This is a genomic window from Bradyrhizobium sp. Ghvi (genome assembly GCF_900115265.1).
Taxonomy (GTDB): domain Bacteria; phylum Pseudomonadota; class Alphaproteobacteria; order Rhizobiales; family Xanthobacteraceae; genus Bradyrhizobium.
This window is the reverse complement of the sequence record NZ_FOVU01000002.1, coordinates 617,700-674,376: the sequence shown is the minus strand read 5'-3', so window position 1 is coordinate 674,376 and position 56,677 is coordinate 617,700. Positions and strand designations below refer to the sequence as shown.

At 63.8% G+C, this 56,677-nt stretch carries 52 protein-coding genes (2 of these 52 only partly in view); 26 read left to right on the top strand and 26 right to left on the bottom strand.

Annotation, left to right across the window (positions count from 1 at the left end; translation table 11 throughout):
* A protein-coding gene (locus BM374_RS09995) for an SDR family NAD(P)-dependent oxidoreductase (RefSeq protein WP_092291394.1) crosses the window boundary here: on the top strand, positions 1 to 587 show its 3' portion. Its footprint begins 331 nt before the window's first position; 587 of the gene's 918 nt are visible here — the last part of the coding sequence; the start codon falls outside the window, past its left edge; its stop codon occupies positions 585 to 587.
* Entirely contained in the window at positions 584 to 1,810 is a 1,227-nt protein-coding gene (locus BM374_RS09990) for a BaiN/RdsA family NAD(P)/FAD-dependent oxidoreductase (RefSeq protein WP_092291928.1), read from the top strand. Before BM374_RS09995 ends, BM374_RS09990 begins: the two co-directional genes overlap by 4 nt.
* On the opposite strand, the gene BM374_RS09985 is transcribed toward BM374_RS09990, so the two are convergent.
* Complete coding sequence (locus tag BM374_RS09985) at positions 1,805 to 3,022, bottom strand: MFS transporter (protein ID WP_092291392.1); 1,218 nt, start codon at positions 3,020 to 3,022, stop codon at positions 1,805 to 1,807. The genes BM374_RS09990 and BM374_RS09985 overlap by 6 nt on opposite strands.
* A gap of 93 nt (positions 3,023 to 3,115) precedes the next feature.
* On the opposite strand from BM374_RS09985, the gene BM374_RS09980 reads away from it, so the two are divergent.
* Positions 3,116 to 4,018, top strand: coding sequence for a LysR family transcriptional regulator (locus tag BM374_RS09980; protein WP_092291390.1), 903 nt, complete (start codon positions 3,116 to 3,118; stop codon positions 4,016 to 4,018).
* Here the strand turns inward: BM374_RS09980 and BM374_RS09975 are convergent.
* Genes BM374_RS09975 through BM374_RS09965 form a run of 3 tightly spaced genes read right to left on the bottom strand, consistent with a single transcriptional unit; the run spans position 4,015 to position 7,402 of the window.
* A complete protein-coding gene (locus BM374_RS09975) occupies positions 4,015 to 5,094 on the bottom strand; it encodes a D-TA family PLP-dependent enzyme (protein ID WP_092291388.1) in 1,080 nt (359 codons plus the stop codon). The two genes, BM374_RS09980 and BM374_RS09975, sit on opposite strands and share 4 nt — an antisense overlap.
* A gap of 2 nt (positions 5,095 to 5,096) precedes the next feature.
* A complete protein-coding gene (locus tag BM374_RS09970) occupies positions 5,097 to 6,908 on the bottom strand; it encodes an ABC-F family ATP-binding cassette domain-containing protein (protein WP_092291386.1) in 1,812 nt (603 codons plus the stop codon).
* A 2-nt stretch (positions 6,909 to 6,910) separates the two neighbouring features.
* On the bottom strand, positions 6,911 to 7,402 hold the full coding sequence (locus tag BM374_RS09965) for a YaiI/YqxD family protein (protein ID WP_092291384.1): 492 nt from the start codon (positions 7,400 to 7,402) through the stop codon (positions 6,911 to 6,913).
* 106 nt (positions 7,403 to 7,508) lie between these two features.
* Between BM374_RS09965 and BM374_RS09960 the strand changes: the two genes are divergently transcribed.
* Positions 7,509 to 8,309, top strand: a complete 801-nt coding sequence (locus BM374_RS09960; RefSeq protein WP_092291382.1) for a hypothetical protein — start codon at positions 7,509 to 7,511, stop codon at positions 8,307 to 8,309.
* Between the two features lie 162 nt (positions 8,310 to 8,471).
* On the opposite strand, the gene BM374_RS09955 is transcribed toward BM374_RS09960, so the two are convergent.
* Positions 8,472 to 10,844, bottom strand: coding sequence for a xanthine dehydrogenase family protein molybdopterin-binding subunit (locus BM374_RS09955; protein ID WP_092291380.1), 2,373 nt, complete (start codon positions 10,842 to 10,844; stop codon positions 8,472 to 8,474).
* A gap of 214 nt (positions 10,845 to 11,058) precedes the next feature.
* On the opposite strand from BM374_RS09955, the gene BM374_RS09950 reads away from it, so the two are divergent.
* Both BM374_RS09950 and BM374_RS09945 read left to right on the top strand, forming a co-directional pair.
* Positions 11,059 to 12,132, top strand: a complete 1,074-nt coding sequence (locus BM374_RS09950; protein ID WP_092291926.1) for a Ppx/GppA phosphatase family protein — start codon at positions 11,059 to 11,061, stop codon at positions 12,130 to 12,132.
* A gap of 1 nt (position 12,133) precedes the next feature.
* Positions 12,134 to 12,826: an RlmE family RNA methyltransferase gene (locus tag BM374_RS09945; RefSeq protein ID WP_092291378.1), complete on the top strand. Its 693-nt coding sequence runs from the start codon at positions 12,134 to 12,136 to the stop codon at positions 12,824 to 12,826.
* Between the two features lie 20 nt (positions 12,827 to 12,846).
* Here BM374_RS09945 and BM374_RS38510 read toward each other — a convergent pair whose 3' ends face one another.
* A complete protein-coding gene (locus tag BM374_RS38510) occupies positions 12,847 to 13,206 on the bottom strand; it encodes an autotransporter outer membrane beta-barrel domain-containing protein (RefSeq protein WP_177248197.1) in 360 nt (119 codons plus the stop codon).
* Here BM374_RS38510 and BM374_RS38505 point away from each other — a divergent pair.
* Entirely contained in the window at positions 13,205 to 13,705 is a 501-nt protein-coding gene (locus BM374_RS38505) for an Hpt domain-containing protein (RefSeq protein WP_177248196.1), read from the top strand. The genes BM374_RS38510 and BM374_RS38505 overlap by 2 nt on opposite strands.
* Complete coding sequence (locus tag BM374_RS09930) at positions 13,680 to 14,357, top strand: response regulator transcription factor (RefSeq protein ID WP_092291372.1); 678 nt, start codon at positions 13,680 to 13,682, stop codon at positions 14,355 to 14,357. The genes BM374_RS38505 and BM374_RS09930 overlap by 26 nt, the downstream gene beginning before the upstream one ends.
* Positions 14,358 to 14,361: 4 nt before the next feature.
* Here BM374_RS09930 and BM374_RS09925 read toward each other — a convergent pair whose 3' ends face one another.
* A complete protein-coding gene (locus tag BM374_RS09925) occupies positions 14,362 to 15,852 on the bottom strand; it encodes an MFS transporter (protein WP_092291370.1) in 1,491 nt (496 codons plus the stop codon).
* Positions 15,853 to 16,243: 391 nt separating this feature from the next.
* Here BM374_RS09925 and guaB point away from each other — a divergent pair, with 391 nt between their 5' ends.
* Entirely contained in the window at positions 16,244 to 17,737 is a 1,494-nt protein-coding gene (gene guaB, locus BM374_RS09920; protein ID WP_092291368.1) for an IMP dehydrogenase, read from the top strand.
* Positions 17,738 to 17,749: 12 nt separating this feature from the next.
* On the opposite strand, the gene BM374_RS09915 is transcribed toward guaB, so the two are convergent.
* Positions 17,750 to 19,879, bottom strand: a complete 2,130-nt coding sequence (locus BM374_RS09915; RefSeq protein ID WP_092291366.1) for a methyl-accepting chemotaxis protein — start codon at positions 19,877 to 19,879, stop codon at positions 17,750 to 17,752.
* A 136-nt stretch (positions 19,880 to 20,015) separates the two neighbouring features.
* Here BM374_RS09915 and curA point away from each other — a divergent pair, with 136 nt between their 5' ends.
* Together curA and BM374_RS09905 are read left to right on the top strand one after the other, a co-directional pair.
* Positions 20,016 to 21,038 carry an NADPH-dependent curcumin/dihydrocurcumin reductase gene (curA, locus tag BM374_RS09910; protein ID WP_092291924.1) on the top strand — a complete coding sequence of 341 codons (1,023 nt, stop codon included), beginning with the start codon at positions 20,016 to 20,018 and terminating at the stop codon, positions 21,036 to 21,038.
* 192 nt (positions 21,039 to 21,230) lie between these two features.
* Positions 21,231 to 21,530 carry a hypothetical protein gene (locus BM374_RS09905; protein WP_092291364.1) on the top strand — a complete coding sequence of 100 codons (300 nt, stop codon included), beginning with the start codon at positions 21,231 to 21,233 and terminating at the stop codon, positions 21,528 to 21,530.
* A 9-nt stretch (positions 21,531 to 21,539) separates the two neighbouring features.
* Here BM374_RS09905 and BM374_RS09900 read toward each other — a convergent pair whose 3' ends face one another.
* The 10 genes from BM374_RS09900 to BM374_RS09855 all read right to left on the bottom strand — a co-directional run bounded on the left by BM374_RS09900 (position 21,540) and on the right by BM374_RS09855 (position 29,961).
* Positions 21,540 to 22,604: a LacI family DNA-binding transcriptional regulator gene (locus BM374_RS09900; protein WP_092291362.1), complete on the bottom strand. Its 1,065-nt coding sequence runs from the start codon at positions 22,602 to 22,604 to the stop codon at positions 21,540 to 21,542.
* A 39-nt stretch (positions 22,605 to 22,643) separates the two neighbouring features.
* On the bottom strand, positions 22,644 to 23,669 hold the full coding sequence (locus BM374_RS09895) for a succinylglutamate desuccinylase/aspartoacylase family protein (protein ID WP_092291360.1): 1,026 nt from the start codon (positions 23,667 to 23,669) through the stop codon (positions 22,644 to 22,646).
* 61 nt (positions 23,670 to 23,730) lie between these two features.
* Positions 23,731 to 24,075: a RidA family protein gene (locus BM374_RS09890; protein ID WP_092291358.1), complete on the bottom strand. Its 345-nt coding sequence runs from the start codon at positions 24,073 to 24,075 to the stop codon at positions 23,731 to 23,733.
* Between the two features lie 57 nt (positions 24,076 to 24,132).
* Positions 24,133 to 24,930: a transporter substrate-binding domain-containing protein gene (locus tag BM374_RS09885; RefSeq protein ID WP_092291356.1), complete on the bottom strand. Its 798-nt coding sequence runs from the start codon at positions 24,928 to 24,930 to the stop codon at positions 24,133 to 24,135.
* 31 nt (positions 24,931 to 24,961) lie between these two features.
* On the bottom strand, positions 24,962 to 25,690 hold the full coding sequence (locus tag BM374_RS09880; protein ID WP_092291354.1) for an amino acid ABC transporter ATP-binding protein: 729 nt from the start codon (positions 25,688 to 25,690) through the stop codon (positions 24,962 to 24,964).
* The gene (locus tag BM374_RS09875; protein WP_092291352.1) at positions 25,677 to 26,327 is read right to left on the bottom strand and encodes an amino acid ABC transporter permease; all 651 of its coding nucleotides are present in this window, start codon (positions 26,325 to 26,327) and stop codon (positions 25,677 to 25,679) included. The genes BM374_RS09880 and BM374_RS09875 overlap by 14 nt, the downstream gene beginning before the upstream one ends.
* 11 nt (positions 26,328 to 26,338) lie before the next feature.
* Complete coding sequence (locus BM374_RS09870; RefSeq protein WP_092291350.1) at positions 26,339 to 26,998, bottom strand: amino acid ABC transporter permease; 660 nt, start codon at positions 26,996 to 26,998, stop codon at positions 26,339 to 26,341.
* Positions 26,999 to 27,012: 14 nt separating this feature from the next.
* Complete coding sequence (locus tag BM374_RS09865) at positions 27,013 to 28,308, bottom strand: amino acid deaminase (protein ID WP_092291348.1); 1,296 nt, start codon at positions 28,306 to 28,308, stop codon at positions 27,013 to 27,015.
* 127 nt (positions 28,309 to 28,435) lie between these two features.
* Positions 28,436 to 29,278: a metallophosphoesterase family protein gene (locus BM374_RS09860; RefSeq protein ID WP_092291346.1), complete on the bottom strand. Its 843-nt coding sequence runs from the start codon at positions 29,276 to 29,278 to the stop codon at positions 28,436 to 28,438.
* Positions 29,279 to 29,346: 68 nt separating this feature from the next.
* Positions 29,347 to 29,961 carry an acriflavin resistance protein gene (locus tag BM374_RS09855; protein ID WP_092291344.1) on the bottom strand — a complete coding sequence of 205 codons (615 nt, stop codon included), beginning with the start codon at positions 29,959 to 29,961 and terminating at the stop codon, positions 29,347 to 29,349.
* A gap of 164 nt (positions 29,962 to 30,125) precedes the next feature.
* Here BM374_RS09855 and BM374_RS09850 point away from each other — a divergent pair, with 164 nt between their 5' ends.
* Positions 30,126 to 30,548 carry an MAPEG family protein gene (locus tag BM374_RS09850; RefSeq protein ID WP_092291922.1) on the top strand — a complete coding sequence of 141 codons (423 nt, stop codon included), beginning with the start codon at positions 30,126 to 30,128 and terminating at the stop codon, positions 30,546 to 30,548.
* 35 nt (positions 30,549 to 30,583) lie between these two features.
* Positions 30,584 to 31,885: an RsmB/NOP family class I SAM-dependent RNA methyltransferase gene (locus BM374_RS09845; protein WP_092291342.1), complete on the top strand. Its 1,302-nt coding sequence runs from the start codon at positions 30,584 to 30,586 to the stop codon at positions 31,883 to 31,885.
* Between the two features lie 151 nt (positions 31,886 to 32,036).
* On the opposite strand, the gene BM374_RS09840 is transcribed toward BM374_RS09845, so the two are convergent.
* From BM374_RS09840 to BM374_RS09830, 3 genes are all read right to left on the bottom strand, one after another.
* A complete protein-coding gene (locus BM374_RS09840) occupies positions 32,037 to 32,246 on the bottom strand; it encodes a cold-shock protein (protein ID WP_027532363.1) in 210 nt (69 codons plus the stop codon).
* A gap of 264 nt (positions 32,247 to 32,510) precedes the next feature.
* Positions 32,511 to 32,843, bottom strand: a complete 333-nt coding sequence (locus BM374_RS09835) for a DHCW motif cupin fold protein (protein WP_092291340.1) — start codon at positions 32,841 to 32,843, stop codon at positions 32,511 to 32,513.
* 222 nt (positions 32,844 to 33,065) lie between these two features.
* The gene (locus tag BM374_RS09830) at positions 33,066 to 33,437 is read right to left on the bottom strand and encodes a nuclear transport factor 2 family protein (protein ID WP_092291920.1); all 372 of its coding nucleotides are present in this window, start codon (positions 33,435 to 33,437) and stop codon (positions 33,066 to 33,068) included.
* Between the two features lie 152 nt (positions 33,438 to 33,589).
* On the opposite strand from BM374_RS09830, the gene guaA reads away from it, so the two are divergent.
* On the top strand, positions 33,590 to 35,188 hold the full coding sequence (guaA, locus tag BM374_RS09825; RefSeq protein ID WP_092291918.1) for a glutamine-hydrolyzing GMP synthase: 1,599 nt from the start codon (positions 33,590 to 33,592) through the stop codon (positions 35,186 to 35,188).
* Between the two features lie 560 nt (positions 35,189 to 35,748).
* On the opposite strand, the gene BM374_RS09820 is transcribed toward guaA, so the two are convergent.
* Complete coding sequence (locus BM374_RS09820; protein WP_092291338.1) at positions 35,749 to 37,398, bottom strand: acyl-CoA synthetase; 1,650 nt, start codon at positions 37,396 to 37,398, stop codon at positions 35,749 to 35,751.
* 304 nt (positions 37,399 to 37,702) lie between these two features.
* Here BM374_RS09820 and BM374_RS09815 point away from each other — a divergent pair, with 304 nt between their 5' ends.
* On the top strand, positions 37,703 to 39,661 hold the full coding sequence (locus BM374_RS09815; RefSeq protein WP_092291336.1) for a primary-amine oxidase: 1,959 nt from the start codon (positions 37,703 to 37,705) through the stop codon (positions 39,659 to 39,661).
* Between the two features lie 100 nt (positions 39,662 to 39,761).
* A complete protein-coding gene (locus BM374_RS09810; protein ID WP_177248195.1) occupies positions 39,762 to 40,931 on the top strand; it encodes an MFS transporter in 1,170 nt (389 codons plus the stop codon).
* Between the two features lie 15 nt (positions 40,932 to 40,946).
* Here the strand turns inward: BM374_RS09810 and BM374_RS09805 are convergent, their stop codons facing one another.
* Positions 40,947 to 41,984: a helix-turn-helix transcriptional regulator gene (locus BM374_RS09805; protein ID WP_092291332.1), complete on the bottom strand. Its 1,038-nt coding sequence runs from the start codon at positions 41,982 to 41,984 to the stop codon at positions 40,947 to 40,949.
* A 650-nt stretch (positions 41,985 to 42,634) separates the two neighbouring features.
* On the opposite strand from BM374_RS09805, the gene BM374_RS09800 reads away from it, so the two are divergent.
* The 10 genes from BM374_RS09800 to BM374_RS09755 all read left to right on the top strand — a co-directional run bounded on the left by BM374_RS09800 (position 42,635) and on the right by BM374_RS09755 (position 54,637).
* A complete protein-coding gene (locus tag BM374_RS09800) occupies positions 42,635 to 43,918 on the top strand; it encodes an ABC transporter substrate-binding protein (RefSeq protein WP_092291330.1) in 1,284 nt (427 codons plus the stop codon).
* Entirely contained in the window at positions 43,918 to 44,694 is a 777-nt protein-coding gene (locus tag BM374_RS09795) for an ABC transporter ATP-binding protein (RefSeq protein ID WP_092291916.1), read from the top strand. The genes BM374_RS09800 and BM374_RS09795 overlap by 1 nt, the downstream gene beginning before the upstream one ends.
* Positions 44,691 to 45,458, top strand: a complete 768-nt coding sequence (locus tag BM374_RS09790) for an ABC transporter ATP-binding protein (RefSeq protein ID WP_092291328.1) — start codon at positions 44,691 to 44,693, stop codon at positions 45,456 to 45,458. Before BM374_RS09795 ends, BM374_RS09790 begins: the two co-directional genes overlap by 4 nt.
* A gap of 3 nt (positions 45,459 to 45,461) precedes the next feature.
* Entirely contained in the window at positions 45,462 to 46,343 is an 882-nt protein-coding gene (locus BM374_RS09785) for a branched-chain amino acid ABC transporter permease (RefSeq protein WP_092291326.1), read from the top strand.
* Positions 46,344 to 46,346: 3 nt separating this feature from the next.
* A complete protein-coding gene (locus tag BM374_RS09780; protein WP_092291324.1) occupies positions 46,347 to 47,996 on the top strand; it encodes a branched-chain amino acid ABC transporter permease in 1,650 nt (549 codons plus the stop codon).
* Positions 47,997 to 48,058: 62 nt separating this feature from the next.
* A complete protein-coding gene (locus BM374_RS09775; RefSeq protein WP_092291914.1) occupies positions 48,059 to 50,380 on the top strand; it encodes a N,N-dimethylformamidase beta subunit family domain-containing protein in 2,322 nt (773 codons plus the stop codon).
* Between the two features lie 78 nt (positions 50,381 to 50,458).
* Entirely contained in the window at positions 50,459 to 50,824 is a 366-nt protein-coding gene (locus tag BM374_RS09770) for a N,N-dimethylformamidase alpha subunit family protein (RefSeq protein ID WP_092291322.1), read from the top strand.
* A 59-nt stretch (positions 50,825 to 50,883) separates the two neighbouring features.
* The gene (locus tag BM374_RS09765; protein ID WP_092291320.1) at positions 50,884 to 53,220 is read left to right on the top strand and encodes a N,N-dimethylformamidase beta subunit family domain-containing protein; all 2,337 of its coding nucleotides are present in this window, start codon (positions 50,884 to 50,886) and stop codon (positions 53,218 to 53,220) included.
* An 11-nt stretch (positions 53,221 to 53,231) separates the two neighbouring features.
* Positions 53,232 to 53,918 carry a glutathione binding-like protein gene (locus tag BM374_RS09760; RefSeq protein ID WP_092291318.1) on the top strand — a complete coding sequence of 229 codons (687 nt, stop codon included), beginning with the start codon at positions 53,232 to 53,234 and terminating at the stop codon, positions 53,916 to 53,918.
* 89 nt (positions 53,919 to 54,007) lie between these two features.
* On the top strand, positions 54,008 to 54,637 hold the full coding sequence (locus tag BM374_RS09755) for a 2-hydroxychromene-2-carboxylate isomerase (protein WP_092291316.1): 630 nt from the start codon (positions 54,008 to 54,010) through the stop codon (positions 54,635 to 54,637).
* Positions 54,638 to 54,695: 58 nt separating this feature from the next.
* On the opposite strand, the gene BM374_RS09750 is transcribed toward BM374_RS09755, so the two are convergent.
* The 3 genes in view from BM374_RS09750 to BM374_RS09740 are tightly spaced (each overlapping or abutting the next) and all read right to left on the bottom strand, a layout consistent with a single transcriptional unit that may run on beyond the window.
* Positions 54,696 to 55,670, bottom strand: coding sequence for an ABC transporter ATP-binding protein (locus BM374_RS09750; RefSeq protein ID WP_092291314.1), 975 nt, complete (start codon positions 55,668 to 55,670; stop codon positions 54,696 to 54,698).
* Positions 55,667 to 56,533 carry an ABC transporter permease gene (locus BM374_RS09745; protein ID WP_092291312.1) on the bottom strand — a complete coding sequence of 289 codons (867 nt, stop codon included), beginning with the start codon at positions 56,531 to 56,533 and terminating at the stop codon, positions 55,667 to 55,669. Before BM374_RS09745 ends, BM374_RS09750 begins: the two co-directional genes overlap by 4 nt.
* Positions 56,530 to 56,677 carry the end of an ABC transporter permease gene (locus tag BM374_RS09740; RefSeq protein WP_092291310.1) on the bottom strand. Its footprint extends 791 nt past the window's final position, so only the last 148 of its 939 coding nucleotides appear in the window; its start codon lies beyond the right edge, outside the window; its stop codon occupies positions 56,530 to 56,532. Before BM374_RS09740 ends, BM374_RS09745 begins: the two co-directional genes overlap by 4 nt.

Below are 56,677 nucleotides of genomic sequence, written 5' to 3'. Positions count from 1 at the left end.
AGATGGAAGCGGCCGATTTCCAGAAGGTGCTGGACGTGCATCTCGTCGGCACCTTCTACTGCTGCAAGGCGGTCTGGGCCGGCATGCGCGACCGCAACTATGGCCGCATCGTGCTGACGACCTCATCCTCCGGCCTCTACGGCAATTTCGGCCAGGCCAATTATGGTGCGGCCAAATCGGGCATGGTCGGCCTGATGAACGTGCTGGCTGAGGAAGGCCGCAAGAACAACATCCGCGTCAATATCATCTCGCCGACGGCGGCAACCCGCATGACGGAAGAGTTGCTGCCACCGCAGGCGCTGCAGCTGATGAAGCCGAACGCGATCACGCCGGCGGTCGAGTACATGCTGAGCGAGGACGCGCCGACCCGCACCATCATGGGTGCCGGCGCCGGCTCCTTCGCCGTGATCAAGATTCTCGAGAGCGAAGGCATCAATCTGCCGGAGTCCGAATGGACGCCGGACGCGATCGCGACGCATTTCGCCGAGATCAGCGACATGTCGAAGGCCAAGGCGCTGGCCGGCGCATTCGAGCAGACGCAGAAATACGTGGCGCAGGCCGCGGCACGGGCGGGGATCAAGCTCTGACTGACGTCGCCGTCATCGGTGCCGGTCCCGCCGGGCTGATGGCGGCAGAGGTGCTGGCGCAAGGCGGCGCCGGCGTCACTGTCTACGACGCGATGCTGTCTGCTGGTCGCAAATTCCTGATGGCGGGCAGGGGCGGCCTCAATCTCACCCACAGCGAACCGTTGCCGGTTTTCCTTCCGCGCTACCGGCAGGCGATGCCGTACCTGCGCGCTGCGGTCGAAGCGTTTCCGCCTGATGCGCTGCGCGACTGGAGCGCTGGCCTTGGACAGCTGACCTTTGTCGGAAGCAGCGGACGAGTGTTTCCCAAAACGTTCAAGGCCTCGCCCTTGCTGCGCGCCTGGCTGCGGCGGCTCGACGTATCAGGCGTGCAATTCGCCTTTCGGCATCGCTGGTCGGGCTGGGATGCGGAAGGGCGGCTTCAATTCCAAACGCCCGACGGCCCGCGAGTCATTACGCCGAGCGCAACGGTGCTTGCACTGGGAGGGGCGAGCTGGCCGCGGCTCGGCTCGGATGGCGCATGGGTCGATTGTCTCGCCGCGAAGGGCATTGCCATCTCGAAGTTGCGGCCGGCAAATTCCGGTTTCGCTGTCGCCTGGTCCGACGTCTTCCGTGACCGGTTCGAAGGCCAACCGCTCAAGGGCGTGGCGCTGACGATTGGCGCGCACACCGTACGCGGCGAGGCCATGATCACCCGCAGCGGCGTCGAGGGCGGCGCGGTCTACGCGCTGTCCGCTGAACTGCGCGAGGCGGTGCTGGGCCTGGGGCAGGCGACGCTGATGATTGCATTGCGGCCCGACCTCGACACAGCCGCACTGACCACGCGGCTATCGGGGACCCGCGGCAAGCAATCGCTCGCAAACTTCCTGCGCAAGGCGGCGCAATTGTCGCCTGTCGGCATCGGTCTGATGCAGGAGGCAGCTATTGCATGCGGCCGGACGCTCGCCGCGCTGTCGCCGGCGGAGCTTGCGAATCTGGTGAATGCGATTCCGATTCAGCTCACCGGTGTCGCGCCGATCGAGCGCGCGATCTCGACCGCGGGCGGTATTAGTTTCGATGAGCTGGACGAGAACTTCATGCTACGCAAACTGCCCGGCGTGTTCGCCGCTGGCGAGATGCTGGATTGGGAGGCGCCGACCGGGGGCTATTTGCTCCAGGCGTCGTTCGCGACGGGGGCTGCTGCGGGCAGGGGCGTTTCGGCCTGGCTGGCATCGTCGCAATCATGACGTGCCGGTCCTGGTCAAGAGATCGGTGAGGAGGCCGAGGATACCGAAGCCGGCCGCGACGGCGCAGACCGCGGTCCAGCCGGCATAGCTCCAGGCCAGCGAGGCTGCCGCGGAGCCGACGCCCCCGCCGACGAAGAACAGCGCGACGAACAGGCCGTTGATACGACCGCGCGCCTCGGGTCGCAGCAAATTGATGGCGCGGCGCCCGAGCGTCTGGTCGGCAGTGATGCCGATGTCCAGCAGGATGGTGCCGAGGCTCAACACCAGCAGGGCAGCGCTGCGGGACTCGATCACGCCCGCCCAGGCGCAAAGGGCGAGTGAGCCGATGATGCACAGGTGAGCGGCGAAGAAGATCGGTCGTGCCCACCCCTTGTCGCCCCCACGGCCGGCGAGAGGCGTCGCCGCGGCGCCCGCAACGCCGATCAGCGCGAAAGCCGCAATGCCCTTGGCATCCAGCGTAAAGGGTGCATCCGGCAGGCGCAGCGCGACAGCGGACCAGAATGCGGTGAAAGACGCCATGACCAGGGAAGCTGTCCAGGCGCGCACGCGCAGCACAGGCTCCTCCCGTAGCAGCTTTGGGAATGAGCGGAGCAAGTCGACGTAGCCGACGCGGACCGCTGGCTGCAGCTTCGGCAGATAGCGGGCGAGCGCAACGACGAGGAGAGTCATCAGAACGGCTGAGGCGAGATAGTAGGCGCGCCAGCTCCAGAGGTCGGCAATCAAACTCGCCGCGGGCCGCGACAGCAAAATGCCGATCATCAATCCGCCCATCACCTCGCCGATAGCCTGCCCACGTCGTTCGGGCACCACCATTGAGGCCACGAGAGGCACCATCATCTGGATCGCCGCGCAGGACCCGCCGAGGATGAACGTAGCCAGCAATAGTAACGAGGGTGTCGGCGCCAATGCCGTTGCCAGCGTGGCGACGATTGCGCAGCCGAGCGTGCGCAGGATCAAGCGCCGGTTCTCGATAAGATCGACCAGCGGCACGAGCAACAGCAGGCCGAGCGCGTAGCCGAGCAGGGTCAACGTGCTGACCAGACCGGCCTGAAGCGCGGTCATGGCCAGCGATCGGCCGATCAGGCCGACCAGAATCTGCGGCGCGAACAAATTGGTGACGACGGCGCCGGTGGTGATCGCGCCAAGCCAGATCAGGGATCGTTCGGCGAGCTGCTTGGGGGCCGTAAGCCCGGCGGTTTCGGAAATGGTCATGGGACCTCGCGGATGGAATGCGGGGTCCTCTTTAAGCGGGGTGCGCGATATGCTACAATTCAATTAAGTCTATAAAGAATATGCGAGTTTATCATGAACACCCATGACCTCGTCGCCTTCGTCGCGGTGGTTGAGACCGGATCGATCGTCGCGGCCTCGACGCGTCTCAACCTCACCCAGCCGGGCGTGACGAGGCGCATCCAGAATCTGGAGGAGATGCTGGGCACGCAGTTGTTGGACCGCTTGTCGAAACCGCTGAAGCCGACGGCCGCGGGACACGAGGCCTATGAGCAGGGCCGCCGTTTGCTCAGAATGCTGGACGATCTGAAGGCCGGCGTTGCGAGCGACGGCGTGGTTCGCGGCGAGTTCAGACTTGGCCTCACGCCGTTTCTGTCGGAGGCCGGGCTCAGTGCACCGCTGGATGCGGTGCGTGCCGAATTTCCTGCGCTGAGCGTGCGCGTCGTCTCGGGCTGGTCACCCAACCAGGTCGAGCGGGTCAGCCGTAACGAGCTGGATGCCGCCGCGATCTGCCTGCCCGACGGGGCGGCGCCGCCCGCTGATCTCGTCGCTGACGATCTCGGGGCGCAGCCCGTGGTGTTCGTCGTCGCGCGCGACACGAAGATTCCGCGCGCTGTAGATCTCGAGCGCCTGTCGCAGCTCCCATGGGTGATCAACCAGGACGGCTGCGGATTCCGCGACACGCTCAAGCGCCGCTTCGATGCCGAGCATTTGCCGTTCACGGTCGCGGTGGAGGCGCTCGACAGCGAGCTTCGCCTGTCGCTCGTGGCGCGCGGCCTTGGCGTCGGCCTGGTGACGCCGCTCGCATTGAAGCGCAGCGCGTTTCGTAAGCAACTCAAGCCGGTCGCTGCTCGGGACTTCAATCCTGCCGTGCGGGCATGGCTGGTGCATCGTCCTCCGGCCGGGCGACTAGCCCGACCGATCAACCTGTTCCGCGAGGGCCTCGATCGGGAGCTGCAGGCTCTGATCCGCGCCTAGCGCAGCTTGCCGCGCGCCGCCACCGGCAGCGTGCCGATGATCTCCTCGCCGCGGACCATCAGGACCTCGTCCATCATGTTGACGACGACGCAGACGTGGTTCGGCACGATCCGCACGACATCCCCCACGTTCGGCCGGGTGTTGCTGCGGGAGAGATCGAGGAAGCCGTGCTCCTCGGCGAACTTCGCGATCTTGGCTTCGGGGTGCTCCAGGATCAGGCCGTGGCCGTCGAGGCCGCCGGTGTCGGTCGTGAGCGTCTTGGAGCCGGCATCCAGAATGCCGCGCTCGGGCGCGGCGCGGCTCACCACGGTCGAATAGATGTGCAGGGCGCAATCGTCCCAGGTCGCGACGCCGGCCGCGACCTGCATGCGGTCGTTGTAGATGTAGGTGCCGAAGCGATGCTCGGTGCCGCCCTTGAGCTTGCCGATATTGATGAGGTTCGGCGTGCCGCCGGTCGAGACGATCTTGGCATTCAGCCCGTGCGCGCGCACGCCGGCCAGCGCTTCGTCGTAGAACTTCTGTGCGTCAGCCCATCCGCCCTCGGTCGGATAGAGCATGAAGCCGGCGAATTCGAGCCCGTTCGAGCCGGCAATCTCGCGCGCCAGCGCGATCGCTTCCGCCGGCGTCTCGACGCCGGCACGCTTGCGGCCCGTGTCGCATTCGACCACGACCGAGAGGGGGCGGCCCGACGCAGCGGCGGCCTTCGGCAGGCCGGCAACGACCGTCGAATTGTCGGCGGCGACCGTGATGTTGGTTTTGGCATTCAGCGCGCCGAGGCGCGCCATCTTCTCCTCGCCAAGCAGGTTGTAGCTGATCAGGATGTCGTCGATGCCGGCATTGGCCATGATCTCGGCCTCGCCGATCTTCTGGCAGGTGATACCTTTCGCGCCGGCCGCGACCTGCATCTTCGCCAGGGTCGGGTTCTTGTGCGTCTTGATGTGCGGCCGGTTGGCGATTCCGGCATCGTCGCAGGCCTTCTGGATCCGCGCAATGTTGCGCTCGACCCGGTCCATGTCGATGACGGCGCAGGGCGTGCCGTATTCACGTGCGATTTTTGCGGCGAGAGTGGTTGTCATGATTAGGCCTGCTCTATTTCTTCGCGAAGCATTTCAAGTTCGAGCCAGCGCTCTTCGGCTGCGGACAGTTCCTCATGCGCTTTGGCGATAGCAGCGGACGTGTCGTCGAATTTCTTGCGATCCCTGGCATAGAGATTCGGATCATCCAGCACGTGCTGCAGCTTTGTAATGTCGGCCTGCAGCGTCTCCATCTTCTTCGGCAGCGTTTCCAGCGCGTGCTTCTCGTTGAAGCTCAACTTGCGCTTCGGCGCGGAGACGGGAGCAGCGATGCGCTCTTCTTTCTTCTCCGCCGGGACCTGCGTCTTCACCGTCTCGCGCTTCAAATCGGCGCCGCGCTGCGCCAGCATGTCGCTGTAGCCGCCGGCATATTCGATCCACTTGCCGTTTCCTTCGGGCGCGATCACTGACGTGACGACGCGGTCGAGGAAGTCGCGGTCGTGGCTGATCAGGATGACCGTGCCCTCGTAGTCGCCGAGCATCTCCTCGAGCACGTCGAGGGTTTCGAGATCGAGATCGTTGGTGGGTTCGTCCAACACGAGCAGGTTCGAGGGTTTGGCCAGCGCGCGCGCCAGCATCAACCGGCCGCGCTCCCCGCCGGACAGAACTTCCAGCGGCGTTCCGCGCTGCTCCTGTGCAAACAGAAAGTCCTTCATGTAGCCGACGACGTGCTTCGGCTTGCCGCCGACCATGACGTGGTCGCCGCGACCGCCGGTCAGGGCTTCCGCCAGCGTTGATTTGGGGTCGAGACTTTCGCGGTGCTGGTCGAGCGTCGCCATCTCCAGATTGGCGCCGAGCCGCAACGTCCCGGAATCCGGCTGCGTTGCGCCAGTGAGGAGATTGACTAGCGTGGTCTTGCCGGCGCCGTTCGGGCCGATGATGCCGAGCCGGTCGCCGCGCTGGATGCGGGTCGAAAAATTGTCGACGATCACGCGGTCGCCATAGGCCTTGGTGATGCCCTTCGCCTCGATCACCAGCTTGCCGGATTGCTCGGCCTCGGCCGCGGCGAGACTGGCAGCGCCGGCCGTGCCGCGGTAGTTGCGGCGCTGGTCGCGCAGCGCATGCAGATTGGCGAGCCGCTTGACGTTGCGCTTGCGCCGTCCGGAAACGCCGTGACGCAGCCAATGCTCCTCGTCGACGATCTTGCGGTCGAGCTTGTGCTGGTCGCGTTCTTCCTCCGCCAGCACCTCGTCGCGCCAGCTCTCGAACGAGGCGAAGCCGCGGTCGATCTGCTTGATCTTGCCGCGGTCGAGCCAGGCGGTCGAACGCGAAAGATTGGTGAGGAAGCGGCGGTCGTGGCTGATGATGACAAGCGCGCTGCGACGGCTGTCCAGCTCCTGTTCCAGCCATTCGATGGTGGAGAGATCGAGATGGTTGGTCGGCTCGTCCAGTAGCAGGATGTCGGGCGAGGGTGCCAGCACATAGGCCAGCGCCGCGCGCCGCGCTTCGCCGCCGGAGAGGTTGTGCGGGTTCCCCTCTCCGGTGAGGCCAAGCTGCTCCAGCAGATAGCGCGCCTGGTGCTGGTCGTCGCCCGGCGCGAGCCCGGACTCGACATAGCTCAGCGTGGTCTTGTGCTCGCCGAAGTCCGGCTCCTGCGGTAGGTAACGAACGGTGGCGCCGGGTTGAACGAAGCGCGTGCCGCCGTCCGGCTCGACCAGGCCGGCCGCGATCTTCAGCAGCGTCGACTTGCCGGAGCCGTTGCGGCCGATCAGGCAGACGCGCTCGGATGGAGCGACATTGAGCTCGACGCCCGACAGCAGCGGCGTGCCGCCGAAGGTCAGCTTGATGTCTTTGAGTTGGATCAGCGGCGGTGCCATGACTAGCCTTGGCTCGTGGCGGCCTGGTCGGCGCGGCGGCGTTGGATCCGGCGCAGCGTCTGGTCGAGCGCCGAGAGGAAGGCGGAGCGGTCGCGCGGCGAGAACGATCTGGGGCCACCGGTGACTTCGCCGGCCGAGCGCAGATCGGTCATCAGATTGCGCACCGCCAGCGTCATGCCGATCGATTCTTCTGTGAACGGCTTGCCGTTCGGCGCGATTACCTCGGCGCCCGCTTTTACGCAGCGGCTCGCCAACGGAATGTCCGACGTGACGACCACGTCGCCGGGCCTTGCCCGCTCGGCAATCCAGTCGTCGGCGGCGTCCATGCCGGAGCCGGCGGCGATACGCTCGATCAGCCGGTCCTGTGGCACGCGGATGAAGTTACCGGCGACGACGCTCACGGGCACGCCATGGCGGAGCGCGACGCGATAGATTTCGTCCTTCACCGGGCAGGCGTCGGCATCGACATAGATGCGGGTGGGGGTGTCAGTCATTCGCCGCGTGGTAACCCATTCGGGCCGCAAAGGCGAGGGGATTGACCGATGTTCCCCGGGGCCTACGATTGGGTCGAAACAACAAGAATACGGGAAAAGATGACCCATGCCGAACCGGCTCGAAACCTGGCGCGTCGAGGCCTACAACACCGCAAAGCAGTCCGAAAACAAGATGCATGACGACACGGTGGCGCGCCGGTTCGGCTTTTCCGGCGGGCTGGTCCCCGGTGTCGACGTGTTCGCCTACATGATGCACGTGCCGCTGGCCCGCTGGGGCCGCGATTTCCTCAGCCACGGGCTGATCGAGGCCCGCTTCATCAAGCCGGTCTATGATGCCGAAACGGCTGATGTGGATGCAACCGAGCACAATGGGCAGCTCACGATCGAGGTGTTCAGTCGCACCGAGCTCTGCGCCACGGGGACCGCGTCGCTGCCGGCGGCAGCGCCAGCGGTCTCATTGGGCGACTATGTCGAGACCTCTGCGGTGACCGAGCGCAAGCCGGTCAGCCCTGAGATCTTCGGGGTCGGCAAATGGCTCGGCACGGCGCCGCGCCGCTGGGCCGGGCAGGCGGCGGCCGACTATCTTGCCGACATCAGGGAGACCGACCCGATCTTCGCGCGCGAGGGGCTCGGTCATCCCGGCCTGATTCAGCGTGTGATGAACCGCGTGCTGGTCGACAACACCATTCTGGGCCCATGGATCCACGTCGGCAGTCGCATGCAGCTCTTGTCAGCTGCGCGCACCGGCGACGAGATCACCGCGCGAGCAAAAGTTACAGCGAATTACGAGAAGAAAGGCCACCGTTTCGTCGAGCTCGACGCACTCGTCGTCGCCAACGGTACGACGCCGTTGGCGCACTGCCAGCACATCGCGATCTACCAGCCGCGCGAGCAGGAGGCGGCGTAGCTGGGAGCGGCACAGCGCTTCCACAAATTCGCTGTCATTCCCGCGAAGGCGGGGAATCCAGTACGCCGCGGCTCTCAGTCAATCACGACCCTCTCGGAGTGCTGGATCGCCCGTTCAAGGCCGGGCGATGACAGCAGTGTTGTGGAGGCAGACGTGCGCCCCTTACGCCGCCTTTGTCTTCGCGTCCTGGATCGCGTGCCACACCCGCTCCGGGGTCAGCGGCATATCGATGTGCTTGATGCCGAAGTCGGAGAGCGCATCGAGCACCGCATTCACCACCGTCGACAGGCTGCCGGCGCAGCCGGCTTCGCCGCAGCCCTTGCTGCCGAGCGGGTTGGTCGTGGCCGGCACCGGATGGTCGCCGACCGTCATGTTAGGCACGTCCCCGGCGCGCGGCAGGGCGTAGTCCATCAGCGAGCCCGTGATCGGCTGGCCGCTCTCGTCGTAGCGGATGTGCTCCATAAGCGCCTGGCCGATGCCCTGCACGACACCGCCATGGAGCTGGCCCGCGACCAGCATCGGGTTGATCACCGTGCCGAAGTCGTTGACCGCGCTGTAACGCACGATCTCCACCACGCCGGTCTCCGGATCGATCTCCACCTCGGCGACGTGGCAGCCGTTCGGGAAGGCCGACGGCACCGGCTCGCTGGTGTGGTCGACGTCGAGTGAGTCAGGCACGCCATCAGGCACCTTGCCGTCATGCAAGCGCCGGGCGAGCTCCATGATGTCGATGCTGCGATCGGTGCCGGCGATCGTAAAGCTGCCGCCTTCGAACTCGATGTCGGCCTCGGACGCCTCCAGCATATGCGCGGCGGCCCGCTTGCCCTTCTCGATGACGAGCTTGGAGGCCTCAACGATCGCCATGCCGCTCGCAGTGATCGAGCGCGAACCGCCGGTGCCGTTGCCGGCGTGGACGATATCGCTGTCGCCCTGCACGAGCTTGACGCTCTCGAAGGGAACGCCGAGCTGCGCACACAGCACCTGGGCGAAGGGCGTGGCGTGGCCCTGGCCATAGTCGAGCGTGCCGGTGATCAGCTGCACGGTGCCATCGGGATCGAACACGATCTTGCCGAGCTCGGGGCTCGGCGGCGCGGTGACCTCCAGGTACGAGCCGACCGCGATGCCGCGCAGCTTGCCGGCCTTCTTGCTCTCCTTCTTGCGCTTGGCGAAGTTCTCATGGTCGGAGATCTCGAGCGCCTTGTTGAACACGGCCTGGAAATCGCCGCTGTCATAGGTAACGCCGGAGGAGGCCGCGAACGGCATCTGGTTCGCCTTGATGAAATTGCGCTTGCGCAACGTCAGGCGGTTGATGCCCATCTCGTCGGCGGCGCGGTCGATCAGCCGCTCCATGTAGTAGTTGGCCTCAGGCCGGCCGGCGCCGCGATAGGCGCCCATCAGCGTGGTGTTGGTCAGCACCGTCTTGATGTCGACCGCCATCAGGGGCGTGCGGTAGACGCTGGAAAAATTCTTGCCGGTGTTGAGCGAGAGCGGGCTCGGCGCAACGCCGGTGATGTAGGCGCCGAGATTGCCGTAGCCGGAGAGCCTGGCCGCGAGAAAATGCCCTTCGGCGTCGAGCGCGAGCTCGGCATGGATCTTCTGCGCGCGGCCGTGGCTGTCGGAGAGGAAGCTGGTCGAGCGCTCGTCAGTCCATTTCACCGGGCGTCCCAACGCCTTCGCTGCGTACAGGATGCACATGTATTCGGGGTAGTTGACGTTCTTCATGCCGAAGGAGCCGCCGACATTGGCGGTGAGGATGCGCACCTTCTCGTTCGGCACCTTCAGGTTCTTGGCGAGATTGGCGCGGTTGCCCGCGACGCCCTGCGTCGGCATCTGGATGGTGTATCGCTCGGTCTTCTTGTCGTAGGAGGCGAGTCCGACGCGCGGCTCCATCGAGACCACGGCGACGCGAGTGTTCTCGATGTTCATCCTGGTGACATGGGCGGCGCTGGCAAAGGCCGCGTTGACCTTGTCCGTGTCGCCATAATGATAGTCGAGCGCGACATTGTTCGGGATGTGGTCATAGAGCTGCGGCGCGCCGGGCTTGGCGGCTTCCTCGGGGTCGGTCACCGCCGGTAGCGGCTCGATGTCGAGTTCCACCGCCTCGGCTGCGTCGCGCGCCTGGGCCAGAGTCTCCGCCACCACGAAGGCGACGGGATCGCCGACGAAGCGGACCTTGTCGGTCGCCAGCGGCTTCCGGTTGGTCTGAAGCAGGGGCGAGCCGTCGCGGCTCTTCAGCGGCAGGCCGCAGGTGAAAGGGCCATAGCCGGCGGCATCGAGGTCCTTGCCGGTCCAAACCCCCAGCACGCCTGGCATGGCCTTGGCGGCGTCGACCCCGATGCCGCGGATTACGCCATGGGCATGGGTCGAGCGGACAATCACGGCGTAGGCTTGGCCGGGCAGGTTGAAATCGTCGGTGTAGCGGCCCTTGCCGCGCACCAGCGTGTCGTCCTCCTTGCGGCGGACCGGTTGCCCGACGCCATATTTTTGCAGTGCAATAGCGTTTTCGAGCGTGGACGATTTGGTGTGTTCTTGCATGGAATCGACCTGAAAAGCCGGCAATGGCGCGATTTCGCGGGGCGCGTGGAGGGGGCCGGACCCCCTTGAGATAGCCCACGGACCCGTTCACGACAACGCACGAATGGGCATGGTCCCATGTGATGCGTTGTTGCGCAGGCCTGCCGCGCTGCTAATGTTTCGGGCGAAAAAGCAATTCCTGACCGGCCCCGGCGGCCTCGGAAAGACAGTTTGTATGAATGACCACACGCGGCTCCGCGACGGCCATGGGCCGCACGGTGAGCTGGAGGGGTCGATGGCGGCGGTGGCGTTGGTCACTGGGCCTGGCGTCCCCATGCAGGCGCCGGGAAACGGCGTCTATGCGGCGCTCGACCTCGGCACCAACAATTGCCGCCTGCTGATCGCCTGTCCGACCCACGATGGCTTTCGCGTGGTCGATTCCTTCTCGCGCATCATCCGACTCGGTGAGGGCGTCTCGGCCACGGGGAACATCAGCGAGGCCGCGATCGATCGCGCCATCGCCGCGCTCAGCATATGTCGCGACAAGATCAATTTGCGCAAGGCGAAGCGGCTGCGGCTGATCGCGACCGAAGCCTGCCGTGCGGCGTCGAATGCGGAAGATTTCCGCAGCCGCGTCGCGGCCGAGACCGGCATCGAGCTCGAAGTGATCGACCGCGAGACGGAAGCCTCGCTCGCCATGCTCGGCTGCTCGCCGCTGGTTGATCCCAGGGGGCGCGGCGCCATCCTGTTCGATATCGGCGGCGGCTCGACCGAGCTGGTGCGGATCGAGCGCGACGCGCAAAATCCGGATCCGCGCATCAGGGCGTGGATGTCGATCCCGTTTGGCGTCGTGACGCTCGCCGAGCAGTTCGGCGGCCGCGACGTGACACCGGAGATCTATGCCGCGATGGAGCGCGAAGTAGCACACCATGTCACGCCCTTCGCGGAACAGCATGGCCGCGATCTCGCCGACATGCATCTGCTCGGCACGTCAGGCACGGTGACCACGCTCGCCGGCATCCATCTCAACCTCCCGCGTTACGACCGCCGCCGCATCGACAGCATCTGGATGAACGATGCCGACATCACCGCGACCATCAAAAAGCTGCTCGGCATGAGCTATGAGGAGCGTGCCAACAACAGCTGCATCAGCGTCGAACGTGCCGATCTCGTGTTGGCCGGCTGCGCCATCCTCGATGCGATCAGGCGCGCGTTCCCGCTGCCGCGGCTGCGCGTCGCCGACCGCGGCCTGCGCGAGGGCATGCTGGTCGAGATGATGCGCGAGGACGGCGCACTCAGGAGCTGGTGAGATGGCGAAAGACACCACCGGCCGCCTGCACGTCCAGGTCAAGACCGGCGGCAAGCGCAAGTTGTCGTCGAAGCTCTGGCTGGAGCGGCAGCTCAACGATCCCTATGTCGCCAAGGCCAAGGCGGCCGGCTATCGCTCGCGCGCGGCATTCAAGCTCCTGGAGATGGACGACAAGTTCCGGCTGCTGAAGCCAGGCATGGCCGTGGTCGATCTCGGCGCTGCGCCCGGCGGCTGGAGCCAGATCGCTGCCAAGCGCGTCGGCTCGACGGAAGGCAAGGGCAAGGTCGTGGCGATCGACCTTTTGGAGATGCCCGAGATTCCCGGCGTCGATTTCGCGCAGCTCGATTTCATGGATAATGACGCGCCGGAAAAACTTACCGCGATGCTCGGCGGTGGCGCCGACGTGGTCATGTCCGACATGGCCGCCAACACTACAGGCCATCGCAAAACCGACCAGCTCCGCATCGTCGGCCTGGTGGAGACGGCGGCGGCGTTTGCTTGCGACGTGCTCAAGCCCGGCGGCACGTTCCTGGCCAAGACGTTCCAGAGCGGCGCCGATGCCGATCTGCTCGCCCAGCTCAAGCGCGACTTCGCCACCGTGCGCCATGTCAAGCCCGCAGCGAGCCGGCAGGATTCCTCGGAACGCTACGTGCTGGCGACGGGATTTCGCGGCGGAGCCAGGAGCGAGGCTTAGGCGGAGCGCGGGTCTCAGCCTCAGAACCCGTACTTCATCGCCCCGCGCACCCGCTGGCTCTCGATGCCGCTCGCGGAGCTCGTCAGGAGATATTCGAGATCGAGGCTGAGGGAGTTGCCGACCTCTGCCCGCAATCCGAGCCCACCGGTGAGCGTGTCGCGCGCTGTAGACGTGCCTGAGACTGTGTAGTTGGAGCTCAAGCCGACCAGATCGACATAGTTCAGGCCCTGCACGTAGCCGCCGTCGAAGGCGTGCCGCCATTCCGCGCGGGTGGTCGGCGTCAGCACGCCCCAGTTCTGCAGGATCGGGTAGGCGAAGCGTGCACCGAGCACGCTGGCGATGCTGGTCGTGTTCATCTTGTCGTAGCTCAGCGCCGACATGCCTGAGGAGGGCGCTCGCCTGCTGGATGAGGGCGCCGATCTGGTGATTGCAGCGAAGCTTTCGTCGGACGAGGTCGTCTGGAAGATCGAGGCTTTCCTCGCGCCGGAAGTCGCCGACGGCGCGTTCACGCTCGAAGAGGTGTTCGGGCGGGACCGCATCGACGAATTCCAGGAGCTGTTTGCAGACAGTCTGCTGGAGCTGGACCGCACGCTGGCGCGAAGCGATTTGGCTCCGAAGGAGCTCGTTGGCATCGCCCACCGCATCAAGGGCAGTGCAGCCAATCTGCGCATGTCGGAGCTTGCAGCGAGCGCCGATGACGCGATGATTGCCGCGCGCACCGTGCTCGCGGGGCTTCGCGATCGGGACGACGCCGTCAATGCGCTGCGCAGGCAGATCGATCTGGTGTTGAGAGAGCAGGGCGGGCGCGGCGCACCGGCAAGCGCGGCCGGCACAGTTGAGCTTGGGGAAGGCGATGTCGATCAGCGTGCTCGTGGTTGAAGATGCGCCGGATATCCGGCTGATGCTGACCTCGTTCCTGACGGGGGAGGGCATGACCGTTCATGGCGCCGCGACCGGCGCGGAGCTGCTCGGCAGATTGGCCACGTTGAGGCCGGACATCGTCCTGCTCGACATCAACCTGCCGGATGCCGACGGCATTGCGCTGGCTCGCGAGCTGCGGCTCGGCGAGCAATGTGGCCTGATCTTCGTCACCAGCCGGGATTCCGAGGCCGACGTGCTTTCCGGGCTTGATGCTGGCGGAGACGACTACGTCTCCAAGCCGATCAATTTGCGCACGCTCCTGGCCCGCATCCGCAGCGTCGTGCGGCGGACCAAGGAAAAGATCGTCACCTTCGACGGCTGGATTCTCGATCCGGTTCGGCGGGAGCTGTTTCGTCCCGACGGAAGCATGGTCAAATTGACGTCAGGGGAGTTCAACATCCTCGTTGCCCTGGCGTCCCACATGACGCAGCCGCTGAGCCGTGATTTCCTGCTCGACGTCATCTCGAACCGCGATCCTCGCGAGATCAGCGAGCACACGGTCGACAATCTCATCGTGCGGCTGCGCCGCAAGATGCAGCTCGATGGCGCGCCCGCGCCGATCGCGACGGTGCGCGGCGTCGGTTATGCCCTGGTGCCGCAGCAGTTGTAGCCGTCTACCCCAGCCGCTGGTCCCGCACGTCCTGGGTATCTTCAGTCGCCGTCTTGACGGCGGCGTTGGCCGCACCCTTGCCCGCGCCCTTGCGGCTTGCGATCTCCACCGCCTTGCGGCCGGAGATCTCGTGGCCGGCGTCGCGGGGCATCTGCCAGAAGAACCAGCTCGATGCCGCCGAGGTCAGCGCGACCACGACGAAGGCGGGCGCGAACACCGTGGCGTCGATCTCGCTGACATGGCTGACCCACATGGTCGTCTCGACGCAAGCTGCACCGACCGCGACGCCGGCGGAGACTGCGAGCTGCTGGTTGACGCTGACGAGCGTGGTGGCGCGGCTCATCTGCGGACTCTCGACGTCGGCATAGGCGACCGTGTTGATCGCGGTGAACTCGAGTGAGCGGAAGAAGCCGCCGACCACCAGGATCACCATGATGATCAGAAGCGGTGTCGTCACCGTGAACAGCGCGCAGACGCCGAGGAAGAACGCGCTGATGATCGCGTTCACAGTCATCAGGTTACGGAAGCCGAAGGTGCGGATCAGGCGTGCAGCCAGCGTCTTCATGCCCATCGCTCCGAGCGAGGAAGCGAAGGTGACGAGGCCGGAATGGAACGGCGACAGCCCGAAGCCGATCTGCATCAAGAGCGGGAGCAGGAAGGGCAGCGCGCCGATGCCGAGCCGGAACATGAAGCCGCCGAACACCGCCGCGCGGAGCGTCGGCAGCTTCAGCAGCGAGAAGTCCAGCACCGGCGAGCCCGTGCGGCGCGCGTGCAGGACATACAGCGTCATCGAGATCGCCCCGCCGAGAACGAGAGCCGCCACCGTGCTCCAGGGCAGGAGGTTGAGGCCGGCGACGGAAAGGCCGAACGCGATGCCGGCAAGCCCCAGGCCTGCGAGCACCATGCCGTAGAGATCGAACTTCTCCTGCGTCTCGCTCTTGATCGGATCGATGAAGCGCAGCGCCATGAAAATGCCGAGCAGGCCGATCGGAATGTTGATCAGGAAGATCCAGTGCCACGACGCGTAGGTGGTGATGAAGCCGCCAAGCGGCGGTCCGATCACGGGACCGATCAGGGCAGGGACCGTCACCCAGGCCATGGCGTTGACCAGTGCGCTCTTGTCGACGGAGCGGAGCAGCACGAGACGGCCGACGGGCGTCATCATCGCCCCGCCCATCCCTTGCAGGATGCGTGCGAACACGAAGTCGGTGACCGAGCCCGACAGCGCGCAGCCGACCGATCCGATCATGAACACGCCGACTGCGATCGCGAACACCATGCGCGCGCCGAACCTATCCGCGGTCCAGCCGCTCGCCGGGATGAACACCGCGAGCGACAAGAGGTAGGAGGTGATCGCGAGCTTCAGCGTCAGCGGGCTAGTGCCGATGTCGGCCGCGATCGCCGGCAGCGAGGTGGCGATCACGGTCGAGTCCATGTTCTCCATGAAGAGAGCGGTGGCCACGATCAGCGGAATGATGCGTTGCTTGTCGACCATGAGGGATTGGTAACGGAAATGGGGCGGAGAGGGCGAGGATTGCGGCTTATCACCGCCGCTGGCGTCGGACCATTGCGGATCGACGCATAGCACCCAGATGATGGGCTCGCTCTTTCAGTCATTCCGGGGCGCGGCGCTTGGCGCGAACCCGTTTCGCCGGGGAATACCGGGCGGGTGCCCGCCGCCAGCCTTTTCCCGCGGAATTTACCTAAAAAAGCCTGTGCATGGCTGGCCAGCGGCCCGATTTGCTTTGATTCGTCACGCGGCCGTGCTATCGACCCGCGTCAACCCCACCGATGGGCTCCGATTCTCAAGGCGATGCCGCAAGGTACGCCGAGGGCGGCGCTCATCCATCGTCATTTGCGGCAGGGCCGCAGGAAGGAGTTGGCATATGGCCACGGTGCAACTTCAGGGCATCCGCGAAGCCTTTACGTTCGACGACGTGCTATTGAAGCCGGGCCTGTCCGACGTCATGCCGGGCGAGGTCGACATCCGTTCCCGCGTCACCCGCGCCATCCCGCTCAACATTCCGATCATGGCCTCGGCCATGGATACGGTCACCGAAGCCCGCATGGCGATCGCCATGGCGCAGGCCGGCGGCCTCGGCGTCATCCACCGCAATTTCGATCCCGAAGGCCAGGCCGCCCAGGTCCGGCAGGTCAAGCGCTATGAGTCGGGCATGGTGGTGAACCCGCTCACCATCAGCCCCGAGGCCTCGCTCGACGATGCACTCAAGCTGATGAGCGATCACGGCATCTCCGGCATTCCCGTCGTCACCGGCGCCAGCAAGAATACGCCCGGCAAGCTGGTCGGCATCCTCACCAACCGCGACGTGCGCTTTGCCACCGACCGCCGGCAAAAAGTCTCCGAACTGATGACGCATGAAGGCCTCGTCACGGTGCGCGAGAATGTCAGCCAGGACGAAGCGCGGCGGATGTTGCATCAACATCGGATCGAGAAGCTGCTGGTCGTCGACGACCAGTATCGCTGCGTCGGTTTGATCACCGTCAAGGACATGGAGAAGGCGGTCGCCCATCCGCTCGCCTGCAAGGATGCGCAAGGCCGCCTGCGCGTTGCCGCCGCCACCACGGTCGGCGACACGGGCTTCGAGCGCACCGAACGGCTGATCGATGCCGGCGTCGACCTGGTCGTTGTCGACACCGCGCACGGCCATTCCCGCCATGTGCTGCATGCGGTGAACCGCATCAAGCGTCTCTCCAACTCGGTACAGGTTGTCGCCGGCAACGTCGCGACCACGGACGGCGCGCAGGCGCTGATCGATGCGGGCGCGGACTGCATCAAGGTCGGCATCGGCCCGGGCTCGATCTGCACCACGCGCATCGTCGCGGGCGTCGGCGTGCCCCAGCTCACCGCGATCATGGATGCAGTCGAGGCTGCCAAGAAGTCCGACATTCCCGTGATCGCCGACGGCGGCATCAAGTTCTCCGGCGACCTCGCCAAGGCGCTCGCCGCCGGCGCCGACATTGCGATGGTCGGCTCGCTGCTCGCGGGAACCGACGAAACCCCCGGCGAAGTTTTCCTGTGGCAGGGCCGCTCCTACAAGGCCTATCGCGGCATGGGCTCCGTCGGCGCAATGGCGCGCGGCTCGGCCGACCGCTACTTCCAGCAGGACATCAAGGATTCGCTCAAGCTCGTGCCCGAGGGCATCGAGGGCCAGGTGCCTTACAAGGGGCCGGTCGGCAACGTCATGCACCAGCTCGCTGGTGGCTTGCGCGCCGCGATGGGCTATGTCGGTGCCAAGGACATGAAGGAGCTGCACGAGAAGGCGCAGTTCGTCCGCATCACCGGCGCGGGCCTGCGCGAAAGCCACGTCCACGACGTGACCATCACGCGCGAGAGCCCGAACTATCCGGGCGGGGGTTAGCTACTCACGGCCTCAGGCCGCGCGCACGGCCTCGAGAAATTTCCCGACCTCGAGCTTGAGGCGGCTCGAATCCGAGGCCAGCAATTGGGCAGCGGTCAGCACCTGGGACGAGGCTGAGCCGGTTTCGCTGGCGCCCTGCTGGACGTCGTTGATGTTGGCAGAAACCTGCTGAGTGCCGTGCGCGGCCTGCTGCACGTTTCGCGCGATCTCCTGCGTGGCTGCGCCCTGTTCCTCGACGGCTGCGGCAATCGTCGAGGAGATTTCCGACAGTCGCTCGATCGTCTCGCTGATCGCCTTGATGGCGCCGACGGATTCCTGCGTCGCCGCCTGCACGCTTCCGATCTGCTGCTGGATTTCCTCGGTCGCTTTCGCGGTCTGCTGCGCCAGCGCCTTCACCTCCGAGGCAACCACCGCGAAGCCGCGGCCGGCATCGCCGGCGCGCGCAGCCTCGATGGTCGCGTTCAGCGCCAAGAGGTTGGTCTGGCCTGCGATCGAGTTGATGAGCTCGATGACGTCGCCGATCCGGCTTGCGGCCACTGACAATTCCCCGACACGATCATTGGTGCGGCGGGCCTGCTCGACCGCATCGCCGGCCACGCGCGCGGATTCCTGAACCTGCCGGCTGATTTCGTTGACCGACGAGGTGAGCTCTTCGGTCGCGGTCGCAACCGATTGCACATTGGCAGATGCCTCTTCGGACGCCGCGGCGACGGCCGTCGTCAGTGTCTGCGAGCGATCGGCCGTGGTGTTCAGAGTACCGGCCGAACCTTCGAGCTCGGTCGCTGCTGACGACACGGTGCTGACGATCTCGCCGATCACGGTCTCGAAATCGCGCGTGATGACGTTGACGCGACGGCCGCGCTCGATCTGCGCTTCGGCGTTACGGGCCGCATCCTCGTCGGCGAGCTTTTTCGCAACCAGCGCATCCTTGAAGATCTGCAGCGCGCTGGCCATGGTGCCGATCTCGTCCTTGCGATGCCCGTCGGGAATTGCGACGTCGAGTTCGCCGTCGGCAAGCCGCAGTGTCGCGCCGGTCAGCCGCACCAGCGGGCCGATCACCTGGCGCATCACGGCGACGACGACGGCGACAGAGGCGATCAGCACGACCAGCAGGGCGGCAAGCGCCCAGATCAACCGCGTCTGCGCCTGCGCGATCGCCGTGTCGTTGGCCTCGTGGGCAAAGGTAAGGGCGGCATCGCGCAAGCCCAGCACGCTGTTCAGGACGGGAGCGAGCCAGCGCGGCCATTCGGCCTCGCTGATCGGGCTGGGACGACCCTCGCGGGCGGCAGCGACCAGTTCCTGAAACCGCGGTTCGCCTTCGCTCATCAGCTTCGTGCGCACCTGATTGGCGACGTTCACGAGCACAGGCGCATCGCCGGCATTGTGAACTCCCTGCTCGATCTGGGTCCAGATCAGCGCGACCTGCCCCGTCAATTCAGTCACCTCGACGCGCTGAGCTGCCGAGAGGGGCTGGTTGCGGGCGAAAAGGCCGAGCACGGCGGCACGCGCGCCGTTGATCGTGCGCATGCTTTGCGCGCTCTGCGCTAGCGCCGCCGACGGCAGCAGGTTCTCGATGTCGCTGCCGGTGCGCGACAGGCTGATCAAGGCTTCGCTCGTCGCAGCCGTAAGCGCGTCGACGGAACGCGCAAGGCCATCCACGATCGCCGTTTGACTATCGGCGGGGCGTTGCGATTTGGGCAGGGCCGCGGCCTCGCGTCCGGCGCTACGGGTCTTTTGCAAGATTTGCTCGGCCGCTTCGACCGATCGCGTCGGCAGCTCCGCCGCGCGAATGGCCGCCTTGGCCGCACCGATGGCGGCGTCCGTGTTGGCGATGGTCTTGTCGAGCGCCGACAGCTTCTCGGGCGTCGCTGGATCGGCGGGAGTCGCGGCCGCGTACCAGGCGGTGCGCTCGACCGGAATGAGGCTGTTAGCCTTCATCACCAGTTCAAACGCGGTCAGCGAGCGGGCGGCCGCCTCCCGTTTGCGCAGGTCGCCCCATCCGCCCCAGGCGACTGCGCCGGCGAAGGCGACAGCCAAAAGGCTCGTGATCAGATTGCCGGCGAGAACACGCCAGCGCAGGCTGAGCCCGCCCGTCGCGCCGGTCTTGGAGGAAGGTTCAGACGGCAGGGCAAGCTCAGGCACGAAATGGACTCTTCGTTCATGGGAGGCCCCTACAATTCTAGATCGCAAAGGCGACCAAAGCCTTAATTGACCGAGGGTTTGCTTCGTGACGCCGCTCCTCCTAAATCATGCCGACAACCAATCCGGAGGAACCATCATGACCCAAGCAAAACGCATCGTTCTCGCCGCACGCCCCGTCGGGGAGCCCAAGCCGTCCGATTTTCGTCTCGAGGAATTCGCGATTCCCTCGGCCGGGGCGGGTGAAGTCCTGCTGCGCACGGTCTGGCTGTCGCTCGATCCCTATATGCGCGGGCGCATGAGCGAGGGGCCGTCCTATGCCGCGCCGGTGCCGGTCGGCGGTGTGATGGAAGGCGAGGCGGTGTGTGAGGTCGCGGCCTCCAACCATCCCGATGTCGCGGTCGGCGACATCGTTCGTGCACGTAGCGGTTGGCAGACGCATGCGATCTCGAACGGCAAGGGCCTCATCAAGGTCGATCCCAAGCTCGGCCCGATCTCGACCTCGATCGGTGTGCTGGGCATGCCCGGCATGACCGCGTATACGGGCCTGCTCGACATCGGCAAGCCGCAAGCCGGCGAGACCGTAGTCGTCGCCGGCGCCTCAGGAGCTGTCGGCTCGGCCGTCGGCCAGATCGCGAAGATCAAGGGTGCACGGGCGGTTGGCATCGCCGGCGGCAAGGACAAATGCGACTACGTGGTGAAGGAGCTCGGCTTCGACGCCTGCATCGATCACCGCGATCCAGATCTTGCGGCCAAGCTGAAGGATGCCTGCCCGAAAGGCATCGACGTCTATTTCGAGAATGTCGGCGGCGCCGTGTTCGAAGCGGTCTTCCCGCTGCTCAATCCCTTCGCGCGCGTGCCGGTCTGCGGCCTGATCGCCCACTACAACGACACCGAGGCCAAGCCGCCGAAATGGGCCGCTGCGATGATGCGCAACATCCTCACCAAGCGGCTGACCTTCCGCGGCTTCATCGTCTCCGACTTTGCCTCGCGCCATGGCGACTTCCTGCGCGACATGTCGACCTGGGTCCGCGATGGCAAGGTGAAGTACAAGGAGTTCGTCACCGATGGCCTGGAGAGCGCCCCGGCTGCCTTCATCGGGCTGCTGAAGGGGGCCAATTTCGGCAAGCAGCTGGTCCGGGTCGGGCCGGACAAGGCTTAAATTCCAAGGCCTGCTGCGTCTCCGGCAGGCCTGGAGCGCCATTCAGTTGCTCCGACGCCACGTCCCGGGCGTCAATGGTTAACAAAGAGTCACCGATCGGCCACACTCGCCCCTAAAGGGCGGAGTGTGAACGAGGGTTGATTGACGTCCGGGCGAAGGCATTGAATCATCGCGCATATTTTAGGTGCTGCGATGTTAGAGATCAGTATTTTCTGCGTCATCCTTCTGGCTGCCGGCTATTGGGTGGCCATGTATGTCATGGGGCGTCACGACGACGTCATTCACGGCAAGTTCGTGCACAACGAGGAGGAGGGCGAGTTCGCAGCCCCCGCCATGCCGACGCCGCCGCCGCGTTTTCCCAATCGTCCGCGCAAGACGGCCGAGCCCGCGAAAATTGTACCGGCCGGTGAGGAGACGCCTACAGCGGTCACCAGCGAAGCGCTCCAATCATTACTCGCTGCGATCCAGCAGGACCTCAAGAGCGTCGCTTGAGCGGCGCGGCTAGACGCTGCCGCGTTCGAGCAGGAACAGACCGACGGCCAGCTGCTGCTCGGCAGGGGATGCGCCGGACAGTCGCGCCAGAAGCAGTTCGCCCGCTATGCGGCCGACCGCGGCGGCATCGAACGAGATGGTCGTGAGACCGGGCGTGATCTGATCGGCGACGTCGTTGTCGCCGAAGCCGAGCACGGCAAGATCGCGTGGCACTGACAAACCGCGGGTGCGGGCTTCGATCAATGCGCCGGTTGCAAGCAAATCGTTAGCGCAGAACACGGCATCGACGCGATCGCCGCCCTCGAGTAGGGCGGTGAATGCGGCGCGGCCATCGGCTAGCCCTTTGATCTCGCCGACCCCGATTTCCCGGACAATCTGCAGTCCGAGCGCGGCGGCTGCCGTGCGAAACCCCTCGCGGCGGAGCGCGCCGCGGCCGCCGTTGCGGCCGATGAAGGCCACGCGGCGGTGTCCGGCCCCGGCCAGCCGGCGTGCCGCCATCGCCCCGGCGTCCACATTGGAGAGGCCGACCAGCATGTCGATGGGATCGCGCGGAAACGCCCAGGTCTCGATCACGGGAATGCCGAGCTCGGCCAGCGCGGCGCGATTCCCCTCGAGCTCGATCACGCCGGTGAACATCACGGCCGCCGGGCGAAGCCCGCGTAGCGATTGGATCATCGCAACCTCCTTCGCATAGGAGTAGGAGGTCTGGCCGACCAGCACCTCGAAGCCCTCGGGCTCCAGCGTGGCGGCGAGGCTGCGGACTGCGAGGCCAAACTGCTGGCTAAGGATGTTGGACACGAAGGCGACGACCACGTTCGACCGGCCCGAGCGCAGCGCGCGCGCATGCGGGTTGGACGCGTAGCCGGTCGCCTCGATCACTTCGAGGATGCGCTCGCGCGTCTCGCGATTGACCTTCTCGGGGTGGCGCAGCACCCGCGACACCGTGATCGGCGAGACACCCGCGCGCTCGGCGACCTCCTCGATGCGCGGCGGCCGTCCGGTCGCACTGCTGCGGCCCGGCGGCGCCGGAATGCGCATCACATCGTCATAGCTTGGCTTTCCCGGATCGGTCATCGATTCCCAAGTTAGTCGAAGTCGGTGGGTCTCCAAAGCTCAGCGCGTCACCTCCTCGCGCGAGAGCGCGCGGCCGACCTGGACCAGGCAGTCGCCGCTCTGGCTGTCGGTGTGCAGGCGTTGTGAGATCACGATGCCGTCGGCGGGGAAGCGCAGCACCTCTTCCGCCAGCTCCGGGCGTTCGAAATCATGGTACCAGCCGGCGACGTCGCCGGCCTTCACCCGTGCGCCGACGCTGACCGCCGGTTCGAACCAGCCGCGGCGTGTCGCGAACACCGCCTGCGCGTGACTTTGCAGTGCCAGGAGTTCGGTGACGCGCTCGATCGGAGCATGAGGCCCGAGGACCGGCGCCTGAACCAGACCGAGGGCGAGCAACAGGTGATCGACCGCGCGCGCGGTCAGGGCCATGGTCTGCGGTGTAACGGTGCCGCCGCCGCCGAATTCGCCCGACAGGCCAATCGCGCCCGCGCGTGCGGCCGCGGCCATCGAGGTCGGCGCGGCCGCGCCGTTCTCGGCGACGAAGGCGAACGGCATCCCCAAGCCCTCCATCAGGCGCAGTGCATGGCCGAACATCTCCGGCGGTCCTTGCCGCTCGATCAGCGCGCAGGGCACGTGTGCCATCGACGTGCCGCCGGAGTGGATGTCGAAGACGACGTCATGCCGCGGAAACAGCTCATGTTCGAGGAAGTGCGCGAGCCGAAATGTCGGTGTTCCCGAGGCATCGCCGGGGAACGCGCGGTTGAGATTGCCCTCGTCGAGCGGCGAGCGGCGGCGCGCCGCCATCACGGCGGGCAAGTTGGCAAAGGGCAGAATGGTGATCTCGCCTTTGATCGCGGCAGCATCGAGCCGGCGATACAGCCGCGTCAGCGTGATCTCGCCCTCGTACTCGTCGCCGTGATTGCCTGCCATCAGCAACAGTTTCGGCCCCGAGCCGTTCTTGATCCGGAAGATCGGGATCTTGAGCTGATAGTAGGGAGAGCGATCGATCGAGAAGGGAATGCCGAGATGGCCGGACCATTTCTGGTCGGTCTCGAAGTTGATGTCGTGGAAAAGTCCGGTATGCATGGCTTGCCTCGAGGCCGCGTCGTCGCCGACGCCGGTCGAAAGTTGAAGAATGAGCGGCGCCTTAGAGCAGCGCGACCGCGGTCATCTCGACGCGTAAATCGGGATCGGCGAGGCGGGCCTCGACACAGGCGCGCGCCGGCGGATTAGCCGGATCGATCCCGGCATCGTACACCGAGTTCATGGTTTCGAAGTCGGTGATGTGCGGCAGGAAGACGTTGACCGCGATGAGTCTGGAGCGGTCGGAGCCGGCCTCTTTCAACAGCGCCTCGATCTTGGCGAGCACCTGCTGCGTTTGCGACACGATGCCGGCCTTGCGATCATCTGCGACTTGGCCTGCGATGTGCACCATGCCGCCAGCCGCGACAGCCTGGCTCATGCGGGAGCCAACGACATAACGTTTGATCATCTCGAATTCTCCTGATGAAGGCGGCTCCCGCGAAGATCGCGGGAGCCGGTCGGAAACTCACAGCGTCGGCAGCGTCTGCTCTTCCTTGAACCATTTCAATTGCAGCGTGCCGAGCTTGCCGTTGAGCTTGTTGGTGAAAATGTCGGTGTTGATCCAGTTGAGCAGGTTCTGCTCGCCCTGGCGCACGCCGATATGGGCGGGCGACTGGCGGATCAGGAATTTCAGCTCAATCTCCTTGCCCGGGTTCTGCTCCTGCGCCTTGATCGCGATGGCGCTGTTTTCGGCAAAGGTATCGGCTTGTCCTGCGAGGAATGCGGCGAGCGCGGCCGGAGTGTCCTCGAAACGCACTAGTTTGACCTTCGGCGCATTGTCGGTGAGCCAGACGTCGAGCGTCGTGCCCTTGGCCACCGCGACGGTGCGCCCGTCGAGATTGTCGGGCTTCTTGCTGGTCGCGGCAGGGATCGATTTGGGTCCGTAGACGCCGAGATTCACGACGGCATAGGGCTGCGAGAACATCACCTGCTGGGCGCGCTCCGGCGTGGCGCCGAGGCCGGCGATCAGCATGTCGATCTTGTCGGAGAGCAGGCTCGGGATTCGCGCGGCGCCCGTCACGGGGACGAGCTCGAGCTTGACGCCGAGGTCGGCGGCGATCAGGTTCGCAAGATCGACGTCAAGGCCGGTGATCTCGCCCTTGCCGTCCTTGAAGCCCCAGGGCGCAGCATCGGTCAGGATGCCGACGCGCAACTTGCCCGCCCCGAGCACGTCCTGAAGCTTATCGGCCTGCGCGAGAGTGGGAACTGCGAGCACGGCAAGCGCCGTCGCTGCGATCGCTAAGAGGGACTTCAATGGTCTCATGATGGTCTCCTGGTGGCGGACGGGTGGTTGATCATTTCGCGGAAGCGATGAAGCTTGCGAGCTCGGGAGTCTCGGGGTTTGCGAACAGTTTTGCCGGCGAGCCCTGTTCCCAGACGCGGCCCTGATGCATGAAAACGATGCGGTCGGCGACGTTGCGGGCAAAGCCCATTTCGTGGGTGACGAGGATCATCGTCATCCCTTGCTTGGCCATTGCCTCCATCACCTTCAGCACTTCGCCGACGAGCTCGGGGTCGAGCGCGGAGGTCACCTCGTCGAACAGCATGAGGTGAGGGGCCATCGCGAGGCAGCGCGCGATGGCGACGCGCTGTTGCTGACCACCCGACAGCTGCTCCGGCCAGGCGTCGATCTTGTCGGCGAGGCCGACGCGAGCGAGCACATCCTCGGCCAGTGCGCGCGCCCTCGCTTTGTCGATGCGCCCGGTGAGGAGCGGCGCGAGCGTGATGTTGCGCTCGACCTTCAAATGCGGAAACAGGTTGAAGGCCTGGAAGACGATGCCCACGCGCTGACGGAATTTCTTCAGATCGGGCATCCTGGCATGGACGTGCCGGCCCTCGACGCGGATCTCGCCGGTGTCGACGCTCTCCAGCGCATTGATGCAACGGAGCAGCGTTGATTTGCCCGAGCCCGAGCGGCCGATGATGGTGACGATCTCGCCTTCCTCGACGTCGAGCGAGACGCCCTTGAGCACCTCGACCTTGCCGAATGTCTTGTGCACGTCGCGGATTTCAACGAGAGCCATCGAGGCGGGCCTCCAGGGAGCGGGACCAGAGCGTGAGCGGCAGGCACAGCGCGAAATAGATCGCCGCGACCAGTGCGTAGGTGAGCAGCGGCTGGAACGTCGCCGCACTCACCACTTGTCCGGCGCGGGCAAGCTCGACGAAACCGAGGATCGAGGCGAGCGAGGTGCCCTTGATGAGCTGCACCAGGAAACCCACGGTCGGCGGCAGCGAGAGCCGTAGCGCCTGTGGCGCGATGATGTGGCGGAACTGCTGCCAGGCGGAAAGGCCGAGGCAGGCGCCTGCCTCCCACTGCGCCTGCTTCACCGCCTCCAGACCGCCGCGCCAGATCTCGCCGAGGAAGGCCGCGGTGTAGAGCGTGTAGGCGACGGTCACCGCGAGGATCGCGGGCACCTGGATGCCGAGGAACACAGGCATGCCGAAATAGAAGAAGAACAACAGTCCGAGCAGCGGCACGCTTTGGATGGTCTGGATCAGCCCGGCCATGGCCCAGCGCAGGCCTGTGAAGCGACTGATGCGGCCCATCGCAAGGCCAAGCGCCAGCGGCGCGCCGAAGGCAATCGCGAGCACGACCAGCGCAATGGTCCAGCGCAGCGCCGCAAACAGCGAGACGAAGTCGATGAGGGTGAAGGATCGCATCGCTTGCAGCCTCAGCGCCTGCGCGGCCAGCGGAAGGCGGCCGTCGCGATGATCGCGAACAGCGCCTTGAAGCCCATCGCCATCGCGAAATAGACGACGCAGATCACGGCGTAGACCTCGAAGCTGCGATAGGTGCGGCTCTCGACGAAGCCTGCGACATGAAACAGCTCGTCGGCGGCGACCTGCGAGGCGAGGGACGTGCCGAGCAGCAGCAGCACGAACTGGCTGGTCACGGCGGGATAGGCGTTGCGCAGGGCCGGCGGCAGCACGATATGGCGGAACACCTGCCAGCCCGACAGCCCGAGACATTGTCCCGCTTCGAGCTGGTTTCGCGGAATGGAGTCGAGGCCGGCGCGGATGATCTCGACCGAATAGGCACCGAAATACAGTGACAGGGCTACGCAAGCGGCTTCGAACGCCGGAATCTTCAATCCGAAGGTCGGAAGGACGAAGAAGACGATGAAGATCTGGATCAGCGACGGCGTGTTGCGAAACAGCTCGATGTAGAAGCGTACCAGCCAGCGCAGCGGTGCGATGCGCCCCTTTAGCGCGAGGGCTCCGGCAACGCCGATCAGGAGTCCCGCCAGCGCAGAGATCACGGTCAGCTCGAGCGTGACGATGGCCCCGTCGACGAGCTGGTTCTGATAGCGCCAGAGCGGGAGGAAGTTCATCGTGCTCTTCGCTCTCAGCCGAACTGGGTGGGGAGGGCGCGCGTCACGACGCCGTCGGCGTCGAGGCCGAAGATCACGCGCCAGCGGTCGAGACAGGTGCAGGGATGCGAGATGCCGAAGGCAATGACGTCGCCGACCGCGAGCGGGCAATCGGGCGCAAGGTGCAGGAACGCATGCTGGTCGTTGAGACGGGTGACCGATACGCGCTCGGCGAGCCCGATCCGCTCGACGCCGTCGCGGAAGACGCTGAGCGGCACCGGTAGCCCCTGATCGAAGGAGGCATCGCGCATGCCGAACCCCGCGATCGCCAGTCCGGCTTCGGGGCGCGAGAGCACCTCGGCCCAGAGCGTGAGTGCCGGACGAAAGCTTTCCGCCGCGGAGTGATGCGTGCCGTCGATGAGAAGACCGCCGCGCCGGTCGAGTTCGGCGAAGGCGCGGGCATAGATGCCGTGATCGGCGAAGAACAGCGCGCCCGAGCGCAGCACGACGCTCGCATTGCCGTCGGCCTGCGCGATCGGCGCGAGCGCGCGGGCCACGACATCGAAATAAGCGGAGCCGCCGGCGCTGAGGATCAGCGGCAGGCGGGGGGCGGCAGCGCGGACCATGGCAAAGGTCTCGATCGTGCGCTCCATCAGCGCCGCGATCGCGCGCAAGGTCCCGTCGGCATCGGGGGTTGTCGCGGCTCCCTCGTAAGTCGCGACGCCACCGAGCACGAGGCGATCGGCGGCGAGCACCGCGTCCATCGTGGCTTCAATGGCGGCCCGATCGCGTGCGCCGGCCCGGCCGACGCCGAGCTCGACCAGCACGGGCAGCTCGCGCCGGTTGGCAACGCGCGCCGCTTCGGCCAAGGCTGCGACTGCCGCCGGAGAATCCGCAAAGGCATGAAGCGCGACATCGGGATAGGCGCTCAGCAGCGCGCCGAGCCGTCTGCCAGCCGCCAGCCCGCCGATCTCGTTGGCCAGCAGCAGACGCCGCTCGCCATGGGTCAGCAGCACCGCGGCCTGCTGGATGTTGGCGACTGTCGTGCCCCAGGCGCCGGCCTCGCGCAGCGCGCGCGCGAGTTCTGGCGACATCGGCGTCTTGGCGTGGGGCGCAACAGCAACGCCTGCGCTCTTGCACCAGCGCAGGAAGAACTCGCGATTGGCCCTGAAGGCGGCTTCATGAAAGGTGAGGACGGGAAGCGCGAGATCGCCGCGCGCCGGCGCCCAGCCTTGGCCGCCGATGTCCTCGGCGGCGAGGCCCCCGACCACGGGAATGCCCCGGGTCGTCATCGAAAGGCGTTGGCCATCCCACCAGGACAAGAACTGCATCGTTGCTCCCTCGCGCGGTTCTCGACCGCCGGAAGAACGATAAATGCTAATGACAACGTTGTCATTAGGCTAAAATCACCACAATCAAGGAAATTTAGTGCAATAGAGGTAATAACATAGGGTTATCCTAGCACTCGCCGGCCAGCTGGGCGAGGACCTCTTCGATATCGATATCGAGCTGGCCCGCAGCCCGGACGTGGCGGACCTCAAGACTGTCGCGAGAGAAGCGATATTCGACGAGGCCAGTCTCCTTGAGCGCGATCCGGTCCTGCCGCGCGTCATTGATCTTGAAGCCGGCCGACGGCGCCCAGACGTGGCGCATATGGCGGAACGAGAAGTCGCGGCGCTGGTGCACGTGGCCGCTCGCAATGAGCCGGAGATCGACATTGCCGAACATCTCGATCAGGCGCGTACGTGCCGGCTGCGGCACGTAGCGGATCGAGGTCTCCGGCAGTTCTGGATCGTCTGGCCGGTTCAGAAACAGCGGCTTGTGGATGAACAGCGCGACCGGCTTGCCGTTCGCGCGCGCGATCTCGGCGGCGAGCCAGTCGAATTGCTCGGCCTCGAAGGCGAGGCCAGAATTCATCACCAGCGAGTTGAGGCCGATGAAGCGCCAGCCGGCAGCTTCGAACGACCAATGGTCTTCGCCGACGAGGTCGCGGAATTGCTGGCGGTGCGCTTCTGTAACCCGCGGCTTCGGCGCCGGCCCGATTGCGGTCGGATTGTCGCCGATGTCGTGGTTGCCGGGGATGTAGCGGCAGTCGACGGGTAAGGCGGCGTGCAGGCTTTTCGCGAATTCGACATCGTCGCGGCTGGTGGGCCCGTCGAAGGACACGTCACCGGTGTTTACCACGAGATCCGGCCTGTTTGCGTCGATGTGCTCGCTGACGCGATGGAAGTTGGCGATCAGGCCGGGAAAGCGCCGGCCGAGATGCGTGTCGGAAATCTGGGTGAGGCGAAACTCGGACATGCGCAAAGTATCGTCCGGCGAAACGTCGGAACGATGACGCGCGCACAGAATCCGCGACGAAACAAAGTTTAAAGCAGGCGATAGCGGATCGTGTAAGCGTCCTGCGGCGCGACGCCGCTTGCGGACCACCAGGTGATGCGGTCGGCGAGGTGCCAGGGGCCGAACTGCTCGGTGCGATGCGGCTCGGCGGACAGGCGCAGGCGAAATTCGAACGTGCCTTTGCCGGGCAGGTTCAGGACCAGCATCCGGTCGGCGGTGCGGTGGTTGAGAGCGACCGCGCCGCGCAGCAGCGCGCGTCCATCGGCAAGGTCGGTCACGCCGTCGACCAGCGCCAGCATCTGGTTGCGGTCGGTGTGCAGCTCGATCTGGCTGTCGGTAACGGCAGTCAGCGTCTCCCGGGGCATGCGGATCTCGAACTCGACCGCGGGCTTGGAGGGATTGAGGCCGAGATAGGCCAGCGCGGCGTGGCGCATGTCGTAAGCGGCGAATGCGAACAGGGCGACGGCAGCGAGCGTTGCGAGGCCGTGTCTGACGACGTCCCGCCAGGTCCGGTACGACAGGCGGAAATAGACGGTCATCGCCAGCGCGACGGCGAGGGCCGCGGCGGTGCCCGACAGCGCCGACATCCAGATGCCGAGCTGGCCGTCGGCGGCTTCGCTCCAAAGGCTGGAGAGGGGATTCATGTTGCGCTCTGCGCGGCACCGCCGCCGGCCTAAGGGGCCAAAATCGCTTCAAGTATCGGCAGTTGGTCGCCGAAACGGGAACGCCGGTTCAACTCGTCGATTGTCAGCGCGAGAAGTCGCGGCTATTGACGGTCCGCGGCATGCCGCCTCACGGGAAAGTTCCGATGTCAATTCAAATGGTTTTGCTGCCTGTCTTCGTGCAGATCGGGCTCACCTTCGCCCTCCTGATCGGCATGGTGTTCGCCCGCCGCAAAGCGCTGGTCTCGGGCGAGACCAAGATCCGCGACATTGCGCTCGGCGAGCCCAATTGGCCCAAGGGCGCCACGCAAACCGCTAATTGCTACCGCAACCAGTTCGAGCTGCCGGTGCTGTTCTATGCGCTGATCGCACTGGCACTGCCCTTGCGCCACGCCGATCTCTTCATCGTGCTGATGTCCTGGGTGTTCGTGGTGACGCGCTTTGCCCATGCCGGCGTCTTCATCACCTCGAACGATCTCGGCCAGCGCTCCTCGATCTGGCTCGCCGGCGTCCTGGTGCTGCTCGCGATGTGGATCTACTTCGCACTGAAAATCCTGCTGCTGATCTAGGCGCTTACTCGCCAATCCTGATCTGAAAGATTCAAATGACTCCCGCTGCCCGGCTGTCCGCAGCCATCGAACTGATCGACACCATCGAACGCGACCGCGTGCCCGCGGCGAAGGCGCTGAAGGAGTGGGGCACCGCGCACCGCTTTGCCGGCTCCGGCGACCGCGCCGCCATTGCAGGCCTCGTCTGGGACGTGCTGCGCCGCTTTTCCTCCAGCGCCTATTTGATGGATTCCGATACCGCCCGGGCGCGCCTGATCGGCATGCTCCGCCTCGAGCGCAACATGGATACCGCGACCATGGACGCCTTGTTCGATGGTAGCCGCTTCGCACCGGTGCCTTTGACGGAGGCCGAGCAGGCAGCGCTCAGCCATCGCTCGCTGAAGGACGCGCCTGCTGCGATCGCTGGCGACTATCCGGAATGGCTCGACTCGCATCTCGCCAAGGTGTTCGGCGATGACCGCGTTGCCGAGGCGATGGCAATGGCAAGCCGGGCGCCGCTCGACCTGCGCGTCAACACGCTAAAATCCAATCGTGACAAGGTGCTGAAGGCGCTTGCTCATCTTCATGCGAAAGCGACGCCATGGTCGCCAAACGGCCTGCGCATTGAGCTTTCTGCCGATGCGCGCAATCCCGGCATTCAGGCGGAAGAGGATTTCATCAAGGGCGGCATTGAAGTGCAGGATGAAGGATCGCAGCTTGCGGCGCTCTTCACCGCGGCCAAACCGGGCGAGCAGGTGATCGATCTCTGCGCCGGAGCCGGTGGCAAGACCCTGGCGCTCGCCGCGCTGATGCAGGCCAAGGGCCGGCTCATTGCCACGGATCGCGACAAGCGCCAGCTGGCGCCGATCCACGAACGCCTGTCGCGTGCCGGCGTCCACAATGCCGAGGTCCGCACGCCCAAGGGCGAAGCCGATCCGCTTGCCGACATCAGTGCGACTGCCGACCTCGTCGTGATCGACGCGCCTTGCACGGGAACCGGCACCTGGCGCCGCAACCCCGATGCCAAATGGCGCATGCGGCCGGGTGCGCTGGAGATCCGCCTGAAGGATCAGGCCGAGGTGCTGGAGCGCGCCGTTCCGCTGGTGAAGGCCGGCGGCCGCATCGCCTACGTCACCTGCTCGGTGCTATCAGAGGAGAACAACGAGCAGGTGAGGGCCTTCATTGCGAAGCATCCGGAGTTTTCGGTCCTTCCGCCGGAGCAGACCGCCAGCGTGCTCTGGGACAAGGCCGAGCAGTTTGCAGAAGCTGCTTTGCGATCGCCGGAGGGCTGGCTGATGACCCCGCGCCGCACGGGGACGGATGGGTTCTTCGTGTCGGTTCTAAAGAAAGGCGGCTGATCTCGCTCCGCCGCATTCCGGGCTCTCGCTTCGCGAGCCTCGGAATGACAGCGCAAACAAAAACCCCGCGAACCGGCTCCCGGTCGCGGGGTCTTTCGAACTCAACGATCTGCCGGTACGTCCGTGGTCAGATCGCGAATCTCGCGGTCAACTAGCCGGCGCGGAGGTTGTCGGCCGAGGACTTGCCGCTGCGGCGGTCCGCAACGATGTCGAAGGAGACCTTCTGGCCCTCGTTGAGGGTGCTCAGACCGGCGCGCTCAACAGCGCTGATGTGAACGAAGACGTCCTTTGCGCCGTCATCCGGCTGGATGAAGCCAAAGCCCTTTTGGTTGTTGAACCACTTCACGGTGCCCATTGCCATAGTCATTTCCTTTCAATTGACGATGCACTCAGGGGGACAAATGCGCATTGTTCGCGCCCACGTCCCGATTGGTCGATTTTGGAGAAATACCTGAAACGTGCTCGCCCATTGGAAATGAGACGGAGCGGCCCAGTCGTTCGGCCAAGGATCGATCTTCACAATCTAGCGATTTTTTGGGGCGACTTCAAGGCGGCGCGCGCTGACGGCGAGCCATCCGAGCTTTGCTATTTTGCGCTGCACACAACGCGCTGAAGGATAGTTCCATCAGTCCACGATGAAGAGCGTTGCCCCCACCGCCGTCGAGGAGCGATGCGCGGCGTCGCCGAAGTCCGAGACCTGATAGCTCATGCCCGGCGTCAGCTTGAACTTGCGTCCGTCGCGCAATTCGCTGTCGAGCTCGCCTGCGAGCACGTAAAGCACGTGACCACGATCGCACCAGTGATCGGCGAGATAACCCGGCGAATATTCGACCATCCGCACGCGGAGATCGCCGATGTTCAGCGTGCGCCACAGTGCGTGCCCGGTCTCGCCGGGATGCCTGGTTGCTTCGACCTTGCTCCAGTCGGTGACGGTGAAAGGCGAGGTGGGGAGTTTCATGCGGTGGATCCTATTTCAGAGCCGGCAGCCTGTGTTAGCGCACGTCCGCGCCACAGTCTCCCTCAGTACTCCGATGCCGACGTTATTCACTGAGAAGCCGCGGCGTACTGGATTCCCCGCTTGCCGCCTTCGCTAAGGCTTCGGCGTGCCCAGATCTCAACCTCGGCGAAGCCTTGGCGTAGCCGGGTCGCGGGGAAGGACTGTAGTGGTGGGGCGAGAGCTTCAATGCGGCAGATGGTTCGCGGAACCCTGCACGATCAGCCCCGCATCATTCACCCGCAGATATTCGCAGATCTTCTTGCCCCGCTCGTTCTCGTAAAACACCACGACGCTGTCAGGGCTGACGAACACATCGATCAGCGAGAAGTGCAGCTCCGGCAGCAGGGCGAGCGCCTTGCCCCAATACGCGCGCAACGCCTGCTTGCCCTGCACGGTGCCGCTGGCATCGAACCCCATCGTGGGGATGCGGTCCGAGGTCATCACGACGGCATCGTCATAGAGCATCAGCACGCGCTCGAGGTCGCGCGTGTTCCAGGCCTCGACCCAGGTCCGGCCGAGCGCGGCAAACTGTGATGGCTGATGAAATCTGGACATGGCGTTCTCCCTCATAGCCCTCTGGTTCGAATGATGGGCAAATTTTAGGTCAATAATACTTACCTATATGACTTTGTCCATGCCCAAAGAAGGATGTGGGAGCACATATGGCCGCGGTTGCGGGCAGAGGGCTCATCGCGTATTGGCTTGCCATGACAGCAGCACAGAACGACCGCTCCGCGTCGACGCCTTCGGTGGCCTCGGCGCACGACAAGATTCTCATCGTCGACTTCGGCAGCCAGGTGACGCAGCTGATCGCGCGTCGCGTGCGCGAGGACGGCGTGTATTGCGAGATCGTCCCGTTCAACAAGGCCGAAGCCGCCTTCAACGAGATGAAGCCGAAAGCGGTGATCCTCTCCGGCGGCCCTGAATCGGTTCATGAGGCCGGCTCGCCCCGCGCCCCGCAAGCGATCTTCGATTCCGGCGTGCCCGTGATGGGCATCTGCTACGGCCAAATGACCATGGCGGCGCAACTCGGCGGCACCGTCGAGGGCGGCCATCACCGCGAATTCGGCCGCGCCGATGTCGAGGTGAAGGCGCAGAGCCAGCTGTTCGAGGATGTCTGGTCAGCAGGCAGCAAGAACCAGGTCTGGATGAGCCATGGCGACCGCATCACCAGGATGCCGCCGGGCTTTTCCGTCGCCGGCACGTCGCCGAACGCGCCCTTCGCGATCATCCAGGACGAGACGCGCAAATATTACGGCCTGATGTTCCACCCCGAAGTGGTGCACACGCCCGACGGCGCCAAGCTGATCCGCAATTTCGTCCGCAAGATCGCCGGACTCACCGGCGACTGGACCATGCGCGCCTTCCGCGAGGAGGAGATCGCAAAGATCCGCCTGCAGGTCGGCAAGGGCAAAGTGATCTGCGGCCTCTCCGGCGGCGTCGATTCCGCCGTCGCGGCCGTGTTGATCCATGAGGCCATCGGCGACCAGCTCACCTGCGTCTTCGTCGATCACGGCCTCTTGCGCCTCGACGAAGCCAAGACCGTGGTCGACCTGTTCCGCCATCACTACAACATCCCGCTCGTGCACGTGGATGCCTCCAAACAGTTCCTGGGCGAGCTCGAAGGCGTCACTGACCCCGAAGTGAAGCGCAAGACCATCGGCCGCCTCTTCATCGAGGTGTTCGAGGCTGAGGCCAAGAAGATCGGCGGCGCCGACTTCCTGGCGCAAGGCACTCTTTACCCCGACGTGATCGAGAGCGTCTCGTTCACCGGCGGCCCCTCGGTGACCATCAAGTCGCACCACAATGTCGGAGGCCTGCCCGAGCGCATGAACATGAAGCTCGTCGAGCCCCTGCGCGAGCTGTTCAAGGACGAGGTCCGAAAGCTCGGGCGCGAGCTCGGCCTCCCCGAAATCTTCGTCGGCCGTCACCCGTTCCCCGGCCCGGGCCTTGCCATCCGCTGCCCCGGCGACATCACGCGCGACAAGCTCGACATCCTGCGCAAAGCGGATGCCGTCTACATCGACCAGATTCGCAAGCACGGACTCTACGACGAGATCTGGCAGGCCTTTGCGGTGCTGCTCCCCGTCAAGACAGTGGGCGTCATGGGCGACGGCCGCACCTACGACTACGTCGTGGGCTTGCGTGCCGTCACTTCGACGGACGGCATGACCGCGGACTTCTACCAATTCGACATGAAATTTCTAGGCGAGACCGCGACGCGCATCATCAACGAGGTGAAGGGCGTGAACCGGGTGGTGTACGACGTGACCAGCAAGCCGCCTGGGACAATTGAGTGGGAATAATTCGGACCAGTCCAAACTGTTCCTAGGACGCTAAAGCGTTGTCGCCAGACAACAGCAAAAAGGTTATCGGAGATGTATGGGCCGATATTGATGGCTTTCGCGCTCCGATGACATTTGTGTTGTTCATGCGCGACGGCGCAGTCCCATATGTTGAAAGGCGCGGCAGTAGCGCAAGACACCACCGGAGTTGATTTTTCAAACGCTGAGTTCGTGGTCCGAGACTATGGAAGTACCGGTTGGGGGGTCTTCCGCGTGAATTGCACTGGTCAGAGCAGACCTAGAAATTGGCCGCGTCCTAGGTAAACCGGACGTTTCCCGGATGATGGTAAAGAATTTGCAAGGCATCGTCGAATGCCAACTCCGTCGCTTGTGTAAAGCCGCCCGAATGATGAAGTCCCTTGCCGCAAAAAAAACCGGAGCTCGTTAGAGCTCCGGGTAGTGGAGGGAAGGAGCGCCCAAACAGGGCACCTGCCGCCATTTGCTATGATTGAGCCCGCTGGCGGCGTGCGGAAGGCAGGAGCGGCACCGTCTCAGACAATTGAGGTCCGAGTGACGCAGAGCTAGGTGGAGATAGCCATCGCTGAGCCGACCTGGTTGCGCAGCTGGAATTTCTGGATCTTCCCGGTCGACGTCTTCGGGATCGGTCCGAATACGACGGCCTTCGGCGTCTTGAAGCCGCTCATGTGCGAACGGCAGAAAGCGATGATGTCGGCCTCGCTCGCACTCGCGCCGTCCTTCAGCTCGACGAACGCGCAGGGCACTTCGCCCCATTTCGGATCGGGCTTTGCGACCACGGCCGCGAACAGCACGGCCGGGTGCTTGTAGAGGATGTCCTCGACCTCGACCGAGGAAATGTTCTCGCCGCCTGAGATGATGATGTCCTTGGAGCGGTCCTTGATGATGACGTAGCCGTGCTCGTCGAGCACGCCGAGATCGCCGGTGTGAAACCAGCCGCCTTCAAAAGCTTCCTTGGTGGCCTTCTCGTTCTTCAGATAACCTTTCATCACGATGTTGCCGCGGAACATGATCTCGCCGACGGTCTCGCCGTCGCGCGGCACTTCTTGCATGGTCTGCGGATCGAGTACGGTGACGGCTTCCTGGAGCGGGTAGGGCACGCCCTGGCGTCGCTTCATGCGCGCGCGGTCGGCTGCGGGAAGATCGTCCCAGCCGGGCTGCTCGGCGCAGACGGAGGCGGGGCCGTAGACTTCCGTCAGGCCGTAGACATGGATGAGTTTGATGCCGATGCTTTCGGCGCCTTCGAGCAGGGCGACCGGCGGCGCTGCGCCCGCGATCAGGCCGACGACGCGGCGCGCGGCATTGCCTTTCGGCGCGTCGGGCGCGTTGATCAGCGTGTTGTAGACGATCGGCGCTCCGCACATGTGGGTGACGCCGTGCTGTTTGATGAGCGCAAAGATCTTCGTCGGCTCGACCTTGCGCAGGCAGACATTGATGCCGGCAGACGCAGCAATGGTCCAGGGAAAGCACCAGCCGTTGCAGTGGAACATGGGCAGCGCCCAGAGATAGACCGGGTGCTGGCCGAGATTGCCCGCAAGGATATTGCTGACGGCGTTCAGATACGCACCGCGATGATGGGTGACGACGCCCTTGGGATTGCCTGTCGTGCCCGAGGTGTAGCTCAGTGCGATCGCGTCCCATTCGTCGTTGAGAGCGACAGATGTGAAGCCGGGATCGCCCAGCCCGACCGCCGCCTCATACTCGATCTCGCCGATGCGCTTGCCCCCCTTGAAGTAGACGTCATCGACGTCGATCACGAAGGGCTTTGGTCCCTTCATCTGATTGAGCGCATCAGTGATGACGCCGGCAAACTCCGGATCGACGAGAATGGTCTTGGCGCCCCCATGGTCGAGCTGGAACGCGATCGAGGGCGCATCGAGCCGCACGTTCAGACTGTTCAGGACCGCACCGACCATCGGTACCGAGAAGTGAAGTTCGTTCATCGCAGGTACATTCGGGAGCATGGCTGCCACCGTATCACTTGCACCGATGCCACGGCGCGAGAGATACGACGCAAACCGCTTGCAGCGGTCATAGGTTTGCGCCCATGTGAAGCTACGATCCTCGTAGATAGTGCTGGTGAGATCCGGGTAGACCGCTGCCGTGCGCGATAGAAAGCTCAGCGGCGTCAAAGGCAGGAAATTGGCCGGACACTTGTCCAGGCCCACACCATACGGATTTTGCCCTTCACTCACGGCTTCACGACCTCTCAGAGGGATCCGGCGGCTACGCAGCGCCCGATCGCAAGTTGCTAATCCATCTGATAGCAGCACGCCCGAACCTGAAGAATCGGTCAACTGACGTATTGTCGAAGAACCACGCGCAGCGGAAGCTTCGCGAACGGTCTGTTGCGAGCGGCACGCTGTCGTTCGATCCGGAAGGCGAACATGGTCGCATCCAGCTGTGGTGCTGACGTGGTTTGACGTTGCTGAAGAGGGAGGATCTGCGATCTCCGGATTGCGCTCCGCCCGGTCCGTCGGCAACCAAGGGAGATAAAGAATGGATACGGTCGCTGCTCCATCGTCCTGCACCTGCTCGTCGGACATCCGATCGCAGGATAGCGTGAAGCATCCTCTTGATCCCCTGACCGCTGGCGAGATTCGCGGCATCGTCGAGATCGTCCGCAGGGATCCACAATACGGTGCCGACTTTCTCTTTGAGACGATCGAGCTTCTGGAGCCGGAGAAGGCGATTGTTCGTCGGTACAGCTCCGGAGATCAGATCGACAGAACTGCACGGGTCAATCTGTTTCAGGTCAGACAGGACGGGATCTGGCGGCTGTCCGTCTCCCTGACCCAGCAGAAGGTCCTCACGTCCAGCTATCTTCCGTCGGCCAAGCCGATGATCCAGCTCGAGCAGTTCACAGCCATCGAAGACGCCGTTCGCGCGGCTCCCGAGTTCATTGCAGCATGCAAGAAGCGCGGCATCGAGGACATGTCGCTCGTCTGCATCGATCCGTGGTCGGCGGGTAATTTCGATATCCCGGGCGAAGACGGTCGCTATCTCGCCCACGTCTTCGCCTGGGTACGTCTACAAGAGAACGACAATCTCTATGCGCACCCCATCGGCGGACTGAACGCGGTGGTCGACATCAAGACCTACGAGATCATCCGTGTCGACGACCACGAAATCATTCCAATTCCGAAGGCGGAAGTGAATTACGAGGCGGAATTCATCAAAAATCCACGCACGCCCTATAAACCGCTCAATATCGTTCAGCCCGAGGGCGTTTCGTTCAAGCTTGATGGACATCGGCTGGAATGGGACCGCTGGTCGGTGCTCGTCGGCTTCAATTCTCGCGAAGGTCTGACACTGCATGACATCAGCTACGACGGGCGGCCGATCGCGCACCGCGCATCGCTGGTGGAGATGGTCGTCCCGTACGGCACCACAGACAAGGGGCATTTCCGGAAGAACGTCTTCGACATCGGCGAGTACGGCATAGGCAAGCTCGCCAATTCGTTGAAGCTCGGCTGCGACTGCCTCGGTGCCATCGCCTATCTGGATGCACATCTCGCAACGATGGACGGCAATGTTGTCACCATTGAGAACGCGATCTGCATCCATGAAGAGGATGCGGGCCTGCTGTGGAAGCATTGGGACTTTCGCTCCAACAACGTTGAATCGCGCCGCGCCCGCAGGCTGGTGATCTCCTGCATCGCGACGGTCGCAAACTACGAATATGGCCTGTTCTGGTACTTCCATACGGATGGCTCGATCCAGTTCGAGCTCAAGGCGACCGGCATCATCAACACGGCCGCCTGCCATCCGGGGCAGCCTGGCAAGTACGGGAAGGAGGTCGCCCCCGGCGTCGTCGGTCACATTCACCAGCACATCTTTTGTGCGCGGCTCGACATGAATATCGACGGTGACGACAACAGTGTCGTCGAGCTGAACACGAAGGCAGATCCCTGGGGGCCGGATAATGCCTATGGCAACGGCTTCTACGAGGAGGAGACGGTTCTCAAGACCGAGCTCGGCGGGTGCCGCCAGGTGAACCCCGCGACGCATCGGGCTTGGAAAGTGATCAACCCCAATCGCAAGAACTGGGTTGGCACGCCGACGGGCTACAAGCTCGAGGCCAGTCACCCCGTGACACCGTTCATCCATCCGGAGTCGCCGTCGGGTAGGCGGTCGAGCTTCATCAAGAACCAGCTCTGGGTGACGGCCTTCGATCCCGAAGAGCGATATCCGGCTGGCGAATACATGAACCACTCGGATGGAACGGGAGGTGTCTCCGATTTCGTCAGGAAGAACCGGAACATCGAGAGCACCGACATCGTGCTCTGGCACGTGTTCGGGCTTCACCATCAGGTCCGCCCAGAGGACTTTCCCGTTCAGCCCTGCATCTTCACCGGCTTCAAGCTGATGCCCAGCGGCTTCTTCGATCGCAATCCCGGCATCGATCTCGCGCCCGACACGAACGCCGCGAGTTGTCATGCGCAGGCCGCCGAGTAGGGCGGGGCTCGCCATCGGACCCGCCGCGTTCCCGCTCGTCCGACCGGCGTCGCCGGCCGGTCGTGGCTCCTCCTTCGCGAGGATAGCATGCTCCAGGTCGATGGCCTCCGCGATCGTCGCTTTTGCGATCTTTGCAGGCTCGGCCGCGCGCGTTCTCCCCGCCTTGCTGGCAGTCACCGTCCAGCAGGATCTGGGGTTGCAGCCCTCCGATGTGTCCTTGCCGATCACGCTCGGCATCGCAGTCTCCGCGTGCGTATCGCCGTTCGCAGCTTACAGCCTGGAACGCTGGGGCGTTCGCGCGCCACTGATCGTCAGTCTGGCTCTCCTTGCGCTATCGCTTGCATCGACGACGCATGCGATGTCGCCATGGCATCTCACTGTGGTCTGGGGGCTCGGTGTCGGCTTTAGTGGCTCTTTGAGCGCGTCCCTTCTGGGGGCGATGGTCGGGAGTCGTGGCGGCGCGGCGCATTGTGGGACACGCTTTGGTCTCCTGGCGTCGATGCAGCCGCTGGGATCGGCGGCTGGACTGCTGCTGGCGTCACGCGCGGCCAGTGCGCTTGATTGGCGCTTCGCGTTCCAGGCCGCTGCCGTCGGCGTGCTCGCCACGGCGTTCGCCGTTGTCCTTGTCCCTATATCCCGACGAGGAGCCTTGCCGCGAGGGCCCAAGTCCAACCGGCACGGGACATCGCGTCTAAAGGAGGAGAACTGGCGGTTCTGGGTCCTTGCCACGACCTTCTGCATCTGCGGTGCGTCGACATCCGGCTTGATCGACGGTCAGCTCGGTATGCTCTGCATGGGCGCTGGTCTCGGCCTCACGTCGAGCGCCGATGTCATGGCGATCCTCGTGCTCGGCGGCGCGGTAGGGAGCGTGGTGAGCGGGATTCTCGCCGACCGTTGTCCCGCCCGAACGTTGCTGGCGCTCTACTTCGTCGTCCGCGCGCTCCTCTTGCTCTGGCTTCCATTCACCGGCTTCAGCGTCGTCGAATTGGCCCGGTTCGGTGCGCTTTATGGCCTTGATGCGGCGCTGACATTTCCTGCACTGGTCAGGCTGATGTCGGTAAATCTAGGCGCGCTCCGCGTCGGCAGAGCGATGGGCTGGATGACGGTGATGCACCTGGCAGGAGGCGCTATCGCGTCTGCGGCGATCGGTGCCTTGGGCCTCGCCGCCTATGCGGTCGGATTCGCCGGCGTCGGCCTCGCCTGCCTCGCGGCCGCGGGTCTCGTCGTACTTCTGAAGGATGCGCCGGCGCAAGACGCGTCATCCGGCTAAAACAGTCGCGGCCGATCAATGGCCAGCGAAGTTCCGAGACCGCCGCGCAGGGGACTCCGCCAGCAGCAGTCCTTCGGACACGGCAAGTGCTGCGAGTCGCGTGCGCGAGTCGCAGCCCATCTTTGCGAGGATATGCTCGATGTGCGTGGAGACGGTGCGGGGCGACACGAAGAGTTGCTCGGCGATGTTGGGATTTGAAGCGCCGCTGGTCACGAGATGCAGGATCTGAATCTCCCGGAGAGAGAGATTATACGGCCAGCGAATGCATTGTTCTGTGATCAGCAGGATGTTTCCTCGGCAGGGCGTGATCGTGACCTGGTGACAGCGGCCGGCCTCGTCCGGCCAGACGAAGCGCTGAGCACTAGGTGATTTCGCCTTCTCCAGCACGAGCCGGCGAAGCTCTCCGCCCTCGCCGAGATGCGGTCCCGGACTACGGTTGGGGAGATGAAACGCAAAACCGTTCGGCGAGACGGCGATGGCATAGGCACCCGGCGCCAGCTCATCGGCCAGCAGCTGTGGTGTCCTGAGCTGATCACAGATGTTCAGCAGAATTGGGCGGAAGCGCTCGGTCATCTCGCGATGCTCGTCCTTGGCGTGCGCCTCCTTGGACCAGCTCATGTGGATGGCCCCGATATAGCGGCCATCGGCGACGCGCAGGCACATTGTCGAACCCTCCCTGAAGCCATCCGGCATCAGGTATTCCTGGGCGGTGAAGGTATCCGGCAGAGAGAGGTTCCAATCGCGCTTGTAGTCTCGCCAACGCAGCGAGTGCGTGTCCCTTTCGCGCGCTATGGCGTAAGCGGGGCAGGTGCCGGGGAAGCCGTCGAGCACGTAGGACATCGTTTTGTCCGTGTATCCATCGACTGCCAGGAAACGGTGGTTTCGGGATATCGGATCCATCGCGACTAGCGCGATCGCCTCGCTCCTCACGAACTCGCGTAACAGACGGGTGACTTGGGTCGCCTGATCGATGATCTGATCATTCAGGGCTGCCGCCGGTGCATCGAGCCGCACCGTAGCCGACAAAGCATGCTCGATCGCTGCCGATTTCACTGTGAGCCTCCAGCTCGTGAAAGATCTTGCCAACGGTTCGTGATCGAATCTTCTTCTTGGCCGCTAGTGATCCGTTAGACCGGCGACACTGCCTAGTATTTCGCGTCCCTAGCACAGCAAGGACTGCGCCAACCAGCGAGCTGCCACATGATGAGGTGGCCATTCGCCCTGCTATCTCGACCGTCCCGGATCGAACTGAGACGCCGAGCTGAAAGCTGCAATTGCATGTTAGATGCGGTCGCTCCTTTAGTCAAAGGAGTGTCGCATTGCCCCTCATCCAGGGCCAGCAATTCTGACGCAAGCTGACCTTCCGCGCTGCCGACTGATGAAAATCTGGGCGTGGTTTGCCGTGCAAGTCGTCACCCTGAGCTCAGTTCACACCCGCAGCGTCGTTCTAGATCGCACAGGGGGGACCCTCCAGCTCGGCCTTCAAAATCGGTCAGCTGACGTATTGCTGAAAATCGGCAAAAAACCGAGGCTATGATCAATGCGGTTCGGCCGAAGCAACCATGCCAGTTCGTGGGGATACGGATCGAGGCCGCGATCACCCGACGGTGCCTGACCGCATCGTCTTAGCGCCAACGGAAGTCCGGCCCGGTCTCGGTCGCGATGCCGAGCACCCGCGCGCGATTGCAGGAAAGGTTGCTCGGATGGTTCTCAAACTCACCAGGCGTTCAGTGACCACGGGCATCGGCGCCGCCATGGCCGCACCATTTGTTGGACGTTCGGCGCTTGCCGCCCAGCCGATCCTTCTCGGCGTTCCCTACTGCCAGACTGCTGCAGCCGGCGTCGCTGATCACCAGGATTTTCTGAACGGGACGACGCTCGCGGTGGAGGAGATCAATGCCGCAGGCGGCATTCTCGGCAGGCCGCTGAAGCTGTTCACAACGGACATGAACGTTCTCTCGCCGGAATCATCGAAGCAGGCGCTGGCCGCCTGCGTTGATGCCAAGGTCGACGCGATCTCCTTTGCTTTCACGCTCGTCCCCTTGCCGGCGATGGACGCGACGGTGAAGTACAAATGCCCGTACATCAACGGCAACGCGCAACGCGCCGGCACTTCTGCCGTGAAAGAGCAGCCGGACAAATACAGCCACATCTTCCAGTTTTGTCCGTCTGAGGTGAACTACGGATGGAGCTATGCTCTCTGGCTGGAAGATCAGGAGCAGGGGGGCATCTGGAAGCCAAAGAACCGCAAGGTTCATATCGTTCAGGAGCAGATCGGTTACTGTCAAACGATATCGCGTGCGGCCCAGGAAGCGATCAAGCGGCGCGGGAAGTTCGAGGTCGCCCGCATTACGGATATCCAGTACCCCGTGCAGGACTGGGCACCGGTCATTCGCGAGATGAAGGAGGTCGATGCCGCCGCGATCATGGTGGACCATTGGGTAGCCGCTGAATACGCAGCTTTCTGCAAGCAGTTCGTGGCAAGCCCGGTGCGCGATTCGCTCGTCTATCTCCAGTACGGCCCCTCGCAGCCGGAATTCCTCGAACTTGCCGGATCGGCGGCGAACGGCTTCGTGTGGGGCACCACCATGGGCATCTATGGTGACGAGAGGGGGGTCGCCTACAGGCAGAAGTACAAGAAGCGCTTCCCCGGCATTGCGGGGCTTGCCTATACCGGCATTGCCTACGATCAGACCTACTACCTCAAGAAGGCCTGGGAAGCAGTCGGCGATCCCCGGAAGTTCAGGGAGGTCTGCGACTGGATTCGGGCAAACCCGCAGCGCGGCGTCTGCGGCTTCGTCGATATGGGCAACCCATATCAGGAAGCGCTCCATTTTCCGGACAATGGCGGCGACGAATTGCAGGCGCACAAGCTCGAGGCCGGCGTCGCGCAGCTTTATGTCCAGATCCAGGGCGGCGAGCACAAGATCGTCTATCCCGGTCCGGTCTCGGAAACGAAGCTGATCTCTGCGCCGTGGTGGAGCTGATGCTCAGACAAATCGCCCGAAACGGTGCGGCTGAACAGGGCGGAAAGGCCGCCCTGTTCTCCTGCCGCGGCATCTCGCTCGATCTCGGCGGTCGCGAGATCCTCCGCGATATCAACCTGCATGTTGAGGCCGGGGAAGTGCTCGGCATCATCGGACCGAACGGTGCCGGCAAGACCAGTCTGTTTGAAATCCTCTCCGGCCGTATGCCGCCAAAGAGCGGCTCCGTGTGGTTCAAGGGCGAGAATGTTACGGGCTTGCCGCTGTATTCCCGCTCACGGCTTGGGATCGGCCGAACGTTCCAGACGCCGGTCGTTCCTGACGAGCTGACCGTCGGCGAGACGTTCAAGGCGGCGCGTCAGGCTCACCGTCCGTTTCTCACGCGGTTCGACGCCGAATATGGCGCCGACCTCGTCGGTCTGAAGATCAGCGACGACACGCCGGCGACGCAGCTCGAGACCTTCAACCGGCGCAAATTGCTGCTGGCCTGCCTGCTGATGCGCCGGCCCTCGTTGCTGCTGCTGGATGAGCCGGCGGCCGGCCTGATCAATTCGGAGGTCGATGAAATCGATACTCTGCTGCGGATCCTGGCAAAGGAAATGAACATTGCGATCCTCATCGTGGAGCACCGCATCGAGCTCCTCGGGACGATCGCCGACCGCATTCTCGTGATGGACGCCGGGGAGGTCATTTCCGAGGGCCTGATGGACGACGTCATGGCGGATCCAAAGGTCCATGCGGCTTACTTCGAGGATTTCAGCGAAGAGGCGGATGCATGAATATCTCCGTGAGCAACCATTTGCCGGGCGCTCCGCCGCGTCAGCCGCAGCGCGAGGTCCTGAACGTCAAGGGACTGTCCGCGGGCTATGGGCCGGTTCGCGTCATCCACGATCTCGATCTCGTCGTTCAGTGTGGGGAGCGGATCGGCATCGTCGGCTTGAATGGCCACGGCAAGTCGACCCTGTTCTATGCTATCGCCGGACTTACCGGCTGGCAGCGCGGCTCGATCAAGCTGAACGGCAGGGAGGTCGGTCGCACGCGAAGCCAGGGGCCGGGGCGCTACACCCACGAGATCGTGCGCGCAGGATTGGCCTTGATTCCGCAAGGCGACGAGATCTTCCATGGCCTGACCGTCGAGGAGCATCTCGATTCCGGCGCCTACACCGCGGCGGCCTGGCGCGATCGCGCTGCACGCAAGCTCCGCATCCTGGAGATCTTTCCACCGTTGCGGAAGCTGATGGGTGTACCCGTGGGGCGCCTGTCGGGCGGCGAACGGCGCATGGTATCTATCGGCCGCGGCCTGATGACGGATGCGTCGCTCTTCCTCGTCGACGAGCCATCGCTCGGGCTGGCGCCCAAGATCGGCAAGAGCGTGATCAACGCACTGATGGCCGTCAAGCTCGGCAATGCCGCGATGATCATTGCGGAGCAGAACGTCGCCCTGCTCGAGGGACGGGTCGATCGCGTCATCGGCATGCATGTCGGAAAGCTCAAGGGTGAGGCCTCGGCGGCCCTCGCGTTGAACGTTTATCGAAAGGCGTAAAACGTGGATATCTGGTTCATCGTCAGCAACACCATCGTCCTTGCGTGCATTTACGGCACGCTTGCGATCGGAATTTCGATCACCTGGTCGAGCCTCGGCCTGCTCAATCTGGCCTACGGCTTCATATTTGCATTCGCGGGTTATGGCGCTTGGCTGTTTGCCCAGCATGTCTCCACATCGGGGCCTGCGGTGCTGGCCGCGGGTATCCTCGCGGGCGCGCTCGGGGGAGTGGTCATCTGTGCGGTCGGGTTCATACCCATCCACGACAAGCCAAACTTCACCATTCGAGGTTTGATTGCGACGCTCGCGATCAATCTGATCGGCACGCAGTGTCTGCTCTGGTGGTTCGGCCCGCGATCGAAGAGCTTGCCAGAGATCTTCGGCAACTGGTCGGTGTCCTTGCCGGGTGTTGTCTTCACGGCGGACAAGATCGGGAACGTGGTTACATCCGTCCTGCTATTGGCGGTCGTCCTAAGGTGGATGCAGTCGAGCCGCCGTGGCCTCGAAATCCGCGCCATGATGATGAATCCGCATGCGGCATCCATCGTCGGCATCGGCGTTCGGCGAACCTCGTTCTATGTCATGGGCATCACAGGCGGGTTGGCGGGTCTCGCGGCCGTCCTCCTCTCTCAGACCTACTATATCTCGCCGTTCGGCGGACTGATGCCGATGATCAAGGGAGTCAGCATCGCGCTTTGCGGCGGGCTCGGCAGCGTGCGCGGTGCCGTCATCGCCGCGATCGTGCTCGGCCTGAACGAGGCCCTGACGAGCATATCGATCGGCGGCCGGTACGTTCTCATCACCCAGTTCGTCGTGATCATCGTCATCCTCTTGGTGCGTCCGCGCGGTATTGCCGGGCTGCTCGACAAGGCGAGGGAGGCCTGAGCAATGTCAATTGATAGCGGCATCAAGTGGCGCAATCCGCTCTTTGTCTGGGGCGGCAAGCGCGACGTCGAAGAGCTCCCGACCATTCCGTTCCGCAGCCACAAAGAGGTCTGGGAAAGAACTCGTCGATCGACGACGAAGCTGAATCCCGTCGGCCGCCTGCGCTACTACTACAAATGGCCAGGCCACGGCGCAACGATGTGGAATCGTCTTCGCTACTGGCCGACACGCCGCCGCGTGCTCCGCGTGCGCGGGGAATATAACCCCAAGACCTTGCGCGCGGAGAAGACGATCGTCGACAAGCGGCCCATCTGGTGGGTATTGGGGCTTCTTGCGCTGGCAATAGCTCCCCTGTTCACGCCAGGCGATCTGCAGAACACGCTGCTGACGGCGGGAGCCACGTTCGGCATCTATGCCGCCATTAGTCTGTGCTGGATGCTCATCATGGGAACTGCGGGTGTCTTTTCGCTCGCGACCTATGCAGTCGTCGGGACGGCAGCGTTCGTGACGGCATTGCTTGCCGTCAAGTTCGCATTGCCCTGGTGGTTGTTGCCACCGATCGGGGCTCTGGTGGGGCTGGTCTTCGGTGGGATCATCGCGCTGCCGGCCACGCGGCTCGACGGATTCTACTATGCGCTTCTCACCCTGGGTCTCAACGAGCTTTGCCGGGTCTACTTCGTGACGTCGAAGGAGTTCGGGTCCGCGAACGGCGGCCTGTACGGCGCCAGGACCTATATCCCGGAAGAATGGTCGCAGCTCGGTCAGCTGCTCCTGGCGTACTACGCCTGCTTTGGCCTGATGCTGCTGGCCTTGCTGCTCTACCGGTTCGTCAACGGCCGCCGGCTTGGACGAATCCTGCGCATGGCGCCCGAAAAGCGCGAGGCCTTCGCCGAGGCGACGGGGGTCAACTTTCGCCAGGCGCGCGTCTGGGTGTTCCTCGTCTCGTCGGCGGCGCTGGGCTTCATCGGCGGATTCTATACTTCGAATTTCGGCGGCGTGGCGTTCTCGATCTTCAATTTCGATACCGTGCTGCTCGGCCTCGCCATGCTGGTGATCGGCGGCGTTGGACGTGCGGAAGGCGCGGTCGTTGGCACCCTGATCGTCGTGTTCTTCGACCAGGTGCTGAATACGTGGGGGCCGGCTCGCTTCATGATCATCGGGCTGATCATGCTCCTGGTCGTGCTTTACCTGCGCAACGGGCTGTTCGGGATCAAGGCGCAGTTCCGTGCCTGGCGCGACAAGAAGAAGAGCGAGCGGCGATCGACGCGAGCGGAGAAGGGCGGCGAGCTGCTGCCCGAGGAAGCGACCGAGACCGAGGACAAGAGCGTCATCTACCAGCGGCGCCACGACAAGATGACTCGCGATCATCTCAAGACGCTGGTGTCGCCGGAGATCATCGAGGAGCATCGCCACTCCCTCAACGGGCAGCACAGTGAGGCGCTCGAACGGCTGCTGATCTACTTCCGCACCCGTCCTCAGGTGGAGAAGTACGCCATCATGGCCGTGGAACGCTTCGAAGGCTATCGCATCGTCGCTCTATCCGGACATCGTGGCGTAGCGCCGCGGGTGGTGGAGGATCGAATCTACGCGACGCCGGATGAGGCCTGCCACGGCGTCTTCATGCGGCGAGTACAGGATCTACTGGAGTCCTGATCACGGATGAAGCGTTCGGACCTGCGCGGCGGACGCTGAGCTTGTAAAGGAAGGAGTTGGCGGTGACACCGGTCAGACTTTTTGGCTACACGGACAGGCTCTCGGTCAAGCCGGGTGAGACCATTCAGTTTCATGTCAGCGCCGAGGGGACGGATACGGCTGAGGCGCAATTGGTGCGCCTGATCCATGGCGACCAGAACCCGGCAGGGCCAGGCTTCGTCGAAGAAGAGGTGGCGTGCACCGCGAACGGCAGGTGGCGGGTCGAGCCGCAGTTCACCCAGGTGGGATCGTTCCTCGAGGTCGATGATCCCGAGGGCCGGCTGGCGTTCGCAAACAGCTTCACTTTGTTCGCCTTCATCCACCCGACATGGCCGGCATCCGGAAAACGGCAGACCATAATCGGTCGATGGGACGGCGATCGAAAGCAGGGCTACGGCATCGGCATCGACGAGAAAGGCTATCTGCAGTTTTGGATCGGACGGGGCGAAGAGACCGAGCGCTTGACCGCCAACGTGCCGCTGCAGGTGCAGATGTGGTATTTCGTGGCCGTGACCTTCGACGCCGAGACACGGCGTGCGACCTTGCACCAGGTCGGCGTCGGCAACAGGTACAACGGCCTGTTGGGCAAGGTCGCGCTGGTAGATTACGAATCCCGCACGTCTGCAACTTTCCGGAGCAAGCCCGGGAACCTGGCCTCAACTCCGTTTCTCATCGCGGGTTCGCGTAGCCGCGATGCGCAACAGCGGGCGCGCGTGTCGGAGCTCTATTGGGGCAAGATCGACCGCTGCGGTGCATTTGGCCAGGCTCTACAGTCGGCCGAGCTCGACACGATCAGGAGCGGGCTCGTGCCCGCGATGGACAGCCTGGTCGCGTACTGGGATACGAGCGCGGGATACACCGACCGCGGCATCGGAGATCTTGTGGTCGACGTCGGCCGGCACAGGCTGAATGCTCGAGGATACAATCGGCCCGTTCGCGGCCAGACCGGCTGGAACTGGGACGGCTTCACCGACTGTTTCCGTCTGGCTCCGCAAGAGTTCGGGGGGATCGAGTTTCATGCCGACGCGCTGACGGATTGCAATTGGAAGGCGACCAAGACCGTCGCCCTGCCGCAGGGCCTCAAAAGCGGCTGCTATGCCATGAGGCTACGATCCGGCTGGGGAAAGGGCGTGAGCGAGGAGCATGTCGTCTTCTTCGTCCGGCCGGGAAGGCCCCGGGCGCGTATTGCATTTCTGTTTCCGACACTCACCTACCTTGCCTTTGCGAACGAGCGCCTGAGCTTCGATCACCCGGAGCGCGAAGCCTTGACGGGACAGTCGGCTGCGCTGTCCGATATCGACATCGAGATGTATATGCGAGACGATTTCGGGCTGTCGACATACGACATGCACGCCGATGGCAATGGCGTATGCTACAGCTCCTATCACCGTCCGATCATGAACATGCGGCCGAGGTACAGGATGCCGAGCCTCGATGTGGCTTCGGGATTGGCTGCGGACCTATCGATCATCGCATGGCTGGACCAGAGCGGCTTCGAGTACGAGGTCCTGACCGACGAGGTCCTGCATCGCGACGGGTTGGAAGCGTTGTCGCCGTACGCATGCGTGATCAGCAGTTCGCGCCCGGAATACTACACCGAGCGAATGCTGGATGCGACCGAGGATTATATCGCCGCCGGCGGTCGCTACATCTATGCAGGCGGCAACGGGTTCAACGCCACAGCCGGCATTCGCGACGGCGAACCATGGATCATGGAATGTCGACGTCGCGATGACGGGTACAAGCCGTGGGTGTCCCGCTACGGCGAGCACTACATGGCAACGGACGGAATGCGTGGTGGTCCCTGGAAGGTGCTCGGACGGGCGACCCAGAAGCTGGTTGGCATAGGCCTGAGCAGCTCGGGCGGTGGACGAAGCGAACCGTACCGGAGGATGCCGGACAGCTATCACCGCACAGTGTCCTGGATCACCAAAGGTGTCGATGGCGAGATCATCGGTGACGCCGGTCTTGCCAATGACGGCGCCGCGGGCCTGGCGCTCGATTATTATGACCGCGCTCTGGGCACGCCGCCGCACACCAAGATCATCGCCTCGTCTGGGGGCCACACGGACAGCTATGTCGTGAACCAGCAGCTCGTCCTCTATTCCTATCTTGGGCTCTATGGGTCGTATGACTGGCGGGTTCACGCCGACATGACCTACTTCACGGCTCCCAATGGCGGCGCTGTGTTTGCATGTGGTTCGGTCGCATTCGCGCAATCGCTGCCGGTCAACAATTTCAGGAACAGCGCATCCCGAGTGCTGGCGAATGTCGTGGAGGCATTCGCTGGGGCCAGCAGATTGCCCGGGCTCGCATGGGTCAACGAGGAAAAGCAGTGGGCTTGATGAATCAAGCAGGGAAAGCCGCGTCGGCACCTGCCACGGCTATGGTCCACGTCGAACGTCTGCAGTTGGAGAGCTGAGATGCTGCCTCTTGAGTACGACAGGTCCGAGGACCGTGACATCATCGTCCGGGATCGATTCGACGGCCTCCGCCGCGAGTTTCTGCGGACGCTGGTGAACCCCGAGGTCATCGAGGAGCACCGCCAATTGCCGCTGGGACAGCACAGCGAGAGGCTCGAGCGACTGTTGATCTATTTTCGTCAACGGCCGCTTGAGCAAAGATATGCGGTCAGAGCAATCGAGCCGTTCCGGCGCTATCAGGTCGTTAAGCTCTCAGGACGTCGGGGCGTTCCCCCGCGTTTGATCGATGATGCCATTTACACATCGGCGAACGATGCCCGTCACGGCTTGTTCCTGCGCTGCATCCGCGACCTTCTCGAAACCTAGCGTAACACGCCTGCCAGGCAGGGCACCTTGTCCGGCTTCTCGATGGGAAACTCCGCACCATGGCGCAGATCAAGATATTCGGTTATGCAGACAAGATCTCGGTGAAGCCGGGCGACACCATACAATTTCATGTCAGTGCCGATGGCACGTCGACCGCTGAAGCCCATCTCGTGCGCCTGATCCATGGCGACGAGCACCCGCATGGTCCGGGATTCATCGAGGAAGAAATCGACTGCGTCGCCAACGGCACTTGGCAGGTTGAGAAGCAGTTCACGCAGGTCGGTGCCTTCCTCGAGGCGACCGACCCCGATCGCAAGCTCGCGCTCGACGGCAGCATCACGCTCTGTGCGTTCATCTGGCCGACATGGCCCGATGTCGGGCATCGCCAGTGCCTCCTGGGCCGCTGGGACAACGACAGGAATCACGGCTATGGCCTTGGAATCAATCCGAGCGGCAGGCTGGAGTTCTGGGTCGGTTGCGGAAACGAGATCGACTATCTCCAGGCTGAGCTGCCGTTGCAGAAGCAGGCTTGGTATTTCGTCGCGGCCACTTTCGATGCGCGAAGCGGCCGCGCCACGCTGTACCAGGAAGGCGTCGTGAACCGCTACAACAGCCTGCTCAGCAAAGTCGCGCCGGTCGAATACCGCTCGCATGTGTCGGAGATGTTTCGGTTCAGGCAGAACAACCTGCCCGATACGCCATTCCTTGTGGCGGGGTCGCGCGACTGGCACGCGCTGCGCGGTCACTTCGTGTCGCAGCTCTACTGCGGGAAGATCGATCGTTGCGGTGTGTTCGATCGCGCTTTGGCGCGCGAAGAGCTCGATGCGATTCGCGCGGGCGGGAAGCCCCCGTCGGACGGTATGGTCGCGTATTGGGACACCACGAAGGGCTATACCGATCGCGGGATCGGCGATCTCGTAATCGATATCGGACCCAACCAGCTCGATGCGAAGGGCTACAACAGGCCGGTGCGTGCACAGACCGGCTATAACTGGAACGGCCGCAACGACTGCTTCCGGCTCGCCCCGCATGAATACGGCGGCATCGAGTTCCATGCCGACGCGATGATCGACAGCAATTGGAAAGCCACAAAGACGCTCGAGTTGCCCGAAACGCTGCGCAGCGGAGCCTACGCGATGAGAGTACGCGGCGGTGACGGCGAGGGCCTGGCCGAAGAATACATCGTTTTCTTCGTTCGGCCCCGCACGCCTACAGCGCGAATTGCTCTGTTGTTTTCCACCGCGACCTATCTCGCCTACGCCAACGAGCGTTTCGCGACAGACGGCCAGATCGTGCAGCCAATGGCGGGCCAACCGCCGACGATCTCCGAGGTTGATATCGAGATCTACGAAAATCCGGAATTCGGTGCCGGCTGCTACGACACGCATGCGGATGGCGCCGGCGTCTGCTACACGAGCTACCGTCGCCCGATGGTGAACATGCGGCCGAAATACCGGATCGCCGCGTTCGACTTGCCGTGGAATTTTCCGGCGGACCTCTCGATTCTGGCGTGGCTTGAGCACAAGGGGTACGAGTACGACGTACTGACCGATGAAGATGTGCATCTGGAGGGTGTCGCAGCGATGGCGCCCTATGCTTGCATTCTGAATTCCACGCACCCGGAATATCACTCTGAGCGCATGCTCGACGCGCACGAGGATTACATCGCCGGCGGTGGGCGCTTTATCTGCATGGGCGCGAACAGCTTCTGCTGCAATGTGGCGTTTCGCGATGACGAACCGTGGATCATGGAGTGCCGCAAGACAGGTGGCCACTGGATCGCCTGGGCGGCTCGGCCGGGTGAATACTATCTCGCCACGACCGGGCAGATGGGCGGAATCTGGACCGGCTTTCAGCGATGGGGACAGAAGCTGGTCGGCAATACCTTCGCTGGCGAGGGCTTCGCCCATAGCCAGCCCTACCGGCGCATGCCCGACAGCTACGATCCAGCGCTCGCCTGGATCACGGAAGGGATCGAAGGCGAGATCATCGGTGATTTCGGCCTGGGCAACGGCGGAGCGGCGGGCATTGAGATCGACTGCTACAAGCTGGGGTTCGGCACGCCGCCCAATACCAAGATCATCGCATCCTCGGGTGGTCACCCCGACAATTACATCGCTCATGACGAGGAGGGAGCCCACGCCCATCAGGGATTTAGCGGGACGCACAACTACATTCTGCGGGCCGACATGGTGTATTTCGAGGCGCCGAACAATGGTGCGGTGTTTGCAACCGGATCCATCGCTTTTGGAAGCGCCCTTCCTGTCAACGGGTTCGAGAACAACGTCTCGCAGTTGCTCAGCAACGTGGTGGACGCGTTCATCAGGCCGGGCCCGTTGTCCGGCTCGAACACAACTAGGAAAAGCACGGCAGGGCTCGAACGAGTCGCCCCCTAGGAACGTCTCGAATGATTGACTTGCACTATGCGCCGACCCCCAACGGCTGGAAGATCTCGATTTTGCTCGAGGAACTGGGGCTGCCCTATACCGTCGTGCCGATCGATATTCGCGCCGGTGAACAGTTCAAGCCGGAGTTTCTCGCCATCAGCCCGAACAATCGCATTCCAGCGATCGTTGATCGTGCGCCGGCCGACTGTGGCGAGCCGATCTCCGTGTTCGAGACGGGTGCTATCCTGATTTACCTGGCCGAAAAGACCGGACGCTATTTGCCAGTCGATGCGCGCGGTCGTACCCGGGTCTTACAATGGGTGATGTGGCAGACGGCCGGTCTCGGACCGATGCTCGGTCAGCACGGTCATTTCCACCTCTATGCGCCGGAGAAAATCCCTTATGCGATCGATCGATTTCGGCGTGAGGCAACGCGATTATACGGTGTGCTTGATACTCAATTGGGTAAGACCGGGCGCTTCGTCGCTGGCGACGAATACACGATAGCCGACATGGCCTGTTTCCCGTGGACGATGACACATAAGGCGCAAGGCTTCACACTCGACGACTATCCGAACCTCAAACGCTGGTATGCGGAAGTCCGCGGGCGGCCGCAAGTCCAGGCCGGCCTTTCGGTCGGCAAATTCGTGAAGGAGCCGTTCTCGGACGAAGCAAGAACAATCATGTTCGGCGCATCGAAGTCGTGACCGAAGGAATTGCGTCACCCTGGGCGGGTGAAACCGCAAAAGGCGGGTACGTTGCATTGCATGTCAGTCAAGAAGAGAGTGCATGATCGATGATAGAGTTCTTCTTCGACTGCTCAAGTCCGTGGACTTATCTCGCCTTCCACAACATCCAGCGACTGGCAAAGGAGTTTGGCGAGCCCCTTTCGTGGCGGCCGGTGCTGGCTGGCGGCGTGTTCAATGCGGTTAATCCGAGCGTTTATGCTTCGCGCGAAAATCCGATCGTGCCGAAAGCGCGGTACATGTTGAAGGATCTTGCAGACTGGGCGCGCTCAGCCGGGCTTGTGATCAAAATGCCACCGACAGTTTTTCCGGTGAACAGCGTCAAGGCGATGCGCGGCTGCATCTGGCTCGGAGGCGGGATGGTTCCGTTCGCTACCGCGGTGTTCGAGGCCTATTGGGGCGAGGATAGGGACATCTCTCAAGATGCGGTGCTGACGAACATCTGCAAGAAGTTGGACGTCGATCCTGCGGAGTTTCTTCGAGGGATCAGCGACGAAGCGGTCAAGAACCAACTCCGGATCAACACGGACGAGGTCATCGCTCGCGGCGGCTTTGGATCCCCGACGATTTTCGTCGACAGGACCGATATGTATTTTGGCAACGATCGCCTGCCGCTGGTTCGTGAGTTGCTTGAGCGCCGGAAGGGACAGAGCCATCCGGCCTGCAAGAGTGCTCCTTGAGCAAAGAGGTTCGGCGCCTAAAGGTTAAATAACGAGGCGATCCAGACAGCGAGAGCGATCAGTCCTCTGGATGATGACAGGCGACGCCTCCTTCACCATCGGCTCGCCATTGCGGATATACAGTGCGGCATATATCGGATGCACGGGGGCAGCGGGGGTGAAAGTGGCATCCTGCCGGCGGATCGGCGGCAGATGGAATTTCGCCGACGATACGCGGCAATTGGGATCGGATGCCCGGATCGGGGATTGGCGAGGCATCACGCAGCATGCGCGTATAGGGATGGCGCGGTGTGCCGAACACGCGCGAGACCGGGCCGTCCTCGACGATGCGCCCGAGATACATCACTGCGACGCGCGCGCAGAACCACCTGATAACACCGAGATCGTGGCTGACGAGCACGAATGTCAGGCCGCGCCGCGCCTGCAGATCCTTCAGGAGCAGCAGCACCTGTGCCTGCACAGAGACGTCGAGTGCTGATACCGGCTCGTCGGCAACAATGAGCTCGGGCTCGACGGACAGCGCACGGGCGATTCCGATGCGTTGGCGCTGCCCGCCGGAAAATTCGTGCGGGTGGCGGTCGTAGGCGGAAGGCGGCAGGCCGACCTCCTCCAGCAAGGCGATTGCGCGCTCGCGCGCGGCGCGGCCGCGAGCAAGACCATGCACGCCAAGCGGTTCCGTCAACGCTTGGCCAATCGTGCGTCGCGGATTGAGCGATGAATAGGGGTCCTGGAACACGATCTGCATGCGCCGGCGCAGGCGTTGCAGCGTCGATCCCTTGGCGTCAGTCACGTCGGTGCCCGCGAAGCGCACGCGCCCGGCATCCGGCGGAATCAAACCTAACACGGCGCGCGCCGCAGTCGACTTGCCGCAGCCGGACTCTCCGACGAGGCCGAAGGCCTCGCCGCGCTGGACCGCGAAGCTGACGCCGTCAACGGCGCGAACCGTGGTTGTGACCGGGCGAGGAAAGCCCTTGGTCAGAGTGAAGTGCTTGGCGAGATCGTGGACGTCGAGCAAGGTTTCGGACGCGCTCATTGGGTGGCCTTCGGATCGGTCACGTCGCAAAGGCCGTCGCCGACGAGGTTCAGACCCAAGACCAGCACGAGGATGGCCAGACCCGGCCAGATGCACAGCCATGGCGAGTCGAGAATGTTCTCAAACCCGTCCCGCATCATGCCGCCCCAGGTCGACGTCGGTGGCTTGACGCCGAGCCCGATGAAGGACAGCGAGGCTTCGGTGCGGACGGCGGTGGCCATCCAGAGGGTGCCCATGACCAGGAGATCGGTGACGATATTTGGCAGAACATGCACGAGCAGGATGCGCAGATGCGAGAAACCGAGCGCTCGGCCGGCCTCGATGAAGGCGCGTTCCTTGATCACGAGCACCGGTGCGCGCGCGATGCGTGCGAACGGAGCTATCGCCGTGAGCGCGATGGCGATGATGAGATTGGTGATGCTCGAACCAAGGAGCGCCACCATGATCATGCCGAGAACCAGGCTCGGAAACGACAGCAGGACGTCCATCACCTGCATGGTCACGAGATCGAAACGGCCGCCGATATAGCCACTGATCATGCCGATCGCTCCGCCAATGACGAGGGCGGCGGAGATGGACAGGAAGGATACCATGAGGGAGATCCGTGCGCCCCAAAGCAGTCGCGACAGCACGTCACGGCCGAACTGGTCGGTGCCGAGCAGATACTCCGAGCCAGGTCCTGTCAGGCGGTCGATGATATTCTGTTCGAGAGGATCGCGAGGGGAAAGCCAGGGTGCCAGTAGCGCGCCGGCCACGACGACCGAGCAGAGAACGAGGCCAGCAACCGTTGCGGGATCGCTCAAGAGCCGACCGATCGTTGCGCGCCGCGATGAAAGCGGTGCTGAAAGGGCCGCATCGGTCATTGCTTTACCCTCGGATCGATGAGCCCATAGCTGATGTCGGTGATCAGGTTCACGATGACGATCAGGAAACAGTAGATCACCATCATGCCCTGCAGCATGGTGTAGTCACGCTGGGTCAGCGCGCTGACGATCACCTTGCCGAGG

Coding starts and splice junctions, on each gene's coding strand:
- BM374_RS09885 (WP_092291356.1), bottom strand. CDS start 24,930: ATGAGACCATTGAAGTCCCTCTTAGCGATCGCAGCGACGGCGCTTGCC.
- BM374_RS09905 (WP_092291364.1), top strand. CDS start 21,231: ATGTTAGAGATCAGTATTTTCTGCGTCATCCTTCTGGCTGCCGGCTAT.
- BM374_RS09755 (WP_092291316.1), top strand. CDS start 54,008: ATGATAGAGTTCTTCTTCGACTGCTCAAGTCCGTGGACTTATCTCGCC.
- BM374_RS09750 (WP_092291314.1), bottom strand. CDS start 55,670: ATGAGCGCGTCCGAAACCTTGCTCGACGTCCACGATCTCGCCAAGCAC.
- BM374_RS38505 (WP_177248196.1), top strand. CDS start 13,205: ATGCCTGAGGAGGGCGCTCGCCTGCTGGATGAGGGCGCCGATCTGGTG.
- BM374_RS09980 (WP_092291390.1), top strand. CDS start 3,116: ATGAACACCCATGACCTCGTCGCCTTCGTCGCGGTGGTTGAGACCGGA.
- BM374_RS09950 (WP_092291926.1), top strand. CDS start 11,059: ATGAATGACCACACGCGGCTCCGCGACGGCCATGGGCCGCACGGTGAG.
- BM374_RS09975 (WP_092291388.1), bottom strand. CDS start 5,094: ATGACAACCACTCTCGCCGCAAAAATCGCACGTGAATACGGCACGCCC.
- BM374_RS09840 (WP_027532363.1), bottom strand. CDS start 32,246: ATGGCAATGGGCACCGTGAAGTGGTTCAACAACCAAAAGGGCTTTGGC.
- BM374_RS09855 (WP_092291344.1), bottom strand. CDS start 29,961: ATGAATCCCCTCTCCAGCCTTTGGAGCGAAGCCGCCGACGGCCAGCTC.
- BM374_RS09865 (WP_092291348.1), bottom strand. CDS start 28,308: ATGCAGTTCTTGTCCTGGTGGGATGGCCAACGCCTTTCGATGACGACC.
- BM374_RS09800 (WP_092291330.1), top strand. CDS start 42,635: ATGGTTCTCAAACTCACCAGGCGTTCAGTGACCACGGGCATCGGCGCC.
- BM374_RS09930 (WP_092291372.1), top strand. CDS start 13,680: ATGTCGATCAGCGTGCTCGTGGTTGAAGATGCGCCGGATATCCGGCTG.
- BM374_RS09895 (WP_092291360.1), bottom strand. CDS start 23,669: ATGCATACCGGACTTTTCCACGACATCAACTTCGAGACCGACCAGAAA.
- BM374_RS09745 (WP_092291312.1), bottom strand. CDS start 56,533: ATGACCGATGCGGCCCTTTCAGCACCGCTTTCATCGCGGCGCGCAACG.
- BM374_RS09890 (WP_092291358.1), bottom strand. CDS start 24,075: ATGATCAAACGTTATGTCGTTGGCTCCCGCATGAGCCAGGCTGTCGCG.
- BM374_RS09960 (WP_092291382.1), top strand. CDS start 7,509: ATGCCGAACCGGCTCGAAACCTGGCGCGTCGAGGCCTACAACACCGCA.
- BM374_RS09810 (WP_177248195.1), top strand. CDS start 39,762: ATGGCCTCCGCGATCGTCGCTTTTGCGATCTTTGCAGGCTCGGCCGCG.
- BM374_RS09900 (WP_092291362.1), bottom strand. CDS start 22,604: ATGACCGATCCGGGAAAGCCAAGCTATGACGATGTGATGCGCATTCCG.
- BM374_RS09760 (WP_092291318.1), top strand. CDS start 53,232: ATGATTGACTTGCACTATGCGCCGACCCCCAACGGCTGGAAGATCTCG.
- BM374_RS09790 (WP_092291328.1), top strand. CDS start 44,691: ATGAATATCTCCGTGAGCAACCATTTGCCGGGCGCTCCGCCGCGTCAG.
- BM374_RS09830 (WP_092291920.1), bottom strand. CDS start 33,437: ATGTCCAGATTTCATCAGCCATCACAGTTTGCCGCGCTCGGCCGGACC.
- BM374_RS09945 (WP_092291378.1), top strand. CDS start 12,134: ATGGCGAAAGACACCACCGGCCGCCTGCACGTCCAGGTCAAGACCGGC.
- BM374_RS09965 (WP_092291384.1), bottom strand. CDS start 7,402: ATGACTGACACCCCCACCCGCATCTATGTCGATGCCGACGCCTGCCCG.
- guaA (WP_092291918.1), top strand. CDS start 33,590: ATGACAGCAGCACAGAACGACCGCTCCGCGTCGACGCCTTCGGTGGCC.
- BM374_RS09770 (WP_092291322.1), top strand. CDS start 50,459: ATGCTGCCTCTTGAGTACGACAGGTCCGAGGACCGTGACATCATCGTC.
- BM374_RS09880 (WP_092291354.1), bottom strand. CDS start 25,690: ATGGCTCTCGTTGAAATCCGCGACGTGCACAAGACATTCGGCAAGGTC.
- BM374_RS09845 (WP_092291342.1), top strand. CDS start 30,584: ATGACTCCCGCTGCCCGGCTGTCCGCAGCCATCGAACTGATCGACACC.
- guaB (WP_092291368.1), top strand. CDS start 16,244: ATGGCCACGGTGCAACTTCAGGGCATCCGCGAAGCCTTTACGTTCGAC.
- BM374_RS09815 (WP_092291336.1), top strand. CDS start 37,703: ATGGATACGGTCGCTGCTCCATCGTCCTGCACCTGCTCGTCGGACATC.
- BM374_RS09985 (WP_092291392.1), bottom strand. CDS start 3,022: ATGACCATTTCCGAAACCGCCGGGCTTACGGCCCCCAAGCAGCTCGCC.
- BM374_RS09765 (WP_092291320.1), top strand. CDS start 50,884: ATGGCGCAGATCAAGATATTCGGTTATGCAGACAAGATCTCGGTGAAG.
- BM374_RS09870 (WP_092291350.1), bottom strand. CDS start 26,998: ATGAACTTCCTCCCGCTCTGGCGCTATCAGAACCAGCTCGTCGACGGG.
- curA (WP_092291924.1), top strand. CDS start 20,016: ATGACCCAAGCAAAACGCATCGTTCTCGCCGCACGCCCCGTCGGGGAG.
- BM374_RS09835 (WP_092291340.1), bottom strand. CDS start 32,843: ATGAAACTCCCCACCTCGCCTTTCACCGTCACCGACTGGAGCAAGGTC.
- BM374_RS09970 (WP_092291386.1), bottom strand. CDS start 6,908: ATGGCACCGCCGCTGATCCAACTCAAAGACATCAAGCTGACCTTCGGC.
- BM374_RS09780 (WP_092291324.1), top strand. CDS start 46,347: ATGTCAATTGATAGCGGCATCAAGTGGCGCAATCCGCTCTTTGTCTGG.
- BM374_RS38510 (WP_177248197.1), bottom strand. CDS start 13,206: ATGTCGGCGCTGAGCTACGACAAGATGAACACGACCAGCATCGCCAGC.
- BM374_RS09875 (WP_092291352.1), bottom strand. CDS start 26,327: ATGCGATCCTTCACCCTCATCGACTTCGTCTCGCTGTTTGCGGCGCTG.
- BM374_RS09955 (WP_092291380.1), bottom strand. CDS start 10,844: ATGCAAGAACACACCAAATCGTCCACGCTCGAAAACGCTATTGCACTG.
- BM374_RS09795 (WP_092291916.1), top strand. CDS start 43,918: ATGCTCAGACAAATCGCCCGAAACGGTGCGGCTGAACAGGGCGGAAAG.
- BM374_RS09925 (WP_092291370.1), bottom strand. CDS start 15,852: ATGGTCGACAAGCAACGCATCATTCCGCTGATCGTGGCCACCGCTCTC.
- BM374_RS09860 (WP_092291346.1), bottom strand. CDS start 29,278: ATGTCCGAGTTTCGCCTCACCCAGATTTCCGACACGCATCTCGGCCGG.
- BM374_RS09850 (WP_092291922.1), top strand. CDS start 30,126: ATGTCAATTCAAATGGTTTTGCTGCCTGTCTTCGTGCAGATCGGGCTC.